This is a genomic window from Phaeobacter sp. A36a-5a (assembly GCF_037911135.1).
Lineage (GTDB): Bacteria > Pseudomonadota > Alphaproteobacteria > Rhodobacterales > Rhodobacteraceae > Phaeobacter > Phaeobacter bryozoorum.
Genome location: NZ_JBBLYU010000001.1, coordinates 341,244 through 397,391, shown reverse-complemented (window position 1 = coordinate 397,391; position 56,148 = coordinate 341,244). Strand labels below are relative to the sequence as shown.

The 56,148-nt window shown below is 63.5% G+C and carries 52 protein-coding genes and 1 riboswitch (2 of these 53 running past the window's edge); of the genes, 21 read left to right on the top strand and 31 right to left on the bottom strand.

Annotated elements, in window-relative coordinates; all coding sequences use genetic code 11:
* The 8 genes from tolA to ruvC all read right to left on the bottom strand — a co-directional run.
* A protein-coding gene (gene tolA, locus WLQ66_RS01820) for a cell envelope integrity protein TolA (RefSeq protein ID WP_340544608.1) crosses the window boundary here: on the bottom strand, nucleotides 1-414 show its 5' portion. Its footprint begins 738 nt before the window's first position; 414 of the gene's 1,152 nt are visible here — the first part of the coding sequence; it begins with the start codon at nucleotides 412-414; the stop codon falls past the left edge of the window.
* Nucleotides 415-427: 13 nt separating this feature from the next.
* Nucleotides 428-916 carry a protein TolR gene (gene tolR / locus WLQ66_RS01815; RefSeq protein ID WP_340544606.1) on the bottom strand — a complete coding sequence of 163 codons (489 nt, stop codon included), beginning with the start codon at nucleotides 914-916 and terminating at the stop codon, nucleotides 428-430.
* Between the two features lie 3 nt (nucleotides 917-919).
* Nucleotides 920-1,615: a protein TolQ gene (gene tolQ / locus WLQ66_RS01810; protein ID WP_027247939.1), complete on the bottom strand. Its 696-nt coding sequence runs from the start codon at nucleotides 1,613-1,615 to the stop codon at nucleotides 920-922.
* Nucleotides 1,616-1,729: 114 nt separating this feature from the next.
* Entirely contained in the window at nucleotides 1,730-2,116 is a 387-nt protein-coding gene (ybgC, locus tag WLQ66_RS01805; RefSeq protein WP_340544603.1) for a tol-pal system-associated acyl-CoA thioesterase, read from the bottom strand.
* A 40-nt stretch (nucleotides 2,117-2,156) separates the two neighbouring features.
* Entirely contained in the window at nucleotides 2,157-2,825 is a 669-nt protein-coding gene (locus WLQ66_RS01800) for a hypothetical protein (protein ID WP_340544602.1), read from the bottom strand.
* Nucleotides 2,826-3,132: 307 nt separating this feature from the next.
* Nucleotides 3,133-4,164 carry a Holliday junction branch migration DNA helicase RuvB gene (gene ruvB / locus WLQ66_RS01795; protein ID WP_340544600.1) on the bottom strand — a complete coding sequence of 344 codons (1,032 nt, stop codon included), beginning with the start codon at nucleotides 4,162-4,164 and terminating at the stop codon, nucleotides 3,133-3,135.
* Between the two features lie 111 nt (nucleotides 4,165-4,275).
* Nucleotides 4,276-4,965 carry a Holliday junction branch migration protein RuvA gene (ruvA, locus tag WLQ66_RS01790; RefSeq protein ID WP_340544598.1) on the bottom strand — a complete coding sequence of 230 codons (690 nt, stop codon included), beginning with the start codon at nucleotides 4,963-4,965 and terminating at the stop codon, nucleotides 4,276-4,278.
* Nucleotides 4,962-5,459, bottom strand: a complete 498-nt coding sequence (gene ruvC, locus WLQ66_RS01785) for a crossover junction endodeoxyribonuclease RuvC (protein WP_340544597.1) — start codon at nucleotides 5,457-5,459, stop codon at nucleotides 4,962-4,964. The genes ruvA and ruvC overlap by 4 nt, the downstream gene beginning before the upstream one ends.
* A 361-nt stretch (nucleotides 5,460-5,820) precedes the next feature.
* On the opposite strand from ruvC, the gene WLQ66_RS01780 reads away from it, so the two are divergent.
* Nucleotides 5,821-6,039 (top strand): DUF1127 domain-containing protein, encoded by a 219-nt coding sequence (locus tag WLQ66_RS01780; RefSeq protein WP_340544595.1) that lies wholly within the window; start codon nucleotides 5,821-5,823, stop codon nucleotides 6,037-6,039.
* A gap of 206 nt (nucleotides 6,040-6,245) precedes the next feature.
* Here the strand turns inward: WLQ66_RS01780 and WLQ66_RS01775 are convergent, their stop codons facing one another.
* The 3 genes from WLQ66_RS01775 to WLQ66_RS01765 form a co-directional block, all read right to left on the bottom strand.
* A complete protein-coding gene (locus tag WLQ66_RS01775) occupies nucleotides 6,246-6,590 on the bottom strand; it encodes a hypothetical protein (RefSeq protein WP_260086218.1) in 345 nt (114 codons plus the stop codon).
* A gap of 105 nt (nucleotides 6,591-6,695) precedes the next feature.
* The gene (locus tag WLQ66_RS01770; RefSeq protein ID WP_340544593.1) at nucleotides 6,696-7,568 is read right to left on the bottom strand and encodes a 50S ribosomal protein L11 methyltransferase; all 873 of its coding nucleotides are present in this window, start codon (nucleotides 7,566-7,568) and stop codon (nucleotides 6,696-6,698) included.
* Nucleotides 7,569-7,676: 108 nt separating this feature from the next.
* On the bottom strand, nucleotides 7,677-8,912 hold the full coding sequence (locus WLQ66_RS01765; RefSeq protein ID WP_340544592.1) for an MFS transporter: 1,236 nt from the start codon (nucleotides 8,910-8,912) through the stop codon (nucleotides 7,677-7,679).
* Nucleotides 8,913-9,042: 130 nt separating this feature from the next.
* Here WLQ66_RS01765 and WLQ66_RS01760 point away from each other — a divergent pair, with 130 nt between their 5' ends.
* The gene (locus WLQ66_RS01760) at nucleotides 9,043-10,107 is read left to right on the top strand and encodes a YeeE/YedE family protein (protein ID WP_340544590.1); all 1,065 of its coding nucleotides are present in this window, start codon (nucleotides 9,043-9,045) and stop codon (nucleotides 10,105-10,107) included.
* A gap of 128 nt (nucleotides 10,108-10,235) precedes the next feature.
* Here the strand turns inward: WLQ66_RS01760 and WLQ66_RS01755 are convergent, their stop codons facing one another.
* A complete protein-coding gene (locus tag WLQ66_RS01755) occupies nucleotides 10,236-12,431 on the bottom strand; it encodes a primosomal protein N' (RefSeq protein ID WP_340544588.1) in 2,196 nt (731 codons plus the stop codon).
* Nucleotides 12,432-12,623: 192 nt separating this feature from the next.
* Between WLQ66_RS01755 and fsa the strand changes: the two genes are divergently transcribed.
* The 5 genes from fsa to WLQ66_RS01730 all read left to right on the top strand — a co-directional run bounded on the left by fsa (nucleotide 12,624) and on the right by WLQ66_RS01730 (nucleotide 16,454).
* Nucleotides 12,624-13,277, top strand: coding sequence for a fructose-6-phosphate aldolase (fsa, locus tag WLQ66_RS01750; RefSeq protein ID WP_072505527.1), 654 nt, complete (start codon nucleotides 12,624-12,626; stop codon nucleotides 13,275-13,277).
* A gap of 233 nt (nucleotides 13,278-13,510) precedes the next feature.
* Nucleotides 13,511-14,218, top strand: a complete 708-nt coding sequence (locus WLQ66_RS01745; protein ID WP_340544586.1) for a DUF484 family protein — start codon at nucleotides 13,511-13,513, stop codon at nucleotides 14,216-14,218.
* Complete coding sequence (locus WLQ66_RS01740) at nucleotides 14,215-15,150, top strand: tyrosine recombinase XerC (protein WP_340544585.1); 936 nt, start codon at nucleotides 14,215-14,217, stop codon at nucleotides 15,148-15,150. Before WLQ66_RS01745 ends, WLQ66_RS01740 begins: the two co-directional genes overlap by 4 nt.
* 97 nt (nucleotides 15,151-15,247) lie before the next feature.
* Nucleotides 15,248-15,589 (top strand): hypothetical protein, encoded by a 342-nt coding sequence (locus WLQ66_RS01735; protein ID WP_340544583.1) that lies wholly within the window; start codon nucleotides 15,248-15,250, stop codon nucleotides 15,587-15,589.
* 169 nt (nucleotides 15,590-15,758) lie between these two features.
* Complete coding sequence (locus WLQ66_RS01730; RefSeq protein ID WP_340544582.1) at nucleotides 15,759-16,454, top strand: CDP-alcohol phosphatidyltransferase family protein; 696 nt, start codon at nucleotides 15,759-15,761, stop codon at nucleotides 16,452-16,454.
* 60 nt (nucleotides 16,455-16,514) lie between these two features.
* Here the strand turns inward: WLQ66_RS01730 and WLQ66_RS01725 are convergent, their stop codons facing one another.
* Nucleotides 16,515-17,036: a methylated-DNA--[protein]-cysteine S-methyltransferase gene (locus tag WLQ66_RS01725; protein WP_374015374.1), complete on the bottom strand. Its 522-nt coding sequence runs from the start codon at nucleotides 17,034-17,036 to the stop codon at nucleotides 16,515-16,517.
* A 235-nt stretch (nucleotides 17,037-17,271) separates the two neighbouring features.
* Between WLQ66_RS01725 and WLQ66_RS01720 the strand changes: the two genes are divergently transcribed.
* Complete coding sequence (locus WLQ66_RS01720; protein ID WP_340544580.1) at nucleotides 17,272-17,607, top strand: hypothetical protein; 336 nt, start codon at nucleotides 17,272-17,274, stop codon at nucleotides 17,605-17,607.
* A gap of 240 nt (nucleotides 17,608-17,847) precedes the next feature.
* Here the strand turns inward: WLQ66_RS01720 and ileS are convergent, their stop codons facing one another.
* The gene (gene ileS / locus WLQ66_RS01715) at nucleotides 17,848-20,811 is read right to left on the bottom strand and encodes an isoleucine--tRNA ligase (RefSeq protein WP_340544579.1); all 2,964 of its coding nucleotides are present in this window, start codon (nucleotides 20,809-20,811) and stop codon (nucleotides 17,848-17,850) included.
* 694 nt (nucleotides 20,812-21,505) lie between these two features.
* Here ileS and WLQ66_RS01710 point away from each other — a divergent pair.
* Nucleotides 21,506-21,916, top strand: a complete 411-nt coding sequence (locus WLQ66_RS01710; protein WP_340544577.1) for a group III truncated hemoglobin — start codon at nucleotides 21,506-21,508, stop codon at nucleotides 21,914-21,916.
* Between the two features lie 107 nt (nucleotides 21,917-22,023).
* Here WLQ66_RS01710 and WLQ66_RS01705 read toward each other — a convergent pair whose 3' ends face one another.
* The 3 genes from WLQ66_RS01705 to WLQ66_RS01695 are packed head-to-tail and all read right to left on the bottom strand — an operon-like array spanning nucleotide 22,024 to nucleotide 25,015.
* A complete protein-coding gene (locus WLQ66_RS01705) occupies nucleotides 22,024-23,061 on the bottom strand; it encodes a YcjF family protein (RefSeq protein ID WP_340544575.1) in 1,038 nt (345 codons plus the stop codon).
* On the bottom strand, nucleotides 23,058-23,603 hold the full coding sequence (locus tag WLQ66_RS01700; RefSeq protein ID WP_340544574.1) for a GNAT family N-acetyltransferase: 546 nt from the start codon (nucleotides 23,601-23,603) through the stop codon (nucleotides 23,058-23,060). The genes WLQ66_RS01705 and WLQ66_RS01700 overlap by 4 nt, the downstream gene beginning before the upstream one ends.
* A complete protein-coding gene (locus WLQ66_RS01695) occupies nucleotides 23,600-25,015 on the bottom strand; it encodes a YcjX family GTP-binding protein (protein ID WP_340544573.1) in 1,416 nt (471 codons plus the stop codon). Before WLQ66_RS01695 ends, WLQ66_RS01700 begins: the two co-directional genes overlap by 4 nt.
* 145 nt (nucleotides 25,016-25,160) lie before the next feature.
* Here WLQ66_RS01695 and truA point away from each other — a divergent pair, with 145 nt between their 5' ends.
* Together truA and WLQ66_RS01685 are read left to right on the top strand one after the other, a co-directional pair.
* The gene (gene truA / locus WLQ66_RS01690) at nucleotides 25,161-25,934 is read left to right on the top strand and encodes a tRNA pseudouridine(38-40) synthase TruA (RefSeq protein WP_340544571.1); all 774 of its coding nucleotides are present in this window, start codon (nucleotides 25,161-25,163) and stop codon (nucleotides 25,932-25,934) included.
* A gap of 172 nt (nucleotides 25,935-26,106) precedes the next feature.
* Nucleotides 26,107-26,778, top strand: a complete 672-nt coding sequence (locus WLQ66_RS01685; RefSeq protein ID WP_340544569.1) for a PAS domain-containing protein — start codon at nucleotides 26,107-26,109, stop codon at nucleotides 26,776-26,778.
* Nucleotides 26,779-26,833: 55 nt separating this feature from the next.
* Here WLQ66_RS01685 and queF read toward each other — a convergent pair whose 3' ends face one another.
* The 8 genes from queF to WLQ66_RS01645 form a co-directional block, all read right to left on the bottom strand.
* Nucleotides 26,834-27,298, bottom strand: coding sequence for a preQ(1) synthase (queF, locus tag WLQ66_RS01680; RefSeq protein ID WP_340544567.1), 465 nt, complete (start codon nucleotides 27,296-27,298; stop codon nucleotides 26,834-26,836).
* Between the two features lie 26 nt (nucleotides 27,299-27,324).
* A complete protein-coding gene (queE, locus tag WLQ66_RS01675) occupies nucleotides 27,325-28,032 on the bottom strand; it encodes a 7-carboxy-7-deazaguanine synthase QueE (RefSeq protein WP_340546281.1) in 708 nt (235 codons plus the stop codon).
* On the bottom strand, nucleotides 28,029-28,382 hold the full coding sequence (queD, locus tag WLQ66_RS01670; RefSeq protein WP_260075073.1) for a 6-carboxytetrahydropterin synthase QueD: 354 nt from the start codon (nucleotides 28,380-28,382) through the stop codon (nucleotides 28,029-28,031). The genes queE and queD overlap by 4 nt, the downstream gene beginning before the upstream one ends.
* Nucleotides 28,382-29,080 carry a 7-cyano-7-deazaguanine synthase QueC gene (gene queC / locus WLQ66_RS01665; protein ID WP_340544564.1) on the bottom strand — a complete coding sequence of 233 codons (699 nt, stop codon included), beginning with the start codon at nucleotides 29,078-29,080 and terminating at the stop codon, nucleotides 28,382-28,384. Before queC ends, queD begins: the two co-directional genes overlap by 1 nt.
* Nucleotides 29,081-29,355: 275 nt before the next feature.
* Nucleotides 29,356-30,594 (bottom strand): acyl-CoA dehydrogenase family protein, encoded by a 1,239-nt coding sequence (locus WLQ66_RS01660; protein WP_340544563.1) that lies wholly within the window; start codon nucleotides 30,592-30,594, stop codon nucleotides 29,356-29,358.
* Nucleotides 30,595-30,737: 143 nt separating this feature from the next.
* Entirely contained in the window at nucleotides 30,738-33,587 is a 2,850-nt protein-coding gene (gcvP, locus tag WLQ66_RS01655) for an aminomethyl-transferring glycine dehydrogenase (RefSeq protein WP_340544562.1), read from the bottom strand.
* 142 nt (nucleotides 33,588-33,729) lie between these two features.
* Nucleotides 33,730-34,092, bottom strand: a complete 363-nt coding sequence (gene gcvH / locus WLQ66_RS01650; RefSeq protein ID WP_340544561.1) for a glycine cleavage system protein GcvH — start codon at nucleotides 34,090-34,092, stop codon at nucleotides 33,730-33,732.
* A 295-nt stretch (nucleotides 34,093-34,387) separates the two neighbouring features.
* A riboswitch (glycine riboswitch) is annotated at nucleotides 34,388-34,468 on the bottom strand.
* Nucleotides 34,469-34,691: 223 nt separating this feature from the next.
* Nucleotides 34,692-36,143 (bottom strand): glutamine synthetase family protein, encoded by a 1,452-nt coding sequence (locus WLQ66_RS01645; RefSeq protein WP_340544560.1) that lies wholly within the window; start codon nucleotides 36,141-36,143, stop codon nucleotides 34,692-34,694.
* 406 nt (nucleotides 36,144-36,549) lie between these two features.
* Here WLQ66_RS01645 and WLQ66_RS01640 point away from each other — a divergent pair, with 406 nt between their 5' ends.
* The 4 genes from WLQ66_RS01640 to WLQ66_RS01625 all read left to right on the top strand — a co-directional run bounded on the left by WLQ66_RS01640 (nucleotide 36,550) and on the right by WLQ66_RS01625 (nucleotide 40,006).
* Complete coding sequence (locus WLQ66_RS01640) at nucleotides 36,550-37,320, top strand: IclR family transcriptional regulator (protein WP_340544559.1); 771 nt, start codon at nucleotides 36,550-36,552, stop codon at nucleotides 37,318-37,320.
* Between the two features lie 114 nt (nucleotides 37,321-37,434).
* Nucleotides 37,435-38,265, top strand: coding sequence for a bifunctional allantoicase/(S)-ureidoglycine aminohydrolase (locus WLQ66_RS01635; RefSeq protein ID WP_340544558.1), 831 nt, complete (start codon nucleotides 37,435-37,437; stop codon nucleotides 38,263-38,265).
* A gap of 117 nt (nucleotides 38,266-38,382) precedes the next feature.
* Nucleotides 38,383-38,871, top strand: a complete 489-nt coding sequence (locus tag WLQ66_RS01630; protein WP_340544557.1) for a hypothetical protein — start codon at nucleotides 38,383-38,385, stop codon at nucleotides 38,869-38,871.
* Between the two features lie 145 nt (nucleotides 38,872-39,016).
* Nucleotides 39,017-40,006, top strand: a complete 990-nt coding sequence (locus tag WLQ66_RS01625; protein ID WP_340544555.1) for a type I glyceraldehyde-3-phosphate dehydrogenase — start codon at nucleotides 39,017-39,019, stop codon at nucleotides 40,004-40,006.
* A gap of 85 nt (nucleotides 40,007-40,091) precedes the next feature.
* On the opposite strand, the gene WLQ66_RS01620 is transcribed toward WLQ66_RS01625, so the two are convergent.
* The 3 genes from WLQ66_RS01620 to puuE all read right to left on the bottom strand — a co-directional run bounded on the left by WLQ66_RS01620 (nucleotide 40,092) and on the right by puuE (nucleotide 43,585).
* Nucleotides 40,092-41,519, bottom strand: a complete 1,428-nt coding sequence (locus WLQ66_RS01620; RefSeq protein WP_340544553.1) for a uracil-xanthine permease family protein — start codon at nucleotides 41,517-41,519, stop codon at nucleotides 40,092-40,094.
* A 136-nt stretch (nucleotides 41,520-41,655) separates the two neighbouring features.
* On the bottom strand, nucleotides 41,656-42,141 hold the full coding sequence (locus tag WLQ66_RS01615; protein ID WP_340546280.1) for an ureidoglycolate lyase: 486 nt from the start codon (nucleotides 42,139-42,141) through the stop codon (nucleotides 41,656-41,658).
* A gap of 28 nt (nucleotides 42,142-42,169) precedes the next feature.
* Nucleotides 42,170-43,585 carry an allantoinase PuuE gene (gene puuE, locus WLQ66_RS01610; RefSeq protein ID WP_340544552.1) on the bottom strand — a complete coding sequence of 472 codons (1,416 nt, stop codon included), beginning with the start codon at nucleotides 43,583-43,585 and terminating at the stop codon, nucleotides 42,170-42,172.
* Nucleotides 43,586-43,740: 155 nt separating this feature from the next.
* Between puuE and uraH the strand changes: the two genes are divergently transcribed.
* A complete protein-coding gene (gene uraH / locus WLQ66_RS01605; protein ID WP_340544551.1) occupies nucleotides 43,741-44,112 on the top strand; it encodes a hydroxyisourate hydrolase in 372 nt (123 codons plus the stop codon).
* An 87-nt stretch (nucleotides 44,113-44,199) separates the two neighbouring features.
* Here the strand turns inward: uraH and WLQ66_RS01600 are convergent, their stop codons facing one another.
* On the bottom strand, nucleotides 44,200-45,177 hold the full coding sequence (locus WLQ66_RS01600; RefSeq protein ID WP_340544550.1) for a LysR family transcriptional regulator: 978 nt from the start codon (nucleotides 45,175-45,177) through the stop codon (nucleotides 44,200-44,202).
* 228 nt (nucleotides 45,178-45,405) lie between these two features.
* On the opposite strand from WLQ66_RS01600, the gene WLQ66_RS01595 reads away from it, so the two are divergent.
* From WLQ66_RS01595 to WLQ66_RS01585, 3 genes are all read left to right on the top strand, one after another.
* Nucleotides 45,406-46,638 (top strand): urate hydroxylase PuuD, encoded by a 1,233-nt coding sequence (locus WLQ66_RS01595; protein ID WP_340544549.1) that lies wholly within the window; start codon nucleotides 45,406-45,408, stop codon nucleotides 46,636-46,638.
* Between the two features lie 229 nt (nucleotides 46,639-46,867).
* Complete coding sequence (locus WLQ66_RS01590; RefSeq protein ID WP_340544548.1) at nucleotides 46,868-48,721, top strand: autotransporter assembly complex protein TamA; 1,854 nt, start codon at nucleotides 46,868-46,870, stop codon at nucleotides 48,719-48,721.
* On the top strand, nucleotides 48,718-52,380 hold the full coding sequence (locus WLQ66_RS01585; RefSeq protein ID WP_340544546.1) for a translocation/assembly module TamB domain-containing protein: 3,663 nt from the start codon (nucleotides 48,718-48,720) through the stop codon (nucleotides 52,378-52,380). Before WLQ66_RS01590 ends, WLQ66_RS01585 begins: the two co-directional genes overlap by 4 nt.
* 25 nt (nucleotides 52,381-52,405) lie before the next feature.
* Here WLQ66_RS01585 and WLQ66_RS01580 read toward each other — a convergent pair whose 3' ends face one another.
* On the bottom strand, nucleotides 52,406-53,356 hold the full coding sequence (locus WLQ66_RS01580) for a glucokinase (RefSeq protein ID WP_340544544.1): 951 nt from the start codon (nucleotides 53,354-53,356) through the stop codon (nucleotides 52,406-52,408).
* Nucleotides 53,357-53,517: 161 nt separating this feature from the next.
* Between WLQ66_RS01580 and WLQ66_RS01575 the strand changes: the two genes are divergently transcribed.
* Together WLQ66_RS01575 and WLQ66_RS01570 are read left to right on the top strand one after the other, a co-directional pair.
* Entirely contained in the window at nucleotides 53,518-54,633 is a 1,116-nt protein-coding gene (locus tag WLQ66_RS01575) for a glycosyltransferase family 2 protein (RefSeq protein ID WP_340544542.1), read from the top strand.
* On the top strand, nucleotides 54,630-55,616 hold the full coding sequence (locus WLQ66_RS01570) for a glycosyltransferase family 2 protein (protein ID WP_340544540.1): 987 nt from the start codon (nucleotides 54,630-54,632) through the stop codon (nucleotides 55,614-55,616). Before WLQ66_RS01575 ends, WLQ66_RS01570 begins: the two co-directional genes overlap by 4 nt.
* Before the next feature lie 45 nt (nucleotides 55,617-55,661).
* Here the strand turns inward: WLQ66_RS01570 and WLQ66_RS01565 are convergent, their stop codons facing one another.
* On the bottom strand, nucleotides 55,662-56,148 hold the 3' portion of the coding sequence (locus WLQ66_RS01565; protein WP_340544538.1) for a WecB/TagA/CpsF family glycosyltransferase. It continues 266 nt past the right edge of the window; the window shows 487 of its 753 coding nt (coding positions 267-753); its start codon lies off the right edge, out of view; its stop codon occupies nucleotides 55,662-55,664.

Here is a 56,148-nt window from a genome sequence, read left to right as displayed (position 1 = left end):
GCGCTCGGCCAGCTGCGGTGTCACCGTGGTCGTGTCCGGCACGTCGGGCGGCGCGGGCGCGGCCACCGGCGGTGTCGGCTCAACCGGCTGCGGCTCCGGGCGCTCGGCCAGTTCGGTGTCAGGCTCGGGCGGGGTCACCGGCTCAGGCTGGCTGATCTGCGGTTCGGGCTCCGGCTCCGGCGGTGGCGTGACCTGCGGTGCGGGTTCCGGCTCGGGCTGGGTCAGATCGCCGGCGGTATCGGCCACCACTGGCGCGGCGCGCTGCTGGCTCAGCCGGGCGAATTCCTCGGTCGAGATGATCGACACATCCTGCACCGCCATCGGCAGCGGCTCGGACGGGAACCAGGCGCCGAAAACGACCCAGCCCGCCAGCAGCGCATGGCCTGCAACAGAGATCTTGGTTCCGGTCTGCACACCCGTGCCCCGCCTATTGCCCGCTGTCTTCGACAGCCCGCCCATCAAGGGTTGGACCACCCACATCGGTCACCAGACCAACGCTGGAAAACCCACCGGCATTCAGCGCCCCCATCACCTGCATCACCGCCTCATAGGGGATAGCCCCATCCGCACGCAGAAACACCTGATCGGAGGTCCGCTCTGCCGCGATGGCGCGCAGTTTGGCGATCAGCTCATCCGGGGCCACGGCAGTTGTCTGGATCTGGATCTCGCCGCCGGCGGTCATGGTCACGGTCAGCGGCTCTTCCTCATCGCCGGGCAGCGCGCCTGCGGCGGTCTTTGGCAGCTCCACCGGCACGCCCACCGTCATCAGCGGGGCCGCCACCATAAAGATGATCAGCAGCACCAGCATCACATCGACAAAGGGCGTGACGTTGATTTCCGCCATCGGCCGCGCACGGCTGCGCCGCCGTCCCCGGCGGCGCCCGTTGGCGGCATTGGGTTGAACCGAGGCGCCCATGGATCAGGAATCCAGCTGGCGGCTGAGGATGGTGGAAAACTCATCGGCAAAGGCTTCGTAGCTGCCGATGATCCGGTCGCTGTCCGCGCTCAGCTTGTTGTAGAAAATCACCGCAGGAATCGCAGCCAGCAGCCCCAGACCCGTCGCCATCAGCGCCTCGGCAATGCCCGGCGCCACAACGGCGAGGTTGGTGTTCTGCTGCTCTGCGATCTCGATAAAGGCGGTCATGATGCCCCAGACGGTGCCGAACAGCCCGACAAACGGTGCGGTGGACCCAACAGTGGCCAGGATCGACAGACCACTCTGCACATGTTCGCTTTCCTTGGCGATCGCCACATCCATCGACCGCTCGATCCGTGCCTGCGCACCCGCAATCAGCGCCCCGTCGGTGCGATGACTGCGCCGCCATTCGGTCATCCCGGCGGCAAAGATCCGCTGCGACTGCCCCTTGGGCTGCGGGCCGATCTGGTCAAACAGACCATCCAGCGGCTCACCGGACCAGAAGGCACGGTCGAACTCCGCCGCCTCCCGACGGGCCAGACGATAGTTGATCAGTTTCTGCAGGATGATCGCCCAGGACCAAACGGAGGCGACAACCAGCATCAGCATCACCAATTTGACCGTCAGGGTCGCCCGCGCGAATAGTCCCCACATGGAGAAATCAATCTCCTGCGCCAACGCCAGAGTTTCTGCTTCCATGGACCTGCTCTATGTTTTTGGCCGTTTTCCAGCCGTTTTCCGGCTTTCATTTGGCAAAAGGCTATCCCAGTTCAAGGTCAAAAGCCAATGAAACAGCCGTGACAGCAGGAATTGTTACAGCAATGCGCGAATCTCTGCCGGCAGGCGGATCGGCGCGCCGGTCCCGGCATTGACGCAAACCACGGTAACGATGGCGCGAAACAGCTCCGTCTCGCCGCGAAACACCCGCTGCGACATGGTGAGCCGCGCAGGGGTGACCTTCTGCACCTCGGTCTCGATCCGCAGCTCTTCGTCGAATTTGGCAGGGGCGAGGTAATCCGCCTCGATCCGCCGCACCACCCAGATCAGCCCCGCCTCGCGCATGGCGTTCTGATCATTGCCAAGGTTGCGCACCCAGTCGCTGCGCGCCCGCTCGATAAACCGCAGGTAATTGGCGTGATAGACAATCCCGCCCATGTCGGTGTCTTCGTAATATACCCGAACCGGAAAGCGATGGATCATTCTGCCGGGCCTCCTGCCCCGTTTTGCGCTGGCGCGCGGCTCAGTGGCTGGCCTGACCAGAGGCGTCGGCCGAGGGCTCAATCGGTGCCTGCAGCCGGGCAAAGAGCCGCAGCGCATGGGCGCTGTCGGATGCCGCAAGCGGCATCATCCGATCATAGGCCGCCGCAATCACCCCGGCGATATCCGGGCGCAGAATGGTGGCGCCCGTCTCCGGCAGCACCGCCAGCGGCGAGGTCTTGGCAAAAGCGCTGTCGCCCCACATCAGGATCGCCTGCACCGCCTGCGTCAGGGCGAGCGTTTCGGCAGGCAGCTTTGCCATCGCGCCGCCCATGCGCAGAAAAACGAAACAGGCCTGAATGGCCCCCTGATCGTCAAAGCGGAAGGCGCGGTACTGGCTGGCATCCGCCGCCTTCAGCCGCTCAAGCAGCGGATCAAGCCCCGGGATCAGCCGGTCCAGATCCGGCACCCCCATCAGCTCGTCCCAGTCGCGAAAGAAAAACACCATCAGGTTGGAGCCCAGCTCGGGATCGGTCTCCGCCATCTGATGCCCGGCAAGGGTCACCACCGCCTCGATCGCGCCCTTGACGGTCGCCAGCGTGCTGTCCTCCACGCCAAAGACGATCGGCGCAATCGGCCGCCCCCAACGAGCAAAGGCATAAGAGCCATCGGCACGGGTAAACAAGGCTTCGATCTCGGCTGGGGTCATCATGCGGCTCTCTAGTCGGACTGCGGTCTTGAATGGGCTTAATGCCCGCTCACGGGATCAACGGCAAGGGTTGCGACCGGGTATCACTGTGCATCTTCTGGCCCACAATATCCCCGCCGGAGGCAGCGCCGCGCCTGGCGCGGCGCTTCATTCAGGCCTTGTCACTTAGGTCAGCAGGCGTGACCAAATGTTTCGCACGCGAAACATACGCTAAAATTGAGTCCAATTCTTCAAACCCATTTTAACACTTTCAGACTGTTTTGACGCCAATCCGCGACAGCACTGACGCGCCTGCGCGGCAGATGAGCCGCTATAGCAACAGGTCGCCCTGCCCCCGTGGCGGCGTCAGCCCAAGGTGGGTCCAGGCCTTATGCGCCAGCATCCGCCCGCGCGGCGTGCGCTGGATCAGACCCTGCTGCAACAGATAGGGCTCGATCACCTCCTCCAGCGCATCACGGCTTTCGCTCAGGGCCGCCGACATGGTCTCGATCCCGACCGGACCACCGCCATAATTCTCGGCAATCATCCGCAGATAGCGGCGATCCGCGCCATCCAGACCCAGCTGATCCACCCCCAGCCGCGTCAGCGCACCATCGGCCAGTTCCCGGGTGATGGTGCCATCGCCCTCGACAACCGCGAAGTCCACGACGCGGCGCAGGAGCCGGCCGGCGATCCTGGGGGTGCCGCGGGCGCGCCGCGCGATCTCACGGGCGCCGTCGTCATCCGCAGGGGCGCCCAGCTTGCGGGCGTTGCGGCTGACGATCTCAAAGAGCTCGTCGATGGTGTAGAATTGCAACCGGGTTGGAATGCCAAACCGGTCCCTGAGTGGCGTGGTCAACAGGCCCATGCGGGTGGTGGCGCCAACCAGGGTAAAGGGCTGCAGCTCGATCCGCACGGTGCGGGCGGCGGGGCCTTCGCCGATCACCAGATCCAGCTCGAAATCCTCCATCGCCGGATAGAGCACCTCCTCCACCGCCGGGTTCAGCCGGTGGATCTCGTCGATGAACAGCACGTCGCGGGATTCCAGATTGGTCAGGATCGCTGCCAGATCGCCCGCCTTGGCCAGAACCGGCCCGGAGGTCATGCGGAAGTTGACGCCCAGTTCGCGGGCGACGATCTGCGCCAGGGTGGTCTTGCCCAAACCGGGGGGGCCATGAAACAGCGTGTGGTCCATTGCTTCGCCGCGGCGGCGCGCACTTTCGATAAACACACGCAGATTGGCGCGGGCTTCGGCCTGACCGATGAATTCGCCCAGCCCCTGCGGGCGCAGGGCGCGGTCGTTTTCGGCGGCGCTGTCTTCGGGCAGGGGCGCGGGACGCAGGGTGGGATCGGCGTCAATCATTCTGATGACTCCAATCTGGTTTCTTTAAACCCTACTCCGGTCGGCAGGCCGGACAATGCCCGTCCGCCCGCAGACGGGCACTGTCCTATTTTTTTCAATACTCTCACACCATCAGCCTTTCGGTGCCAGCAGCCGCAGGGCGGCGCGGATCAGCTCGGCCTCATTGGCGTCTGGATAGGTGGCGGCCGCCTCGGCCACGGCGGCGGCGGCATCGGAGGGACCATAGCCCAGATTGCCAAGCGCAGAGAGCGCCCCCGCAGAAGCAGCTGCGGCACCGGAGGGGGCCTTGGGTGGCGCTTTGCGAGGTTTCTTGGCCGTGCTCACCGGCTCGGCGGGTTCGACCACATCCAGCCCCGGCCCATCCATGGCGTCGACGACGGTGCCACCCATCGCCATGACACCCGGCGCCTTGTCTTTGAGATCCAGAACAATGCGCTGCGCGGTCTTGGGGCCGACCCCTTTGGCGGCCTTCACCGCCGCCCAATCCCCCAGCGCGATCGCGCGGCTGACCCCATCGGGGCCAAGTGCGCCGAGAATGGCCAGCGAGACTTTCGCCCCCACCCCCTGCACCGAGGTCAGCAGGCGATGCCATTCCTTTTCAACCAGCGAAGGGAAGCCATAGAGCTGCATCAGGTCCTCACGCACCACCATATCGGTATAGAGCGCGACCGCCTCGCCGACGCCCGGCAGTGCGGCCATGGTGCGGTCGGAGCAATAGACGATATAGCCGACGCCGCGCACATCAATCAGCACGTGATCGCTGCTGCGGTACTCCAGACGCCCGGTGAGTTTTCCGATCACGCGCGCTTCTCCTTCAGCTGGCGTTGTTGCGTGCCCCCATAAAACGCATGACAGATGGCAATGGCCAGAGCATCCGCTGCATCGGCATTCTTGGGCAGGCAGCCGGGCAGTTGCAGTTTCACCATATGCAGGATCTGTTCCTTGGCCGCATGACCCACGCCGACCACGGTTTTCTTCACGCGGTTGGGGGCATATTCACCCACCGGAAGACCGGCCTGCGCCAATGTCATCAGGGCGACGCCCCGCGCCTGCCCCAGTTTCAGCGTGCCGGCACCATCCTTGTTCACGAAGGTCTGTTCGATGGCGGCCTGATCGGGGCGGTAGGCCGCGATCACCTCGATCACCTGATTGTGGAGCGACAGCAGCCGTTCGCCCAGATCATCGCCATCGGAAGTGCAGACCCCGTTGGCGATATGGCTGAGACGGGTGCCGCGTGATTCGATCACCCCCCAACCGAGGTTTCGCAACCCCGGATCAATGCCCAATATTCGCATGTCTGCCCTATCCCTGCCCGGTGTGGAGGTCTGATTTTGCTCAGGATTAGCACAAAAGGCGAACATGTCCAATTGCTTTACAGGCCTGTGCGATGTGCCCTGCGGGGATGCCGCGCGGCACCTGTGGCGCAAAAACACGTGAATCCTGTTCCGAAAACGACCCTCTCCGGCGGGGAAACCGACATTCCTTTCCAAGAGGTAAAAACTCGGCCTTTTCCCTTGTTTTTATGGATCATAAGCCATGCAAAAAGCGCATATGACACATGCAATTTCAGCGATTGTCAGCCGTCATGCAGATGACTAAGTGCCGTCCATCGCCACAGGGCGAAGAGTTCAATTCAACCTCCGAAAGGACGAGGACATGGCTGCATTTGACACCACCCGCACCACCTATGGCACCAGCAGCCTGTTTGGCCGCTTCAGCGCCATGATCACCGGCCTTCTGGGCGCAGCTATCGACTGGAACGACGCGCGCGCCACCCGCCAGACCCTGGGTCAGCTGAGCGACCGCGAACTGGCCGATATCGGCCTGTCCCGCGCGGATATCGATCGCGTTGCCGAGGGCAAGCCGGTCTTCTGAGGTTGGCACCTCGGTCTGGATCATCCAGAGCCTATCATCCGAGAGACATGAAAAACGCCGCCTCCTGATGGAGTGCGGCGTTTTCTGGTTGCTTTGGTCTGCACGTCGATGCCGAGGCGTAACCCTGCTGCGTCGGACATGACCGCGCGGCCGGATTGTGTCGGATGCCCCCCAGCGCCCGACACATGGCCCGCCAGCCTGTCCCTCTACCGCAGCACAGGTCCGATCTTCTCGGCCAGGAACTGTGACACTGGATCCCGCTGCATGACAAATGCACCGGCTTTTTCCAGCCCCGTTCCCGCCCGCAGCTGGTCGACACGATAGTCGTAGCTGCCAAATCCCAGCGCTGCCATCAAGAAGCCCTTGAACAGCAGAAACGCCGCGACAAACAGGATCAATGATCGGCCGGAGATCCGCGACTGCACCCGTCGCGGCGCCACCACGATCAACCCATCCGCGCGCACTTTGGCAGTATAGCCGCGCGCCATGGCCCCGTGTTTGCGTTCCAGCCGGTCAAGCCGAGCATAGAAATTGTTACTGTGTTCACCCATAACCAAAACCCTGCAATGGCTCCCACCATCCACATATTAATGTTTAGGTAGGGAATGGGACCATTTTGGGGCGGGTCATTAAAATGCTCAACAAACTTGAACGATTCAGCCCTTTTTCTGCAAAAGCAGCGTCGTCCAGTCACCAATCTCGGTGCGTTCCACAAGATTGATGCCGTTCTGTGCATAAACGCCCTGCACCTCATCGGCCTGTTCGTTCAGCAAACCGGAGAGAATCGCATAGCCACCGTCGCGCAGATGGCCGGCCACATCTGGGGCCAATGCAACCAGAGGGCCTTTCAGGATATTGGCGAAGATGAGATCGTAAGGGGCCGCCTCGGCCAGTGCCGGGGCGTCGAAACCGGCGGCTTCAAGACATTGCACACGGCCTTCCATGTCATTGGCCTTCAGATTGGCCTCAGCAACGTCCACGGCGACCTGATCAATGTCGCTGGCCAGGATCTGCCCATCCCAGACGCGCGCCGCAGCCATCGCCAGCACCGCCGTGCCACAGCCGATATCGGCCACTTTCCCGGCGACGAAACCGTCGTCGATCAGCTTGTCCAGCGCCTTCAGGCAGCCCAGGGTGGTGCCGTGATGGCCAGTGCCGAAGGCCATCGCCGCCTCAATCAGAAGCGGAATGCGATCAGCGGGCAGCTTGTCGGCATCATGGCTGCCGTAGACGAAGAAACGGCCCGCTTCCACCGGCGCCAGTTCGCGCCGCACATGGGCGACCCAATCGGTCTCGGGCAGTTCAGAGATCACAAAAGGCTGGGCATCGAACATGGTCGCCAGCAGCGCCAGACCGGCCTCATCCGGGGTCTCGGTGAAATAGCCGCCGACCTCCCACAGGCCGGAGCCGTCCTCGACCTCGAACACGCCCAGACCGGTGGGTTCCGGGATCAGGCGCTCCATCGCCTCGCCAAGCGCTTCGGCGGGGGCTTTTCCAGTCAGGGTGGTGAGGGCGGTAAAGGTGGGCATGGCGGTCTCCGGGCAATGGTTGCACAGCGCCTAGGCCCGTCGGCGGCGCAGGTCAAGAGCCGTGACCCTGCCCGCCCCGCTTTGGGACCGGGGCGCGGGCCGCGCGTATCATTCTGCCGGGGCGGTGCCCTGCCACTTGGCAAAGATCGTCTCATTGCCGGGTTCGGGATGGCGCGGGATCAGCAGCGACAGCATCAGCGAGATCATCGCCATCCCAGCCGCCAGCGCAAAGACCGCAGCAGGAGACACCACCCAGAGCAACCCCAGCGTCACCGGCAGCACCACCGCGGCGATATGGTTGATGGTAAAGGCCACCGCAGCGGTTGGCGCAATATCTGACGGGTCGGCGATCTTCTGGAAATAGGTCTTCAACGCCAGCGCCAGCCCAAACAGGATATGGTCTACAACGTAAAGCACCCCCGCCAGAACCACGCCCCAGCTGAACCAGTAGAGCCCGCCATAGGCGGCAAAGACCAACGCCAGCCCGGTGTATTCAAAAATCAGCGTGCGGCGCTCGCCGAAGCGGGCGACAGCGCGCCCCAGCAGCGGTGCCGCAATCATATTGACCACCAGGTTGATCAGATAGAGGCTGGTCAGCTCATGCACGGCAAAGCCGAATTTCTCCACCATCATGAAGCCGGCAAAAACCACAAAGATCTGCCGCCGCGCCCCGGCCATGAACTGCAACGCATAGTAGAGCCAGTAGCGGCGGCGCAGGATCAGGCGTTTGGTCTGCGGATGCGGCGCGTCGAACTGCGGATAGGCCAGCAGGCAGAACAGCGCCATCGCGGTGGTGGTGCCCCCCGCCAGCAGGAAGACGATATTATAGGTCAGGCCCAGCGGCTCCCACAGCAGGGCAATCAGGCTGTAGACCACCAGCGTTGCCGCGGATCCCGCCGCCACCAGCCAGCCCAGAATCTGTGGCGCCCGCAGCTTGGGCAGCCATTGCAACTGCAGCGACTGATTCACCGTCTCATAGTAATGAAACCCGATCGAGCTGAGCAGCGTGATGGTCAGCAGCCCGCCAAGGCTGGGAAACCACGCCGTGACGGCGGTCGCCAGCCCCAGCATCATCAACGAGACCAGCCCCAGCACCTGTTCGCGCACAAACAGGATCACTGCGATCACCCCGATGGCGAGAAACCCCGGAATCTCGCGCACCGTATGCAGCAGGCCGATGTCAGCCCCGTCGAAATTCGCGGCCTCGATCACAAAGTTGTTGAGCAGCGCGCTCCAGGTGTTGAAGGCAATCGGCATGGTCAGCGCCATCACAAACAGCAAGGTCGTGGGGCGGCGCCAGAGCGGCAGGGACGCCGCAGCTTCGGTGGGGACAGGTTTGAACATGCCCACGGCTCTACGCCGATCGGCCGCCGCTGGCGAGAAAAAAAGCCGCCCGCACATCTGATCTGCATCAATGCACGAGTGTATCGGAAATCATATTCACAAAGCGGAATTTCATGAAAGGTGGCTGCGGGTGGACGGATTTATCGGATTTGTCGAATGGGTTGGCGAACCCGGCGCGGCGGCCCTGCTCGGGGCTTTGACCGGTGGCATCTTTGGCGTGGCGGCGCAGCGCTCACGGTTCTGCCTGCGGGCCGCCACCGTGGAATTTGCCCGGGGCCGGATGGGAGACCGGGTAGCGGTCTGGCTGCTGACGTTTTCGACCGCGCTGGTCTGGGTGCAGGCCGGTCGGCTGCTGGGCTGGATCGATACCGATGAGGCGCGGATGATGGCGGTGCCGGGCAGCTGGTCCGGCGCCATCATCGGCGGGCTGACCTTTGGCATCGGCATGGTGCTGGCGCGGGGCTGTTCGGGTCGGCTGCTGGTGCTGGCCGCGAGCGGAAACCTGCGCTCGGTGGTGTCGGGGCTGATCTTTGCCGTGACCGCCCAGATGAGCCTTTCCGGGCATCTGGCGCCCCTGAGGGATTATCTGGCCGGGCTGTGGATCACCTCTGGCGGGCGCAATCTGGATCTGCTGACCGCAGCCGGTCTGCCGGAGTGGTCCGGGCTGGTCATTGGCCTGCTAACGGCACTCCTTGCGTTGGGTTTATCCGCACAGAACCACATCGGCGCGGGTCGGCTGATCTTTGCCTCAGGGGTCGGCTTTGCGGTGGCGCTTGGCTGGGCGCTGACCTCGGCGCTGGCACAGGTGGCCTTTGATCCGGTGCAGATCGAAAGCGCGACCTTCACCGGCCCCTCGGCACGGATGCTGATGTTTTTCCTCGATCGCGCCTCGGTTCTGGAGTTCGATATCGGGCTGGTTGCAGGGGTCTTTGGCGGCGCGATGCTGGCGGCTGCCGTTGGTGGAGAGATGCGCCTGCAGGCGTTTGACGACGCTGCCACGATGCGCCGGGCGATGATTGGCGCGGCCCTGATGGGCTTTGGCGGCATGTTGGCGGGTGGCTGCGCCATCGGTGCGGGTGTCACCGGCGGATCGATCTTTGCGGGCACCGCCTGGCTTGCGCTGTTTTCCATGTGGGTCGGGGCGGTGCTGACCGATGTGCTGACCGATCAGCGGCGGATGTCGGCGCTGGCCTGACCACATGCGAGGCGCTGCCTCGCGCTCCGGGATATTTGACGCCAGAAGATGACAAGCCGCAGATATCTTCTGGCCGGAAATATCCCGGGGGAGGCCGCAGGCCGGGGGCAGCGCCCCCATGGGTTTCCTCAGAAGAAATTCTGCGGGTCGATATCGACGGAGAGACGCAGATCCGCCTTGAGACGTATCGGACCAATCCAGCGGGCGATTGCATCCTGTAGCGGCGTCCCCTTGTCGGCCTTCACAAGCAGGCGCACCCGGTGGCGGCCGCGGATCCGCGCTATGGGCGCCGGTGCCGGACCAAAAACCTGCGCGCCGATCTGGCGCAGTGGCATGTCATTGCGCGCCAGCGTCAGGCCAAGATCCATCACCGCAGGCAGATCCGGCCCCGACAGGATGATGCCCGCCATCCGCCCATAAGGCGGTACGCCTGCGGCGTGACGTTCGGCGGCTTCGGCCTTCCAGAAGGCTTCCTCATCGCCGGAGAGGATCGCGCGGATGACCGGGTGTTCGGGCTGGAAGGTCTGCATCAGCGCCTCGCCCGGCCTGTCGGCGCGCCCGGCCCGCCCTGCGACCTGCCGCATCAGCTGGAACGTTCGCTCCGCCGCGCGCAGATCCGACCCTTGCAGGCCAAGATCCGCGTCAATCACGCCAACCAGTGTGAGCAGCGGGAAGTTATGCCCCTTGGCCACCAGTTGGGTGCCGAGGATGATATCGGCCTCCCCTGCGGCGATCTCCTCGATCCGTTGCTTCAGGGCGCGGGCGGAGGCAAAGAGATCGGAGGACAGGACCGCGATCCGGGCCTCTGGGAACAGCGCGGCGGTTTCTTCGCCCAGCCGTTCGATACCGGGGCCGACGGGGGCCATTTTGCCCTCGACCTGACAGGTCGGGCAGGCGTCCGGTACGGGTTTGGTCTCGCCGCATTGGTGGCACATCAGCCGCTTCATGAAACGGTGTTCGACCATGCGGGAATCGCAGTGGTCGCAGGTCACATGGCCGCCGCAGGCGCGGCAGATGGTGACCGGTGCAAAGCCACGGCGGTTGAGGAACAGGAGCGATTGTTCGCCGCGTTCCATGCGGGCTGTCATTGCCTGTTTCAGTGTTGGTGAGATCCAGGTCGAGGCGGGCAGTTTTTCCGCCCTCATGTCGATCGCGCGCATCTCTGGCAGCACCGAGGCGCCAAAACGAGAGGTGAGATCCAGACGGCTGTATTTGCCTGCCTCGGCATTGGCCCAGGTCTCCAGCGAGGGCGTGGCCGACGCGAGCACCACCTGCGCCGAACACATGGCCGCGCGCAGCACCGCCATGTCGCGGGCATTATAACAGACCCCTTCGTCCTGTTTGTAAGAGGTGTCATGTTCCTCATCCACAATGATGAGGCCGAGGTTCTGATAGGGCAGAAACAGCGCCGAGCGCGCGCCGATCACCAGCTGCGCCTTGCCCTGCCCGACCATGCGCCAGACCCGGCGACGTTCGGTCATCGTCGCGCCCGAGTGCCATTCGGCGGGCGTCGCACCAAAGCGCTGCTCGACCCGTTTCAGGAATTCTGCCGTCAGGGCGATTTCCGGCAAGAGCACCAGCGCCTGGCGCCCTGCGCGCAAGGTTGCGGCGACCGCCTCCAGATAAACCTCGGTCTTGCCGGAGCCGGTGACGCCCTTCAGCAGTGTGGTGCCGTAGCGGCCACTGGCGACCCCCTCGCCAAGTGTGGCGGCGGCGGCGGCCTGATCGTCGGTCAGGGTCTTGCCGGGCAGGTCCGGGTCGAGGCGCGGATAGGGCAGATCACGCGGCGCGTCCTCTTCGCGCAGGGCGCCCTGTTTCACCAGCCCCTTGACCACCGAGGTTGTGACCCCGGCAAGATCCGCGAGTTCCTTCGCCGTGAAGGCCAGGCCGCCGTATTCCGCCACCGCAGAGAGCACCCGTTCGCGGGCATCGGTCATGCGGTCGGGCATCTGGCCGGTGGGGCGCAGCACCTTGCGCATGGAAACGGGATCCGAGAGGCCCGGTGCGCGGGTCGCAAGCCGCAGCATCGCGGGCAGCGGGGTCAGCGTGTAATCGGCGGATTTGGCGAGGAACTGGCGCATTTCATCGCGCATCGGGGCCACATCCAGCACCCTATTTACCGGGCGCAGCTTGGCCGAATCGAAATCGCCCGCCCCCGGCCCCCAGATCACCCCGAGCACACGGCGCGGGCCGAGCGGCACCTCGACATAGGCGCCGAGATGGCAGCCGCCCTCGGGCGCGCGATAGTCAAGGACGCGGTCCAGCGGCTGTGTCGTCAGGACGCCAACCCGGTCGCCTTGGTGAAAAAATGCCTGCTCCTGCACGCGTTTCTGCCTCTTCTGCCCATCCGCCGGGGCCGGGTGTTTCCCCGCCCTGCTGGTTCTGCCCCGGCCTTGGTGCCTGAGCCCGGGCCTGCTGCTCAGCTCGATCCGGGCGTTACGGGGGGTTTTTAAAGCCCGCCCCATCAGGTAAAGGCTAGCGCAATCAAGGCCAACCCATCCAGAGGACCCTAGCCGATGAAATTCTTCGTAGACACCGCTGAAATCGACGCCATTGCCGAGCTGAATGATCTGGGCATGGTGGATGGTGTGACCACCAACCCCTCGCTGATCAAGAAATCCGGTCGTGACATCATCGAAGTGACCAAGGAAATCTGTGATCTGGTCGATGGTCCGGTCTCTGCCGAGGTGACCGCAACAGATGCCGAGACCATGATCGCCGAAGGCCGCAAGCTGGTTGAGATCGCCGAAAACATCGCTGTGAAAGTGCCGCTGACCTGGGACGGTCTGAAGGCCTGCAAAACCCTGACCGACGATGGCCATATGGTGAATGTGACCCTGTGCTTCTCGGCCAATCAGGCGCTGCTGGCGGCCAAGGCTGGCGCGACCTTCATCTCGCCCTTCATCGGCCGTCTGGACGATATCAACCTCGATGGCATGGATCTGATCGCGGATATCCGCACCATCTATGACAACTACGGCTTTGAGACCGAGATCCTCGCGGCCTCCATCCGCAGCGCCAACCACGTGCTGGAAAGCGCGCGCATCGGCGCCGATGTGATCACCGCACCGCCCGCCGTGATCAAGGGCATGATCAACCATCCGCTGACCGACAAGGGCCTGGATGCCTTCCTCGCCGATATCAAGGCTGCGAACATCAAGATCCTGTAAGGCCGGGGACCGTCGATAGACGGCCACGACACGTTAGAGACAGCAAGGGGCGGCCTGACGGGCGGCCCCTTTTTCTTTGTGCCGCTGGCCTGTGCGGGCGATCGCAGGGCGACCGGTATCTGAGGCGTTCCATCGGCAGGGTTTTGCAGAGGGTGTCCAAAATTTTGCCACCCCTGCGTGAAACCCGTGTTATAACACCGGCAAAACCCATCAGAGGTCAAAAAGAGCAGAGCATGAGCACGACGGCAGAACTGGAAGACACCCTGCGCCAGGCGATCCTGGCCAAACCCGACGCCCTGTTGGAGGACCAAAGCGTGATGAGCGCGCTGGTCAGCGCCAATGAGCGCGCGATGGGGTCCAATATCGTGGACCTGCGCGGCATTGCGATGGAGCGGATGGAGGCCCGGCTGGACCGGCTGGAGGACACCCATCGGTCGGTGATTGCGGCGGCTTATGAGAACCTTGCCGGGACCAATCAGATCCACCGTGCCGTCCTGCGCCTGCTGGATCCGACGGATTTTGAAAGCTACCTCGGCAATCTTGGCGGTGAGCTGGCGGAAATCCTGCGAGTGGATTCGATCACGCTGGTGCTGGAATCGCCGCAGCCGGAACAGGATGCCGCCGTGCAGCGCATGGATCAGGTGCTGAAAGTGGTCGAGCCGGGGTTTGTCGAACAGTATATCAACCCGCAGCGGAGCGGGCCGGACCGTCAGGTCACGCTGCGCCAGATGCAATCCGGCAATCCCCGCACCCATGGGGCAAAGGCCGAGTTCATCCGCTCGGAGGCCTGTCTGAAACTGGAACTGGGCGCAGGCCGCCTGCCCGGCCTGCTGGTGCTGGGAGCCGAGGATCCGCACCAGTTCACCCCGCAGCATGGTACTGACCTGCTGGCGTTTTTTGCCGGCGTTTTTGAGCGCTCGATGCGCCACTGGCTGTCGTGACGCCAGCGGCCACAGTGCTGATCTCTCCGGCCTGCCGCGATGCGCTGGAACACTGGCTGGCCGGTCTGGCGGCGCTACAGGGGGCGGCGGCGAATACCATCACCGCCTATCGCGGCGATGTGGTCGAATTCATCGCCTTCATGACACAGCATTTTGGTGGCCCGCAGGGACTGGGGGCGCTGGCGGAGATTTCCACCGGCGACATGCGCGCCTGGATGGCGGCCACCCGCGCCACCGGGACCGGGGCACGGTCACTGGCGCGCAAGCTCTCGGCGGTCAAGAGTTTCTACACCTGGCTGGCTGAACGGCAGGGGTTTGAACCCACCGCCGTGCTGTCCGCCCGCAGTCCGAAATTCCAGAAGAAACTGCCCCGCCCACTGGCGCAGGAGGCCGCCCGCGCGGTGATCGAGACCGTGGAACATCAATCCACCACCGATTGGGTCGCCGCCCGCGATGTGGCGGTGGTGACGCTGCTTTATGGTTGCGGGCTGCGGATTTCGGAGGCGCTGGGTCTGACAGGTGCAGACGCGCCGCTGCCTGCGGTGCTGCGGATCACCGGCAAGGGCGGCAAGGAGCGGATCGTGCCGGTATTGCCGGTGGCGCGGGATGCGGTGGATCGCTATCTGCGGCTTTGCCCGCATCCGCAGGAGCGCGCGGCACCGCTGTTTCGCGGGGTACGCGGCGGCGCGCTGAACGCACGTATCATCCGCAGCGCCATGGCACAGGCCCGCGCGCAGCTGGGTCTGCCTGCCAGTGCCACGCCACATGCGCTGCGCCACAGCTTTGCCACCCATCTGCTGGAGGCCGGTGGCGATCTGCGTGCGATTCAGGAACTGCTGGGCCATGCCTCGCTGTCGACAACACAGGCCTATACGGCCGTAGATACGGCACATTTGATGGATGTCTACAACCGCGCCCACCCCAAAGCGTAAGACCTGCGCAAAAGGTGCATCTGCGTAAGCAGCCTTAACCCCGCGGTAACGGCCATGGGAGAAATTACTGGCGTCAAATCCAGAAGGATCCCCAGTGATGAGTATCGTATCCCAAAGCCATACCTCCGAAAGCGCACCGCTTGGCGCGCCGCATAATCCCGCAAACCGCAGTGCCGCCCATGCCACGACCTCCGATATCGGTGATGTGGATTTCAGCCAGTTCTATGAACAGCTGCTGGCGGATCTGGACAGCGATGGCGACCGCCAGATCTCCGATCAGGAATGGGCCGCCTACCGCGCCGGGAAAGCCGCCCGTGGCGAATATATCGCCAGCCCCGGACCATCGGAGGCCAGTGCCTACCCGCAGCTGGTGGACAGCCGCAATCTGACCGAGACGCTGTTTCGCAAGGCGCTGATGGAAAACCCGGACCACGAGTGACGCCAATTGCGGTGCCGCGACAGCAGGACGCCAGCCAGCGATGGACGCCGAACCGATCCGTGGCAGCAGGTGGCACCGAGGACACCAAAGGCCTGAATTTCCGCCTATGGATGCAGCGTTTTCCCATTGACCACTTGCGAGATAACGGGAAATTCGCCATCAGGGGCAGATGACACCTCAGTTTCGCGCCCTCTCCGTTCACCTGCTCACCGCCACCGGTGCGGTGTTTGCAATCCTCGCCATGCTGGCTGCGGCTGATGCCAAGTGGAGCCTGATGTTTGTCTGGCTCGTCGTGGCCTTTGCCGTGGATGGTATTGATGGGCCGCTGGCCCGCCACTATGAGGTGAAACGCTATGCGCCGGAGTTTGACGGCGTGCTGCTCGATCTGATCATCGACTATCTCACCTATGTGTTCATTCCGGCCTTTGCCCTGTTCAAATCCGGCCTGATGGCAGGCTGGACCGGCTGGATGGCGCTGATCGTGATCACCTTTGCCAGTGCCTTGTATTTTGCCGACACCCGGATGAAGACCAAGGACAACTCCTTTTCCGGTTTTCCGGGATGCTGGAACATGCTGGTGCTGGTCATCTTTGCGCTGGAGCCGAGCCATTGGACCAGCCTGGTTCTGGTCACCCTCCTGGCGATTGCCATGTTCCTGCCGCTGAAGTTCATTCACCCGGTCCGCACCGAACGCTGGCGCAAGGTGTCGCTGCCGGTGGCGCTGGCCTGGACCTTCTTTGCCGGCTGGGCCGCCTGGGTGGATTTCCACCCGCAGAGCTGGGCACATTGGGGGCTGGTGCTGACGTCGATCTATCTGATCTTTGTCGGTATCGCGCAGCAGATCGTGCCGGAGCGCGAGGCCTGAGCCTCAGCCGCTGACGGGGGCATGCCGCCCTGCGATATTTGCAAAAAATGACCGCGGTGGTCAGATCAGCAGGCCGGCCGCGCCTTCGTGGCGCAGCAGGGCCACCTTTGTTTCCACACCGCCCGCACCGGAAAACCCGCCCAGTCCGCCCGCGCCCAGAACCCGGTGGCAGGGGATGATCACCGGGATCGGATTGGCTCCGCAGGCATTGCCCACCGGCTGCGCGGCGGCGCCAAGCTCCCGCGCGATTTCACCATAGGTGCGGGTCTCCCCCAGCGGAATCGCCAACATGGCAGCACAGACCCGGCGCTGAAAATCGCTGCCCGCCACCGCCAGCGGCAGGTCGAATTCCGTCAGCTCATGGGCAAAATAGGCGCGCAGCTGGGCAAGCGCCCGCTCCGTCAGCGCCGAAGCCGACGCTCCGGCGGGCGCCGTTGACCAGTCCAGCCGGACAATGGCCCCGTCCCGCTCGGTCACACAAAGCCAGCCGACCGGCGTGTCGAGACCGGCCTGAGCGATATGCTGTGTCGCGGTTGCAGTGAGCTGCCCGGTCACGATAATCCCTTTTTGTTGCGGCGGCATGCCTCAACGTCGCTGGCCGCCCGGATCGCAGCACCAGGGGCTGCTGATCCCATCCGCCGACTCTCTGCGCGATAGCCCCCGCCGTCAAGGCAATGCCCGATCCGGGGCCGTCAGGATCCTAACCTTTTGGATAGGAACCTATGCCTTCGGCGCTGTCGGCTACCCACAGGAGCGCATGCAATTTCGCCAAATTTTAGTAAAGATGGGTCTCAAGTTGTTAAGAAGGTCAGTCACCATGCAGATCACCGGTCAATCAAATGTCAGCGTGTACCGTATGCTGAGCGGACATATGAATGGGCAGCAGGCCGCGCAGGCGGGCCAGCCCGGTGAGCAAACGGGTGGGCTGGAGAGTGTCGCATCGGTCGCCAAGAAAGCGGCAGCCACATCGACACAGGCAGCGTTGACCGGACCGAGCGAAGGAGCAAGCATGATGGCAGGCACCCAGTATCTACGTTCAGTGGTTCAACAGAAACTGCAGGATCTGCAGTCGGGCTACCACGCAGGGCCGCTTCCGGTCAGCGAGGTGATCGCCCAGAACCAGTATCGTGCCGCCCAGCGGGTGATCGGCTGAGGCATCCGGGAGGTTCACCCGGCAAGCCACGGTCCGCCGCGCCGACTGCGGAACAGCAGCACAAAGAGATTTCATAGAAACCCCCGGCGTTTGTTGACAGGGGCCCCTGTCGCGGACGTCCAAAGCGCGCCGCCCGCCCCATCTAGGAGCGGGCGGCGCGCAGATCCCTGACGGGATCTGTGATCACCGCAGGCGAGACGGGCGGACATCAAACCCGCCCGCGCCCAGTCTTAGCGCGGCTCAGCCAAGCGCCGCATCACAGCGGCCGCAGACGCCCGCATGGCTGTGGTTGCCCACATCCGGCAGGATTTTCCAGCAGCGCTGGCACTTATCACCATCGGCCTTCTCGAACACCACCGACACGCCGTCCACCTCGGGCATGCGGAAGGCTTCGGCCGGGGCCGGATCACCGCTGAGCACGATATCGGAGGTGATGCAAACATCGGCGAAATTGACCGATTTCAGCGCCGCCAGAACCTCGGCGTCGCGCACATGCACCACCGGCGCGGCCTCCAATGAGGCGCCGATCACCTTGTCGACGCGCTGCACCTCAAGGGCGGCGGTAACGACGCGGCGGGCCTGACGGACCTTGGCCCATTTCGCAGCCAGCGGCTCATTCAGCCAATCGGCCGGGGTTGTCGGGATATCCTGAAGATGCAGCGAGCTGTCATCGCCGGGGAACCGCTCCAGCCAGACCTCTTCCATGGTGAAGACCAGGATCGGGGCCAGCCATGTGGTCAGCCGGTGGAACAGGATATCCAGCACCGTGCGGGCCGCACGGGCGTTCAGCGTGTCGCCGTCACAGTAGAGCGCGTCCTTGCGGATATCGAAATAGAAGGCCGACAGATCCACGGTGGCAAAGTTGAACACCGCCGAGAACACACCTTGGAAATCAAAGGCCTGATAGCCGGTGCGGACCTTGTGATCCAGCTCGGCCAGACGGTGCAGAACCCATTGTTCCAGCTCGGGCATATCGGCCGGATCCACGCGCTGATCTTCGGAGAAATCCGCAAGGCTGCCGAGCATGTAGCGCATGGTATTGCGCAGGCGGCGATAGCTGTCGGCGACACCTTTGAGGATTTCCGCCCCGATCCGCTGGTCGGCGGTGTAGTCGGTCTGTGCCACCCAGAGACGCAGGATATCGGCGCCATACTGCTGGACGATCTTCTCGGGCACAATGGTGTTGCCGAGCGATTTGGACATCTTGTTGCCCTTCTCGTCCAGCGTGAATCCATGGGTGACCACGTTGCGATAGGGCGCGCGGCCCTTGGTACCGCAGGCCTGCAACAGCGAGGAGTGGAACCAGCCGCGATGCTGGTCGGTGCCTTCCATATAGACGTCCGCGATACCGTCCTCGGTGCCGTCCTCGCGGTCGCGCAGCACAAAGGCGTGGGTGGAGCCACTGTCGAACCAGACGTCGAGCACGTCAAAGACCTGATCGTAATCCTCAGGGTTCGCGATGCCGTCGAGCATCTTCTCCTTGAAGCCATCCGTGTACCAGATATCGGCGCCATGTTCCTCAAACGCGGCCACGATGCGGGTGTTCAGCTGGTCATTGCGCAGGAGGAAATCGGGATCTGTCGGCAGCACGTCCTTCTTCACGAAGCAGGTGAGCGGCACGCCCCAGGCGCGCTGGCGCGACAGCACCCAGTCCGGGCGGCTTTCGATCATCGAATAGAGGCGGTTCCGGCCGGTCTGCGGGGTCCAGTGCACCAGCTGGTCGATGGAATTCAGCGCGCGGGTGCGGATGGTATCGCCCATCTCGCCCATGCCGTCGTCCAGCTCGCGGTCCACGGAGGCAAACCACTGCGGGGTGTTGCGGAACACGATCGGTGCCTTGGAGCGCCAGGAATGCGGGTAGCTGTGGGTGATGCGGCCACGGGCGATGATGCCGCCGGCCTCGACCAGCTTGGCGATCACGGCGGTGTTGGCCTTGCCTTCCTTGCCCTTCTTGTCAAAGATCTGAAGCCCGGCAAAGAACGGCACATGCGACAGGAATTCGGATTCCTCGCCCACGTTGTGGGTCATCCGGTCGATCCAGTTGCGCGCGACGAAACACTCATAGTCATCCGCACCATGGCTGGGCGCGGTGTGGACAAAGCCGGTGCCTGCATCATCGGTGACATGATCGCCGTCGATCATCGGCACGTCATAATCCCAGAAGCCGTTCGCGCCCTCGATGCCTTTGAACGGATGGTTCAGGGTCAGGCCATCGAATTCGGAGGCCTCAACATCGCGGACCTTGGTGAATTCGGTCACGCGGGATTTCTCCAGCGCGTCTGCGGCCAGCGCGTTTGCAAAGAGATAGAGATCACCGGGGTTGGTCCAGCTTTCCTCTTCGGTGGCGTCCACACGATAGAGGCCGTAAGCGACCTTCGGATTGAAGGCGACGGCCTTGTTCGACGGGATCGTCCAGGGGGTGGTGGTCCAAATGACGACGCGAGCTTCAAGCAGATCTACTGTTTCGTGCCGCTCAGGAGATCTTGGGTCATAGCCCTGTCTATCAACACTGAACGGCACCCAGATGGTGTGCGATTTATGGTCGTGATACTCGATCTCGGCCTCGGCCAGCGCGGTTTTCTCAACCGGCGACCACATCACGGGCTTGGAGCCCTGATAGAGCGTGCCGTTCATCAGGAACTTCATGAATTCATCCGCGATCACCGCTTCGGCGTGGAAATCCATGGTGATATAGGGATCAGCCCAGTTGCCGGTGATGCCAAGGCGTTTGAATTCCTCGCGCTGGATATCAATCCAGCCTTCGGCGAACTTGCGGCATTCCTGACGGAAATCGACGACGTTCACCTCGTCCTTGTTCTTGCCCTTCTTGCGGTACTGCTCTTCGATCTTCCATTCGATCGGCAGGCCGTGGCAATCCCAGCCCGGCACGTAGCGCGCGTCAAAGCCCATCATCTGGTGCGAGCGGACGATCATGTCCTTGATCGTCTTGTTCAGCGCGTGGCCGATATGCAAGTGACCGTTGGCGTAAGGGGGGCCGTCATGGAGGGTGAAGGGCTTGCGCTCGGCATCGGTGCCCTTGGCCGCGGCGGCCTTTTCGCGAAGTTTGTCATAGACGCCAATCTGCGCCCAACGCTCCAGCCAGCCCGGCTCACGCTTGGGCAGGCCCGCGCGCATCGGGAAATCGGTTTTGGGCAGATTGAGGGTGTCTTTGTACTCAGGCGTCTGAGGCGTGTCGGCACACATGTGCAGCGTCCTTTGGATGATCTGGTCGTATTTTGGGATATTCGGTTCGGTGCGATGGCTCAAGCACCTTTGCCCGGCGGCTCACGTGGTCAGAGCGCCGGGGATATAATTCGAATAATGATGGCCGCAACATGGGACATGAGGGCCTTATAGGCAGGAGCGGCAGGCGGGTAAAGCGGCAGATAGCGGTGGCACGCGGATAACCGTGCGCGATGGTAGCGGCATCTACAAAATATCATTGAACAGTGAACAGATGTCAGCAACTGGTCCCATCACGGTTTCGCTTCTCTTCGCGCAGTATCAGTGTCTGCATTTCTCGCTGTTGCGGGGTTTACCGCGCTTGTTTTGCTGGCATGGCTTGCCATCCCTGTGCAGGGCAATCGCTCACGACATCGCCCGTGGACGAACCGCACCCCTCTTGTGGGCTATGCTTTCGCCCTATCGCCCGTCTGGGCATTGCTTCTCCTAGAAACTCTGGTCGCGCTTTTGCAGCTGTCGGGCAGATCTGATCCGACTATGAGCGGTGCAGAGATGCGTTGGAGGCATGGGGCGAAACCTACGACGACGTGCCCGACGGCTCTTAACCGAGATACGCCACACCAGCTCGCCGCACAATTGGTCGCAGCCTGTGTCCGGGCGGCTGTACCGGCGGCGTGCTCTGGTGTAGCGACGGGATGGAAAGGTGGCTTTTGACATGACCCAGACCGCGCTTGCACGTTTTGACATCACCGCAGAGCAGATCGCTCATGTGGTGGATGTGTTTTATTCCCGCGTGCGGACCCATGCGGTGCTCGGCCCGGTGTTTGCCGCCCATGTCGAGGATTGGCCCGAGCATGAGGAGAAGATCAGCCGGTTCTGGCGCAATGCGATCCTGCGGGAGAAATGCTATAGCGGCAATCCGATGCGGGTGCATGTCAGCAGGCCGGATGTGAAGGCGGAGCATTTCCCGCTCTGGCTGGGGCTGTTTCACGAGGTGTTGCAGGCGGAGCTGCCGGAACGGACAGCGCTGCAATGGGGCGCGCTGGCGGATCGGATTGGCGAGGGATTTCGCACCGGGATCGTCGCCATGCGCCAGCCCAAAGATGCGCCACCGAAGCTGTTCTGATCCCGGAGGACGGCGGCTCTCCCGCCTCTGCGGCGGCGCTCCGGCGGAGCCAGAGCCACCTGGCAGCCTTGGGCGTGGCTCATGCTGCGCATGAGCCTCAGGACTGCCTATTGATCCTTGGAGAACAGGCCGGTCAGGGCGCGCTGGATGACCTTGCGGGTGCTTGGCTTCTGCGCCTTTGAGAAGGCCATCGGGCGGCAGACCTCCATCGCGGCGATACCGACGCGGGCGGAGAGCGCGCCGTTCACCAGCCCTTCGCCAAAGCGGCGCGAGAGTTTCGACAACAACGATCCGCCCAGCACCGGCTCCAGCAGGTCATCGCCAACGGCCACGGCGCCGGTGGCGACCAGATGGGACAGCACAGCGCGGGTGAGCCGCCAGGAGCCGAGAAAACCGGACCGCCCGCCGTAGATATCGGCAATGCGGCGGATCATCCGCAATGAGGTCACAAGCGCGGTCACCACATCGGCCAGCGCCAGCGGCACCAGTGCGGTGACCGTGGCGACCTGACGTGCGCCACCTTCGACAACGCGCAGGGCGCGGGCATCCAGCGGCGCCAGCAGCTCCGCCTCGGCCAGTTGCAGCAGCGCGTCGGCATCCATGATATCGGCCTTGCGCTCGCTGAGCCGGGCCAGCCCCCAGGCGAGATCCTTGCGGCCGCGATAAAACCGTTCCAGCCCGGAGACATAGCTGCGCGCAGCCTTGAGATCGGCGGTGGCATCAGCGGTCCGGGCATCCGCCGCCAGTAGGGGCTGCGCAGCGCGCAGGCTTTCGACCCGGCGCAGGCGCGACAGCGCGGCCAGTTCGCGCAGACCCATCAGTAGCGCCAGCAGCAGGGCGATAGCAAAGCCTGCGCTGATGGCCCATCCCAGAAGCGGCAGGCGGTCGATCAGCCCGGTGGTGAAATCCCAGGCCGCGACGGAGATGACGGCACCGATGAGGGCCGTCAGACAGGCCCAGAACCAGCGCGCCAGCCGGGAGGGGCGACGGCTGGCCAGCTCCGCCGCCTGTGCCAGCGCGGGTTGTGGCAGGTTGCTGCTGGCGCCATCCAGATCGGGCACCGGTGGTGCGGCGGCCACATCCGGTGCGGCATCTGCCGTGGCGCTGTCGGAGAGGTCAAAAAGAACGGCGTCCTTGCGGGTCATGCTCTGTCCTTTGACGTGGCGGACGGTGATGTGGCGGACGGCCGGGCCTGCGCCGCCGGTCGGGGACCAGCGGCGGGCTGCGGCGTCGGCCAGAGATACTGGATATCCGGCAGGCGCTCATCATTGGTGGCCCCATCGCTGCGAGACTGCTCCCCGAAGCCTTCGCGCCGGTAGAACCGCTGCGCCCCCTCATTGGCCTGATGGGTCCAGAGCTGCAGCGGCGACTGCACCGATTTGGCATAGTCCAGCAGCAGGCGTCCCAGCCCCTGCCCGCGTGCGCGCTGCCGGATGTAGAGCGCACAGATCGTGGCGCCGTCCCGCGCCAGAAAGCCTTCGATCCGGCCGCCGATCTGCACCACGGTGACCCAGCCGCGATCAATCATGATCCCGCAGAAGCCAATCGCCTCGGCACCGGTATGGCGTTTGGGCATCCATGGCGTGTCGACTTCGAACCCGTGCAGGATTTCGGCAATCTTGCCTGCGTCAGTGCTGCGGGCCGGGCGCAGCGCGGGCGGTGGATCAGACTGTGCGACACAGGTCAAAGGCGGTCTCCGATCAGGAATTCTGCCGCCCGGTCGAGGCGGATGTGAGGTGGGCCGTCGCCCGGACGCAGGGTCAGCGGAGCCGGGGCGAAGGCCATGGCCTGATAATCGCCGTCGAGCCAGGTCTCGGCGCCCTGCCGGGCTGGGGTCAGCAGATGCGAGGGATCCTGCGGCAATGCGCCGGGATAAAAGGCCGCAGGCTTGCCGCTGTCCAGAAGCGTGCCACGCACGCAGGGCAGCTCGATCCCGTTGTGATGGCGCAGCTCCTCCGTCGTGGCGCGCAGGGCGGCAAGCGACAGCGCCGCCGTCTCGGCCCCGGCGAAGCGGGCCCGGTCGCGGGCATCGCGGGTCAGCGCCTCGATGATGGCGGTCAGCTGCGGATGCTGCTGGTGATGCAGGTGATCGGCCTTGGTCGCCGCGAACAGGATCTTTTCCACCCGCTTGCCGCGCAGGATCTGGCGCAGAAACCCGTTGCGACCGGGACGGAAGGCGGCAAGGATATCAGTCATCGCGTGGCGCAGATCCTCGACCGCGCGGGGGCCGGAATGGATGGCGCTGAGGGCATCGACCAGCACCACCTGCCGGTCGATGCGGGCGAAATGATCGCGAAAGAAGGGTTTCACGACCTTTGACTTATAGGCCTCAAACCGGCGTTCCATCTCGCGGTGAAGCGACCGGCGCGGGGCGCTATCGCAAAGCGGGACCGGCGCGAAGGTCAGCACCGGCGACCCGGCCAGATCCCCCGGCAACAGGAAGCGCCCCGGTGTGCAGTCATAGTAGCCGGCGGCACGGGCCGCCTGCAGATAGGCGGCAAAGGCCGCGGCCAGATCCTGCGCCAGCGGTTCGTCATGGGGAGCTGTGGCGTCAACCTTCTGCGCCAGATCCAGAAACGCCGCCGCCTGCGACCGACTGCGGATGCGGGTCAGCACCTCATCGCACCACTGGGCGTATGTCTTGTCCAGCAGCGCCAGATCCAGGAGCCATTCACCGGGATAATCGACGATGTCCAGATGCAGGGTGCGTGGTCCCTGAAAGCCCGACAGCAGACCGTTTGGCTGCACCTTCAGACTGAGGCGCAGTTCAGAGACGGCCCGCGTGCTGTCGGGCCAGAAGGGGCGCGGCCCGGTCAGGGCGCCAAGATGGTTTTCGTAGTCAAATCGGGGCACGGTATCATCGGGCTGGGGTTGCAGAAACGCCGTCTCGACCCGCCCTTCGCGCACCGCCGAGAGCTGCACCATCCGCCCCCGGTTCATCAGGTTGGCCACCAGTGAGGTGATGAACACGGTCTTGCCGGCGCGGGCAAGACCCGTGACGCCAAGGCGGATCGACGGTTCAAACAGGCTCTCCGAAAGGGCGGCGCCCGCCCCTTCGACGCTGCGCAAGACCCCGTCTGCCAGTGATGATAATCCCAAAGGTTTGCCCCGTCTTGCCGACCCTTTGCGGGGTCGGATCCTTGTTCGATTTGATCAAGATAAGGGCTGACCGGGTATGATACCACCCCGGCAGGCCGCCATCCGGGACTTGTGCCGCCGCGATTGCCGCGTTACTTGCCCGCTCATGCCGCGTTTTGCTTTGAAAGTCGAATATCACGGCGCACCCTTTGCCGGGTGGCAGCGCCAGAAGGATCAGCCCTCGGTTCAGGGGGCGATCGAGGATGCGCTTGCGCGGCTCGAACCCGGCCCCCATACCATTGCCGCAGCAGGCCGCACCGATACCGGGGTGCATGGTCTGGGTCAGGTGGCCCATTGCGACATGGAAAAGGACTGGGATCCCTTCCGCCTGTCCGAGGCGCTGAATTACCATCTGAAGCCTGCCCCCGTGGCGATTGTGGATTGCGCCCGTGTGGACGACGATTGGCACGCGCGGTTCTCGGCCATTGAGCGGCAGTATCTGTTCCGCATCCTGATCCGCCGCGCGCCTGCCACCCATGACGCCGGACAGGTCTGGCAGCTGAGCCATGATCTGGATGCAGACGCCATGCAGGAGGCCGCGCACCATCTGATCGGCCAGCATGATTTCACCACGTTTCGCTCCTCAATCTGCCAGGCGGCCAGCCCGCTCAAGACGCTGGACGAGCTGCGCGTCGAACGGGTTCAGGGCTTTTCGGGGCCGGAGATCCATTTCCATGTGCGGGCGCGGTCGTTCCTGCACAATCAGGTGCGCAGTTTTGTCGGCACGCTGGAGCGGGTCGGCGCCGGAGCCTGGGCGCCTGAGGATGTGAAATCTGCGCTTGAGGCGACGGACAGGGCCGCCTGTGGACCGGTCTGCCCGGGGCATGGGCTCTATCTTGCGCGGGTCGGATATCCTGACGACCCCTTCTCCGCAACCTGACAAACTGCTGTAATAGTTTCAGAAATCACCTTTCACGGCAGCGGCGATCCGCTGTTGCGGAGGGCGGCATATTTTTTCAGTTTTTTTGGCGCCCTACGGGAACCAACCGTTCGGTTACGCGTTTCGTCACAGATCATATGCTTAATCGGTGGGTGATGACGTGGAAAAAGAGATGGAACTTCTTGGTACTTTGCTGCGGCATTCCACGTTGCCGCTGTCGCTGATCAATCCCGAAGCCGAGGAGCTGGAGCTGGTTTTTGTCAACCGGGCCTTTGAACAGGCAACGGGCTACCGGGCGCAGGATGTGATCGACCGGCCGTGCCCGCTGTTCCAGGGCCCTGCGGTTCAGGAAAGTTCGGTGAGCCTGCTGAAACACGCCCGCGATATGTGCAGACGCGGGTCGCAAACGCTGTGGAACTACAATGCCGAGGGCGAGCCCTTTGAATGTCTGACCTATATCGACCCGATCACCGTTTCACCGGGCAATGTGGTCCTGCTGGGCTGTCACTTTCCGCTGTCGCCGCAGCTGTCATCATCACCGCCGCCGACGGCCAACCGCGAGGATGCTGGCGCGCCGCAAGCTGAGGCAGAGAGAGCCGCCGATGGTGGATCGAACCGGGCCGAGGAAGTGATTGGCCTTCAGGATCAGAAAGATGAGCTGCTGGACTATGCCCGCAAGGCGCTGATGCGCTGTCTGGAGATGCGCCGCAACACGCTCTACAGCCGGATTGATCTCTACTTCAATCGCCGTCGCGGCAATCTTCTGGGAGCGGAACCGCAGGATGTCGATGCCGCCGCCATGGCCCGCGATCCGTTGCTGGGACCGCGGGCGAGTCAGGCCTGACGACCCGGCCCGCATTCAGTGATCAGGCCGTCGGCTGACGGCCAGAGCGACGTTTTCAGCCGCGACCGCGATAGGGCGGCACGCCCTGATCCGGGATCCAGACTCCCTCCGGCAGCGGTCCGGTCTGCCAGAAGACATCAATCGGAATGCCGCCACGCGGGTACCAATAGCCGCCGATCCGCAGCCACTGCGGCTCAAGGTAATCGGCCAGCCGACGCGCAATGGACACGGTGCAATCTTCGTGGAAGGCGCCGTGGTTGCGGAAGGAGCCCAGAAACAGCTTGAGCGATTTGCTCTCGACCAGCCATTTGCCCGGCACGTAGTCGATGACCAGATGGGCAAAATCGGGCTGGCCGGTCATCGGGCAGAGTGATGTGAACTCCGGCGCGGTGAAGCGCACGTTGTAGGCGACGTCGGCCTGCGGGTTCTGCACCCGCTCCAGCTCTGCTTCGTCGGGGTTGCTGGGCATTACGGTCGCGCCGCCCAGCTGTTTCAGATCCTTGTAGATATCGTCACTCATCTTCTTTTCTCCTCAGGTCTCTCGGCCTAGACACCGCGTTTGTTGCCCCAGACCAGCACATGAAGCTGTGGCAGCACACGGGGGGTAAACCAGCGGTCTCCGGTTACCTTTTCAATCAGCCATTGCAGACGTTCCGTGGCGGCGGTCAGGTCCACCGGTTTATCCGGGTCCACCTCCGGGTTGCCGGGTTGCAGGTAGAGCGGCAGGTCCGGCAGGCGTTTTGCAACGGCCCGCGCCCAGTCATAATCCCGGTCGTCGAAGATCACGATCTTTACCACGGTTTGCCCGCACCCCTTTGCAGCCTGAAGGCAGTGGTCAAATTTCTGCCAATCCACCTTATGGCCGCTGGAGGGTGGTTTCGGGCTGAGCACCAGCGTGTCCAGCTGGGCAAACCAGGGCTGGTTGATCGAGCCCTGCGTCTCGCAGGCAAAGCGATAGCCCTCGGCCTTTCCCCGTGCGATCAGCTCGGCAAAGTCCTGAATGGCCGGGTTGCCACCCGAGAGCGAGACGGTCAGCGGCTGACCGCCGCTGAGCTGCGTGACCTCTGCCCAGACATCGCTGGTGGTCATCGGGATCCAGGTCTCGCGGTATTTGCTGTCAACCGCGTGGAGACTGTCGCACCAGCTGCATCGGTAATCGCAGCCGCCAGTGCGGACAAAGACGGTCGGCTCCCCGATCAGGGCGCCTTCTCCCTGGATCGTGGGTCCGAAGATTTCGGCAATGCGCAGGCTCATGGTCGGTACTCGGCCCATGTTTTCGGGGTCTCCGATACCCGCACCGCAGCGGTTTCGGGCCAGCGCGCGACACACCATTCGTAGAAATGACGGGCCATGTTCTCGGCGGTCGAGGGGCCGTCCATCACATCGTTCAGATGGCGATGATCAAAGCTGCCGTCGATGTAATTCTTCAGCGGTGCCAGCTCGTGATAATCGCGGACAAAACCGTCGCTGTTCAGCTTGGCGCCGGCCAGTTCGACCACGACGATGTAATTATGCCCATGCAGCCGCGCGCATTGGTGATCGGCTGGCAGATGGGTCAGCTGATGTGAAGCGGAGAAGTGGAACTCCTTGGTAATGCGGAACATCAGGCGGCCCCTTCCTTGATGGCTGTGCGCCAGAAATCGGGGTCCGCGTAGACTGTCGGATCCTCAACGCCTGCCAGATCGAAGGCCTCACGGCGTTCAACGCAGGTGCCGCAGCGCCCGCAATGATGTTCGCCACCCTTGTAGCAGGACCAGGTCTCGGCAAAGGGCGTGTTCACCGCCGCACCTGCGGTGACGATGTCGCCTTTGGAGCGATGCACGAACGGTGTCACCAGCGCCACATCGGCATAGCCGTCCAGCGCCATGCGCTGCATCGCGTCAAAAGCATCGGTGAAGGCCGGGCGGCAGTCCGGGTAAATGAAGTGATCGCCGCCATGCACCGCCGTTGCCACAGCCGTGTCGCCCTTGGCGGCGGCAATCCCGTAGGCAATGGTTAGCATGATGGCATTGCGGTTGGGCACCACCGTAACCTTCATGGTATCTTCGGCGTAGTGTCCGTCCGGCACATCAATATCGTCTGTCAGGGCAGAGCCGCTGAGTGCCGCGCCGATGGAACGCATATCAATTATCTCGTGGGGAACCCCGAGCCGCTCTGCGCAGGCGGCAGCATAGTCGAGTTCCTTGCGGTGGCGCTGTCCGTAGTCGAACGAGACCAGGCGCGACAGCTGCCCTTTGGCAGCGAGTACATAGGCGAGGGATACCGAATCCAATCCGCCCGAGCAGATGACAAGTGTTTTCAAGTTTTCAGTCCTTGTTTTGATATCCGGGTAGGCTGCGACCGGAAAGGCGTGCGTATAGCGACTGCCGTTAACTACGGCAAGATATCCACAGTATTTTTCCGCGACGTCAGATCAGCCGATGATCTGACCAGTTCACGCGGTGAAATCTCATTCTTTCAACGCATTGGGCTTAACATGAGAAAGGCGCCCTCCACCGGGAGCGCGCCTGACTATTTCTGGAGGCCTATTTTTTTGGTCGGAGCCTCGCCGCTCAGCCCGGATTGGGGGGGCAAGCGTTAACCCAGATTCTCCTGACTGTAGGCTTTCAGCTCGGCGCGGGCGACCTGCCTGCGGTGCACCGCATCCGGCCCATCGGCGAGGCGCAGGGTGCGCACATGGGTCCAGGCCTGCGCCAGCGGCGTGTCCTGGCTGATGCCCTGCCCTCCGTGCATCTGCACCGCCTCGTCGATCACCTTCAACGCGACACGGGGGGCAACCACCTTGATCTGGCTGATCCAGGGTGCTGCGGCGCGTGCATCGCCCTGATCCATGTACCATGCCGCCTTGAGACAGAGGAGCCGGGCCATTTCGATCTCCATCCGGCATTCGGCGATGATATCGTAGTTGGCGCCAAGCTGGGCCAGCGGCTTGCCAAAGGCCTCGCGGCGCAGCGAGCGGCGGCAGAGCTGTTCCAGCGCGCTTTCGGCCTGGCCGATGGCGCGCATACAATGGTGAATGCGCCCCGGCCCAAGACGGCCCTGCGCGATTTCAAATCCGCGCCCCTCGCCCAGCAGCATGTTTTCAGCAGGCACACGCACGTCTGAGAAGCGGATATGCATATGGCCGTGGGGGGCGTCATCGTGACCGTAGACCTCCATCGGGCGCAGCACCTCGATCCCCGGTGCATCCGCAGGCACCACGATCATCGACTGGCGCTTGTGTTTGGGCAGCTCGTCGCCGCCGGTACGCACCATGACGATATAGACCTTGCAGCGCGGATCCCCTGCGCCTGAGGCCCACCATTTTTCGCCGTTCAGCACATAGTCATCTCCGTCGCGCAGGCAGGACATGGCAATATTGGTGGCGTCCGAGCTGGCGACATCCGGCTCCGTCATCAGATAGGCCGAGCGGATCTCGCCCTGAAGGAGCGGCGCCAGCCATTGCTGTTTCATCGCCTCGGTGCCGTAGCGCTCAAACACTTCCATATTGCCGGTGTCGGGCGCGGAGCAGTTGAAGACCTCTGCCCCCAGCGGGGTTTTTCCCATTTCCTCAGCAAAGTAAGCATATTCGACGGTCGAGAGGCCAAAACCCTTGTCACTGTCGGTGAGCCAGAAATTCCACAGGCCGTCGGCCTTGGCCTTGGCTTTCAGGCCTTCGAGGATCTCGGCCTGCCGATCGGTGTACTGCCAGCGATCCCCCTTGCCGATCTCGGCGTGATACTCGGCCTCCATCGGCATGATCTCGTCGCGGATCATCGCCGCCACCCGATCCAGAAGCGCGCGGTTTTCGCTGCGCATACCCAAGTTCATGTCCATCCCGGCGCCTCTTCGTGTTGTTTCCCTTGGCGGCAGCATGGCGCGGGGGTTGTGCCGCTGTCCAGCCGCGTGACGGGACGTCACAGATGGATAGGCATCGCAGGACAGAAAAACGGGCCCCGAAGGGCCCGTTTCGCAAGTGGTTACTCTGCCGCCTCGGCGTAGTCTTCCATCGGTGGGCAGGTGCAGACCAGATGGCGGTCACCGTAAGCATTGTCGACGCGGTTGACCGGCGGCCAGTATTTGTCGACCCGGAACGCGCCCGGAGGGAAGCAGCCCTGTTCGCGGGAATAGGGGCGATCCCAGTCCTTAACGAGATCTTCCATCGTGTGAGGCGCGTTTTTCAATGCGTTATTCTCCGCATCCATTTCGCCTGCCTCAATCGCGCGGATTTCTTCGCGGATCGACAGCATGGCCTCGCAGAAGCGGTCCAGCTCGGCCTTGGTCTCGGACTCGGTGGGTTCGACCATCAGGGTGCCCGCGACGGGCCAGGACATGGTGGGTGCGTGGAAACCGCTGTCGATCAGTCGCTTGGCCACATCGTCCACGGTCACGTTCGCGCTGGCCTCAAACGGGCGGGTGTCCAGAATACACTCATGCGCAACGCGGCCTGTCGGCCCCTTGTAGAGTACGTCATAGGCACCTTCGAGGCGCTTGGCGATGTAGTTGGCGTTGAGGATCGCCACCTTTGTCGCCTGCGTCAGGCCCGCACCACCCATCATCAGGCAATAGGCCCAGCTGATGGTCAGGATAGAGGCCGACCCGAAAGGCGCAGCCGAGACCGGCCCTTCCTGACCGCCGGTTTCCGGGTGGCCGGGCAGATGCGGTTGCAGATGCGCCTTCACGCCAATCGGTCCCATGCCGGGGCCACCACCACCGTGGGGAATGGCAAAGGTCTTGTGCAGGTTCAGGTGGCTCACGTCGCCGCCCAGATCGCCGGGACGGGACAGGCCCACCATGGCGTTCATATTGGCACCGTCGATATAAACCTGACCGCCGTGATCATGGGTAATTTTGCAGACCTCATGCACGGTTTCCTCGAACACGCCGTGGGTCGAGGGATAGGTGATCATGCAGCCTGCGAGGTTTTCGGCGTGTTTCTCCGCCTTTTCGCGGAAATCCTCGAGGTCGATATCGCCGTTTTCTGCGGATTTCACCACGACAACCTTCCACCCCACCATCTGGGCGGAGGCCGGGTTGGTGCCATGGGCCGACATCGGGATCAGACAGATGTTGCGGTGGCCCTGACCGTTGGCACGGTGATAGGCCGCAATGGACAGAAGGCCCGCGTATTCCCCCTGCGCGCCCGAGTTAGGCTGCATGGAGATCGCATCATAGCCGGTGATCTGGCACAGTTTCTCGGACAGATCGCTGACCATCTCTGCATAGCCCTGCATCTGATCGGCAGGGGCAAAGGGGTGGATATTGGCGAACTCCGGCCAGCTGAGCGGCATCATCTCGGCGGCGGCATTGAGCTTCATCGTGCAGGAGCCAAGCGGGATCATCGCCCGATCCAGCGCCAGATCACGATCCGCGAGGCGGCGCATGTAGCGCATCATCTCGGTTTCGGCCCGGTTCATGTGGAAGATCGGATGCGTCAGATAGTCAGACGTGCGGTGCATGTTTTCCGGCACGCGGTATTCATGGGTGAAGTCTTCGTCCTTGCGGCGAATGCCAAAGGCGCGCCAGACCGCTTCGATGGTCTCAGAACGGGTGACCTCATCTAATGTGATACCAACGCGGGTTTCGCCAACGCGGCGCAGGTTCAGCCCCTCGTCCACCGCCGATTTCAGCACCGCCGATTGCAGCGGCCCCACATCAACGGTGATCGTGTCGAAGAAGGATCGGGGATCAACGCTGAACCCTGCCCTTTCCAGTCCACGGGCCAGACGCACGGTCTTGCGATGGATGCGCTGCGCGATGGCTTTCAGCCCCTTGGGGCCGTGGAAGACCGCGTACATCGACGCCATCACCGCCAGCAGAGCCTGTGCAGTACAGACGTTGGAGGTCGCCTTTTCGCGGCGGATGTGCTGTTCACGGGTCTGTAGCGACAGGCGATAGGCGCGGTTGCCATGCGCATCGACCGAGACACCGACAATCCGGCCGGGGATCGAGCGTTTGTAAGCATCCTTGGTCGCCATATAGGCCGCATGTGGGCCGCCTGCCCCCACCGGCACGCCAAAGCGCTGGGTCGAGCCGACAGCGATATCGGCACCCATGGCGCCCGGCTCTTTCAGCAGGGTCAGCGACAGCGGGTCGGCCGCAACGATGCCGATGGCCTTATGCGCGTGCAGCTGCGCGATGTGGTCGGTGAAATCGCGCACATGACCGTAGGTGCCGGGGTATTGGAAGATAGCGCCAAAGACCTTATCCGCCTCCAGCTTGTCAGGGTTGCCGACGATGACCTCGATCCCCAGAGGCTCGGCGCGGGTCTGGATCACGGCAATGTTCTGCGGGTGACAGTCGCGGTCGACAAAAAACGCCTTGGCCTTCGATTTGGCGACCCGCTGCGCGACGGTCATTGCCTCAGCGCAGGCTGTGGCCTCGTCCAGAAGCGAGGCATTGGCGATTTCCAGACCGGTCAGATCCGAGATCATGGTCTGGAAGTTCAACAGCGCCTCAAGACGACCCTGCGAGATTTCGGGCTGATAAGGCGTGTAGGCGGTGTACCAGGCCGGGTTTTCCAGGATGTTGCGCTGAATGGCGGGCGGGGTCACGGTGCCGTGGTAGCCCTGCCCGATCAGCGAGGTTTTCAGAACGTTCTTGCCTGCGACCTCACGCATGTGATGCAGCAGCTCGCGTTCCGACAGAGGACGGCCAAACTCCAGCGCGGCGGCCTGACGGATGGTGGCAGGCACCGTTTCGTCAATCAGCGCATCCAGGCTCTCGGCGCCAACCACGGCAAGCATGTCGTCCATCTCTTCGGGAGACGGGCCGATATGGCGGCGGTTGGCAAAGTCATACGGCAGATAGTCCGTGGGTTCAAAAGACATGTGTCGCCCTCTTCAGCAACAGGAGGTTAAGGCAGCGGAATGCTGCGGGCTGGCCCGGTGGTGCGGATTGGCACCGCGATAGGTGCGGGAACAGCGATCAAAAAACCCCGCCGCGCGGAAGGGCGCAGGCGGGGTGAAAGGATCAGCCGATGAAGTCCTTGTAGCCGGCTTCATCCATATAATCGTCCATCGGGGACAGATCGGACGGCTTGATCTTAAAGAACCAGGCGTCGCCCTGAGGGTCTTCGTTGATCTTGCCGGGGTTGTCGATCAGGGCGTCGTTCACCTCGACGATCTCGCCGTCCAGCGGCGCCAGGATATCGGAGGCTGCCTTTACGGATTCGATGACCACGATTTCATCATCCTTGGAGACTTCGGTGCCGACCTCGGGCAGTTCCACAAAGACCACATCGCCCAGCTGCTCTGCCGCGTGGGTTGTGATGCCCACCGTGATCAGATCATCGCTCTCGGCCAGCAGCCATTCGTGTTCTTCGGTGTATTTCATCAGTCTCTTCCTTTGGAGATCGCGCCGATCTCAGCGCTTATGGCAGCGCGCCCTGGTGGACGGCTGCGGTTTGGGTGTCAAAATCTGCGGCATCACGGGCATGGCACGAGCCGCCGGAGCCAAGCACCGCCCGCAGGGAACTGCCCCGGCCAGCCCGACTGGCGCCGGTATCGTTCCTATTTGCCTGGTCTCAGCAGTCATGCCGATCCATCCCATGAGTTCAGGGCCGGTCCGATCAGGAATGATGGCATGGTCCCGGCATCCAATCGTCACGCAGGCAGAACCTGCGCAATGTGATGCCCCCTCTGTCCCTTTGCCTGAGATCGTTATCCCTTCGGCGCCCTGGTGTGGTCAGGGTCTCTCCAGAGTACGTCACGTTTACGGTCCCTTTGGCCTGAGAGTTTCCGGGGCGGTTGCTCCTTCGGCACCAGTGTCGGCAGGCAATTCCTGCTGCAATGGTTCTCCCGCATACGCCTGTATACGGTACCAATAACGGATGTCTCGTTCAAGCTGCAATCGCGGTCTCGAACGCATTTGAACCGCCGCAATCAGGCACCGCCGACCGACCGTGCAACGGCCCTGCCGGAACCGGTCAAACATCAGTAAAGGTTAAAGTATTCAGCCTGCTCCCATTCGCTGACGGTATCGAGGTAGCGGGACCATTCGACCTCTTTCAGATGGGCGAGATAGTCGACCACATCGCCCCCCAGAGCGACGCGAAACAGGTCGGATCCGCTGAAGGCCTGCAACGCCTGTCCAAGCGAGCGCGGCAGCTTTTGCGCGTCGTCGGAATAGGGCGATGCCGTGGGCGGCGGCGCGCGTCGCCCGGAGGCAAGTCCCTCGCTGCCCGCGATGATCTGCGCGGCCAGCGCGAAATAAGGATTGGCACTGCTGTCGGGCGCGCGATTCTCGATCCGGCTGGAGAGGTCGCCGGGGCGCATCAGGCCGCGCAGCATGGCGCCGCGATTGTCCTCTCCCCATTGTATCCGATTGGGCGCCAGCTGGTATGGCAGATACCTTTTGTAGCTATTGACCGTAGGGGCAACCAGCAGCGAGGCCGCCTCGGCATGGGCGAGCAGCCCGGCGATCCAGCCACTGGCCTCTTCCGTCAGCTCGCCCTCAACCTCGGGCATGAACAGATTGCGCCCGGTGCTGGGATCTATCAGCGACTGATGGATGTGCCAGCCATTGGCCATCGCGTGATCCTGCCGCGGCTTGGCCATGAAACTGGCGTGTAATCCCTGAGCGGCACAGACTTCCTTGACCATGGTGCGGAACATCACCATCGCGTCCGCCTGCGTCATCGGATCGGCCGGATCGAAGGTGAACTCGAACTGGCTCGGACCCATCTCGATCTCGACAGTGCGCACCGGCAGGCCAAGCGCCTGCGCATTGCGTCGTAACCTGTCCAGAATCGCCTCGGCCTCGCCGTAGCGGGTTTCGGTGAGATACTGGTAGCCCTGAATGAGGTTCCGGGTCTCGATCGGAGCCCCGGGCATCCCCTGCTGCGCATGGCCCAGCGCCGGGTCCACACGTTCGAAGATCTGGAATTCGACCTCCAGCCCGACCACGGTCTTCAGCCCCTGTTCTGCCAATGTCTCCACCGCCCGTTCCAGCACATAGGCCGATCCGAAGGGGACGACGTCGCCATCGTGGAACGCGACATGACAGAAGATCCAGGCCGAATGTGGGGACCATGGCAGCACGCGAAAGGTCTCCGGGCGCGGCACCAGCAGCACATCGCTGGCGCCCTGCATCGGCGTCACAACCTCCTCGGGGTTTTCGCTCCACACCGGGAAGGCGGTGCGATGGGCGGTATCCTTCAGCAACAGTGTCGACGGCACCGCGATTCCCTGCTCAAACAGCGACCTCAGGCCGGCGGCGACCAGCGTCTTGCCCCGCAGAATGCCGTGTTGATCGGCAAAGAGGACGCGCACGGTTTCCACGCGCGCGGCTTCGCATTGCGCCAGCACCGCCTCGGCCGCGTGACAGGCCTGCTCTGTCAGCAACCCCTTGCGCGCAAGCGCCCCCTTGATGAGTGACGTCGTCATCTTGTGATCTGACCTTCTTCTGTCCACGCCTTCGATATGTGCTCCGCCGCTCATGACGTTGCGTCGGTCTTCCCCATATCACACCCTTTGCAATGTTTTTGTTATGCAACTGGATAATTTAAGCTTGAACTAAAAAACTAGTTCAGGTCCAGTCTCTTATCAGAGGCGAGGCACATAAAGCTGCGAATTGAACGCAGGGCACAGCGCAGGGCCGAAGACTGGAACTGACAGACAACCCAGGGTGACGGAGGCAGGGGCACCGACAGAACACCGATGATGTCTCAGACCGATGCGGACACGGGCCGTACCTTGTTCGATCTGCGGTCGGTGCTACCGGGATACGATCCATTTGATCCCCTCCCCCGGTGCAAGCAGGCGCGCTGACATGTATTTTTTGGATGAGAAGATGAGTGAACAAGACCGTAATATTTCCTCAAGCTTTGCCAAGGGGCTGGCTGTTCTGGCGGCGTTTGACGCGGCTACTCCGACGCTGACGCTGGCAGATATCGCACGGCGCACCGGTCAGGATCGCGCCACGGCGCGACGCGGGGCGCTGACGCTTGTACAGGCCGGGTATCTGCGCCAGCAGGGCCGGGTCCTGTCGCTGACGCCGCAGGTGCTGGCGCTGTCCGGCGGGTTTCTTCAGGCCAATCAGTTTGGCCGCAAGGTGCAGCCGGTGCTGAACCGCCATGCCCGCAGCCTTGGCGCTGAGATTACGCTTGCGACGCTGGATCAGGGGCGGGTGTTGCTGCTGGCGCAATCCACGGTCGAACATGCACCGGTCACCTATGGGTTTACCGCCGGCGCTCATATCCCGCTGGTCCATACCAGCCTGGGGCGGATGCTGATGGGCTGCCTGTCGGACGACGCGGCTGCCGAAACGTTGGCGACGGCGGATATCCCCCGCCACACCGAGCAATCCCTGACCGAGGTGGATCAAATCCTCGACCGGGTGCGCACCGCGCGGCAGCGGGGCTATGCGGTGACCGACAGTGAGTTCGAAACCGGGATCATCGGTTACGCCGTGCCGGTCTCGCGCCCCGATCAACGGCCTATCGTGGTTGGCAGTTCGTCCCCGCGGGGGATGAACCCGGCACAGGACACCGAAATCTCGCTGCGCGCGTTGCAGCTCTGCGCGGCGGAGCTGCGCCAGAGCCAGGCGCTGGCAGATCTGTAACGCTGCCCGCATCCGATATTCAAAATTTCGCGAAGGATGTTATCCGCAGCGCCCCTCTTGGACCCCCATCGGCAAGCCCGCATAAATACGGCACCCATCACGAAAGGATCGCCGATGACCGCGCCGCGTTATTTCACCCCCAAGGGAGGCCACCCCGGTCAGGAGCAGCTGCTGACCGACCGCGCCATGTTCACCGATGCCTATGCCGTCATCCCCAAGGGCACAATGCGCGATATCACCACCTCATATCTGCCGGGCTGGCAGGGGATGCGGATGTGGGTCATCGCCCGCCCCATGAGTGGCTTTGCCGAGACGTTCTCGCAATATATCGTTGAGCTGCAACCGGGTGGCGGCTCCGACAGCCCCGAACATGACAGCGCCGCGCAATCCGTGCTGTTCGTGACGGAGGGCAAGCTGGATCTGACCGTCGATGGCGCCGCGCATCACCTGGAACCGGGCGGCTATGCCTATATCCCGGCCGGGGCGGCCTGGACCCTGCACAACAGCAGCGACAGCACCGCTGGGTTTCACTGGATCCGCAAACGCTGGGAACCGGCGCCGGGCGTCGAGAAACCCGCAGTTCTGGTCACCAACGAGCGCGACATCGCCCCCAGCGTCATGCCCGACACCGAGGGTCGCTGGGCCACCACCCGTTTTGTCGATCCGGCAGATTTGTCGCATGACATGCATGTCACTATCGTGACCTTTGAACCGGGCGGCGTCATCCCTTTCCCCGAGACCCATGTGATGGAACACGGGCTCTATGTTCTGGAGGGCAAGGCCGTCTACCGCCTTAACCAGGATTGGGTCGAAGTTGAGGCCGGTGATTTCATGTGGCTGCGCGCCTTCTGCCCGCAGGCCTGCTATGCCGGGGGACCGGGACGCTTCCGTTACCTGCTATACAAGGACGTCAACCGGCACATGCCACTAAGCCCACCGCGCTAACCAAGGCGGCGCATCGCCATTGCCAGAACGCACAGCTGCGCTAAGGTAAGTGACATGTTGCAAGACAGTCTCGCGGGTCGATCTCGCCCCGCGAGGTCAGCCATGGAGCCTGCGCCAATGTCGATCATATCTATCGTGTTCACAGGTCTTGCGCTGGGGCTGATGAGCCTGCTGGCGGTGCCGAGCACCCGTGCGGGTCGCCCGGCAACCATCGCCGCCGCTGCCGCCGCCCCGCGCAGGGCCGCTGGCCGCAAGATGACTGGCATCGCCTTTGCCGCGGTGACGGGACCGTTGCTGCTCACCCTGCCGGGTCCGGCTGATGCTGGCACCGAATCGGAGGCACAGGTGACCGTGGTCAATGTGCTGGGGCGCAGCTGGCATGTGGCCCCGGAGGTGACAGACACAGGTCGCAACACCGGCAGCGCGACGGGACGCTACATGGCGCAGCGCCAGAACGCGGAGCTACAGCCGTTTCGCCCGCCTGCGGTTCTGACAGCGCGGCAGGCCGTGCGCGCCTTTCACGCTGCAACCGGGTGCCGGGTCCGGGTCGAGACGATGGTGCGCTCCATCAATGGGACGTATTTCGCACGGTTGGCCTGCCCCTAGGCGCACTCCGCCGTGGTTCGCGTGGCCCCGCCCCGCGGCACAGGCGTCGATTTGAAACACCGCGCGGGAAAATGTGACCGAAACCGGAGCAGGATTGCCGCTCTAGCGGATTGAGCCGCGCGCCGCGCCCTGTCATAGCTTGGCCATGAAACTTGCAATCAACGGATTCGGCCGCATCGGCCGCGCTATTCTGCGCCAGATCCTGACGACGCCGCGCGGTGCCGGGATTGAGCTGGTCTGCATCAACGATATCGCACCCTTGGACATGTGCGCCTATCTGTTTCAATACGATAGCACCTTTGGCCCCTATCCCGACGCGGTTGCGATCGAGGGCAACAACCTGCGGATTGCCGACCGGGTGATCCGGTTCCACCAGACAGCCGACCTCAGCACGCTGGATCTCACAGGCGTCGATGTGGTGCTGGAATGCACCGGCATCGCGCGAACATCGGATGTGGCGGGACGGGGGCTGACGGCCGGGGCGCGCAAGGTGCTGATCTCCGGCCCCTCGCCCGCCGCCGAACGCACGATTGTGCTGGGCGCAAACGAGGCCGATCTGGGCGATGGCGCGATCATCTCCAATGCCTCCTGCACCACCAACGGGCTGGCCCCGCTGGTCAAGCTGCTGGACATGCTGCTGGGCATCGACAGCGCCCATATGACCACGATCCACTGCTACACCAATTCGCAGCCGATGGTGGATGCACCGCGCGGCGATTTTGCCCGCTCCCGTGCCGGGGCGCTGTCGATGGTGCCGACCACGACCTCTGCCACCCATCTGATCGACGAGGTACTGCCGCATCTGGCTGGTCGCATCAGTGGTGCTGCGGTGCGAGTGCCAACCGCCAGCGTGTCTGCGGTGGATCTGGTGGTCAGGACCAGCCACCCGATGGCGGCAGACTTCGCCGATACCACCCTGCGCACTGCGATCGAGGCTTCGCAGGTTCTGGGATGGACCGAGCAGCCGCTGGTCTCATCCGATCTACGTGCCCGAGCTGAATCGCTGGTCCTTGCCGGGCCGGAAACCCGTCGGATCGGCGATCACCAGCTGCGGGTGTTTGGCTGGTATGACAATGAATGGGGATTTTCCGCGCGAATGCTGGATATGGCCGCGCTGATGGCAGGGCAGAGCTGAAAAGAGGCGACTGTCTGCGACCATGAACAAAGGGGCCGCGCATATCTGCTGCGGCCCCTGTTCGTTGCACACTCAAGAGCTGCGGTTACTCGCCCGGCAGGCTACCGCGCCCCTGTCCTGACAGGCCGCCAGAGACCTCTTCCGTGGCCTCGCTGGCAAGCTCCTGCGGCAGCACCAGATTGAGCACAACCGCAATGAGCGCCGCCGGCAGCAAGCCCGAGGTCATCAGGACCCGCAGCGTATCCGGCAGGTGCTGCACCGCACCCGGTTCCAGCTGCAGCCCCAATCCGATGGAGAGGGAAATGGCAAAGATCACCATATTGCGGCGGTTCCAGTCGACATCCGACAGCATCGAAATACCAGCAGCCACCACCATGCCGAACATGACGATAACACCGCCGCCCAGCACCTCAATCGGAATGGTGCGGATGATCGCGCCAACCTTCGGGACCAGCCCGCAGAGGATCAGGAACAGCGCGCCGATCGTGACCACATGACGGCTCATGACGCCGGTCATGGCGATCAGGCCCACGTTCTGGCTGAAGGAGGTATTGGGCAACCCGCCAAACACGCCCGCCAGCGCCGAGCCGAAACCGTCCGCATAGGTGGCGCCGGAAATCTCCTTGTCGGTGGCTTCCCGGCCTGCACCGCCACGGGCGATACCGCTGACATCGCCCACGGTTTCAACCGCCGATACCAGCCCCATCAGGCAAAAACCGACAATCGCGGCAAAGGAAAACTCGATCCCGTATTTGAACGGCATCGGCAGCGCAAAGGCGCTGGCGCGCGACCAGCTGGTGCCAATGGCCTCGACCGTGACCATGCCCATCATCATCGCATAGAGATAGCCGACAATCAGCCCGAGCAGCACCGCCGAGATCGACAGCATCCCTCGGGCAAAGAACTTCAGACCCAGGGTGACGATGATCACCACCAGCGCTGCCGACCAGTTCAGCAGCGAGCCATATTCCGGTGTCCCGATCGCTGGCACGCCTCCGGCGGCATATTGAATGCCGACCTTGACCAGCGCCAGACCGATCATGGTGACCACCAGCCCGGTGACCAGCGGCGGCAGGGCAAAGCGGATACGCCCGATCACCAGCCCCAATGCGGCATGAAACAGCCCGCCGATCAGCACCCCGCCGAATAGCGCCGCCAGCGCATCAACCCCCTTGCCCGCGACCAGCGGGATCATGATCGGCAAGAAGGCAAAACTGGTGCCCTGCACAATCGGCAGCGCCGCACCAATCGGCCCGATGGTCAGTGTCTGCAGCAGCGTCGCCGCCCCGGCAAACAGCATCGACATCTGGATCAGATAGAGCAGTTCGGGAAAATCGGGGGAATTAGAGCCAAAGCCAAATCCCGCCGCCCCGGCCACGATGATCGCCGGGGTGACATTTGAGACAAACATGGCCAGCACATGCTGGATGCCCAGTGGCACAGCCTTTGCCAGCGGTGGAGTGTAATTGGGATCGCGCAGCTGCGCCGGCGTTCCGATTGAGCCATCGGCCATGGATCTGGTCCTCTCTGTTGTTGCTTATTCTGTTGGTCTTGGTCGGTGTTGTGATGACACTCTCATTTGGCGGAGTGCCTGTTGCGAAAGAAAAAGGCGCAAGACCCGCTGGGTCGCTGCGCCTTTGATTGTCAGATCAGGGTCGGATCACCTGATAGGGGCTTTCAAACCAGTGTTCTTCCAGATTGGCGCCCTCTCCGATCCGATCCACCACGGCAAACAGGCCCGGCGCCGTCAGGGGCGTCAGCACCCCGTGCCAAGTGCCCCGGTGGAAGTTGATCGCCTGTCCGGGTTGCGTTTCAAAGGCAAGCGGCAGTCCCGGCACACCACCGCGATCCGGGGCGACGATCACCAGAAATCCGGTTTCACTCATCGGGATGAAGGCCTGACTGCCGTCCGGGTGGCGCTCGACCATCCGCAGGGGCATCGGCAGTTCACGCGGCTCGGCGTTGAACAGGCTGAGACCCGCACGACCGGCGCTGAACTCCATGGTGGCCCGATCGTGATACCGTCCGCAGAGCCCCTGGTTGATGATCTTGTCCGGCGCTCCGGTGCAGTCGATCAGATCGCCAAAGGGGGCAAAGCCCTCGGCTGTGATCGGCTGGATCTCAAGCATCTTCATCGCGGTCTCCGGCATAGCTGGCAGTCCCTCACGGCAGCACATCCCGCAGGCGGAACTCGGCGATACGTTCGACCTGCCGACAGGCTTCGGCAAATTCGCTGTCGCGATCATTGGCGATACGCCGTTCAAATGCTGCAAGAATCGACGTCTTATCGTGGTCGCGCACCGCAATGATGAAGGGAAAGCCGTGTTTTTCCACATAGGCGCTGTTCAATTGCGTAAACCGTGTGCGTTCCGCATCAGTCAGCGCATCCAGCCCGGCGGAGGCCTGCTCGCTGGTGCTCTCCGCCGTGAGACGTTTGGCGGCGGCCAGCTTGCCTGCCAGATCCGGGTGCGCTGTCAGCACGCCCAACCGCTCCGCCTCGCTGGCAGAGCGGAACATCCGGCACAGCGCATTATGCAGCCCCGCCGCGCGGTCATGGGCTGGTCCCAGTTCCAGATCATGCGCCTGTTCGGCAATCCAGGGGGAGTGTTCAAAGATCCCGCCATAGGCCTCGACAAATCGCGCGCGGCTCATCTGGCTGGGGCGTTCACGGCGCTGATGTGGATGGGTTTTCGCCCAATGATCGGCGATATCAATGCGGCGCGGGCACCAGACCCCGTCGAACCCCCGGATATAGTCGATAAACCGTTTCAGCCCCGCCGCCTTGCCCGGGCGGCCGATCAGGCGGCAATGCAGCCCGATCGACATCATTTTCGGCGCACCTTCTTCACCCTCGGCATAGAGCAGGTCAAAGGCGTCCTTGAGATACTGATAAAACTGTTCGCCAGTGATGTAGCCAGGTGCGGTGGCAAAGCGCATGTCGTTGGCTTCCAGCGTATAGGGGATGATCAGCTGATCGCGTTCGCCGACCTCCAGCCAATAGGGCAGATCATCGTCGTAGGTGTCCGAGATATAGTCAAAACCGCCCTCCTCCGCCACCAGACGCACGGTGTTTTCACTGCACCGGCCAGTGTACCAGCCACGCGGACGCTCTCCGACCACCTCGGTATGCAGGCGGATCGCCTCGGCAATGGCGGCGCGTTCGTCGGCCTCTGCCATATCCTTGTGTTCGACCCATTTCAGCCCGTGTGACGCGATCTCCCACTGCGCAGCCTTCATCGCCGCGACCTGTTCGGGAGAGCGCGCCAATGCGCTGGCGACACCATAGATGGTGACCGGGATATCCGCAGCGGTGAACATGCGATGCAGCCGCCAGAACCCGGCGCGGGCGCCGTAGTCGTAGATCGATTCCATGTTCCAGTGCCGCTGTCCTGGCCAGGGCGCCGCCCCGGCGATGTCAGACAGAAACGCCTCCGATCCCGCATCACCATGCAGGATATTGTTCTCCCCGCCCTCTTCATAGTTCAACACGAACTGCACCGCGACCTTGGCATTGCCGGGCCAGGCTGCATCGGGCGGCGTCGCGCCATATCCGATCATGTTGCGAGGGTATCTGTTCATTGCCGGGGGCCTCTTTTCAAACAACTCCAGGTCATTACTATGGCAGAAGATCACGGCTATCTTTCAAATTTTCCCGAATACACTATCAGATTGCACAGGTTTGCAGGCCCCGCCGCCATCAGGCAGAGGTAGCCCCATAGCAGGAGGACTTAAGAATGAGCACAAGGACAGAGCCCGGGTATCTCACCACACATGTGCTGGACACCGCGCGCGGCTGCCCCGCCGCCGGACTGCCGATCCGGCTGTACCGGCTGGATGCAGGCGGGCGCACCGAGATCGCGCAGATGCTGACAAATGCCGATGGGCGGACCGACAGTCCGATCCTGCCGAAGAAGGATTTTGTGACCGGTCTCTACGAGCTGGTGTTCGAGGCCGGGGAATACCTGCGCACCAATGGCCAGGCCTCCGGCGAGATGCTGTTTCTGGACGAAATTCCGATCCGCTTTGGCATCACCGATGAGAGCGCGCATTACCACGTGCCCCTGCTGCTGTCGCCTTTCGGCTATTCCACCTATCGCGGCAGCTGAGCGCTGCCGCGCCCTGGCGCGGCCATGCCCAACGGACACGGCGCTCCGACAGGAGCGCCGGGGCGGGCGGGAGCTGCTGCGGGTCGCTCAGGTCTGGGGCGTTCCTGCCTGCGCGGGGTCGGCAGCACGCCCCGGTTGCGCGCCATCGACACGCAGCCCATCGACACGCAGCACTGAGGCCAGCCGCGCGGTCATATATTCCATGAACAATCTGGTCTTCGGATCCTGATGGCGGCGATGGGTATAAAGACAGGCCAGCTGGACGGGCACCGGTGGCGTGGCCTCGGCGACCGGCACCAGACGTCCTGCCGCCAGATGCTCGGCAACCTCGAAGAGGGGTTTCAGGATCACGCCCTCCCCTGCCAGCGCCCAATCGGTCAGCACATCGCCATCATCGCATTCGTAGCGCCCGCTCACCGCAAAACGGCGCGGGCCATCGCCGGTCTGCAACAGCCACTGAAACTCGCTGGCGCCGGGGTAGCGCAGGTTCAGACAATTATGCCCATCCCGCAGCAGCGCGTCACCATCTGCGGGCAACCCGCGCCGCGCGACATAGGCGGGCGCGGCGCAGAGCACCCGCTGGCAATCCGCAATCTTGCGAATGCGCAGGTTGCTGTCCTCTGGCTGGCCCAGGAAGAATGCCAGATCCAGCCCCTCGCTGGTCAGATCCACCGCACGGTCCGACAGCCGCAGACGCAGGTTGATCTCCGGGTAGGTGGCCAGGAATTCCGGCGTCTGCGGCGCCAGCAGCCGCCGCCCCAGCCCCAGAGGTGCCGCCACAAACAGGGTGCCGCGCGGGGTATCGGTCAGATGCATCACCCTGGCCTCCGCCAGATCCACCGCATCCAGCACCGCAACCGCCCCGTCATAGAAGGCTCGCCCCTGCTCGGTTGCGGTGAGATTGCGGGTGGTGCGCTGGAACAGCCGCACGCCGAGGTATTCCTCCAGCTGCGAGATCCGCGCCGAGGTGACTGCAGGCGACACCCTGAGGTCGCGCCCTGCGGCCGACATCGAGCCCAGTTCATAGACCCGAACGAAGGTGCGGATATTGTCGAGGTAAGACATGACAGAGGCCTGCGATTGTTCCAGATTTTTTGATACAGTTTGGCAGTATATGGGAATACCGAAGAAACCCCGCTTTGCCTAGTGTGGCAGGGCTGCGCTAGGCCAGATTGCGCCCCGCCCGGCCCGAACCACCGGGCGGCATCGGCGCCCGCAGGACGCGCAGCGACTGACTGTTAACCCAGCCCCGGCCGCAGCAATGCGCATTGGGCGACAAAGGACCGGATCTGAATGTTTGAGCTGTTGATGATGTGGGATTGGCTGGGCTTTGCCATCCGCTGGCTGCATGTGATCACCGCCATCGCCTGGATCGGCTCCTCCTTCTATTTCATCGCGCTGGATCTGGGGCTGCGCAAGGCACCGGATCTGCCGGTGGGCGCCCATGGCGAGGAATGGCAGGTCCATGGTGGCGGTTTTTATCACATCCGCAAATATCTGGTCGCCCCCGCCGAGATGCCTGACCATCTGACCTGGTTCAAATGGGAAAGCTATATGACATGGCTTTCGGGTTTTGCGCTGTTGATGGTGGTCTATTGGGTCGGTGGCGAGCTGTATCTCATCGACCAGTCGAAGGCGGATCTGGCGCTGTGGCAGGGGATCCTGATTTCAGCCGCGACGCTCTCGGTGGGCTGGCTGGTCTATGACCGTCTGTGCAAATCCGGTCTGGCTGAGCGCCCGACCCTGCTGATGGTGCTGTTGTTCGTGATGCTCGTGGCCATGGGCTGGGGTCTCAATCAGGTGTTCACCGGTCGCGCCATGATGCTGCATCTCGGTGCCTTTACCGCCACCATCATGACGGCGAATGTGTTTTTCATCATCATGCCCAACCAGCGCATCGTGGTGAAGGATCTGCAGGAAGGCCGCGCGCCGGACGCCAAATATGGCAAGATCGCCAAGCTGCGCTCGACCCATAACAACTATCTGACGCTGCCGGTGGTGTTTCTGATGCTGTCGAACCACTACCCGCTGGCATTTGCCAGCGAATACAACTGGCTGATCGCGGCGCTGGTGTTCCTGATGGGGGTGACCATCCGGCATTATTTCAACACACGCCATGCCCGTGCAGGTGATCCGACCTGGACCTGGCTGGCGACGGCGCTGTTGTTCCTGGGCGTGATCATCCTGTCGTCGCTGGGGCTTGAGCATGAGGGCGACGATGCCCCGGAGGAGGCCGCGCTGAGCGGCACCGCGCTGACCATGGCCCAGACCGAAGGCTTTGCCGAGGTGCATGAAATCGTTCTGGGCCGATGCAGCATGTGCCATGCCCGCGAACCCTTCTGGGACGGGATCCGCACCGCCCCCAAGGGTGTCTTGCTGGAGACCGAAGCGGATGTGGCCCGCCGCGCCGGTGAGATTTACCTGCAGGCGGGTGTGACCCATGCGATGCCACCTGCCAATATCACCTATATGGCGCCCGAGGATCGCGCTGCGATCCGGGCCTGGTTCCGCGCCGCGCAGATGTAGCCGGTCGTCAGCCCGTCAGCTCCAACCGGGGGCGCGCATCAGCGCCGATCTGTCGCCGATCTGTCAGAGGCTTGATCACGAATTGGCGCGGGAACCTATCACGCGACATTGACGTTACACACCGGGTTTGCCCTATGTTAGGTCTGATCCCGGTCCACATGTCTCGGTGGCGTCAGCGCCGATCCGCCCGAGACCGGGGACCGATCTTGTAGCCTGTCCGGAGCGTCCCATGTTCTATCGCCGATCCTTCCGCCGCTCCCTTTGCCATGTCACTCAACCTCGGGGTTTTGCTCAGCTGGGCCGCAAGGTCGCCCTGGCAACGGCCTTGTTCTTTGGCGGCACATTGGCGCTGTCTGCGGCGGACGCCCGGCTGGTCGCGCCGGGGTCGGACGGCGATTTGCGCGACCTCCTGCAGGATGCTTCTGCCACGCTGGCGACCAGCGCACGCGGCGAGACCGGCGTGCAGCCGCTGATGGCGGCGGCGCTCTCGGATTATCGCACGCTGGTGCAGGTGCTTTACGATCAGGGATATTTCTCACCGGTGGTGCAGATAAGCGTCGATGGGCGCGAGGCGGCCCGGATCCAGCCCCTGAACCTTCCGCGTGAGATCAAGAAGATAGACATCACCGTCAAGGCAGGTCCGAAATTCACCTTTGGCACCGCTGAGATTGCCCCCCTCCCACAGCGGCGAGCGGTTGAGATCCCCGAAGAATTTGCCACCGGTCGCACCGCCACCACCGCAGTCCTGCGCGATGCCGCAAACGCGGGTGTGGAAAACTGGCGCTATGCCGGTCACCCGCAGGCCAAGGTCGGCGCGCAGTCGATCACCGCCAACCATGTGGCCGCCAGACTGAATGCGAGTCTGCGCCTGGCGCCGGGACCGCAGCTGCGTTTTGGTCGTTTGAAACTGGCCACACCCTCGAACGTGCGGGCAGAGGCGATACAGCGGATCGCAGGCTTCCCGACAGGCGAGGTGTTTCACCCCGATCTTCTGTCGCGGTCCGCGACACGGTTGCGCCGCACCGGGGCTTTTGCCGCTGTCACCATTCGCCCTGCCGAACGCGCCAATCCCGACGGTACGCTGGATTATGTCGCCAGGATCGAGGATCAGCCGCCCCGGCGATTTACCTTTGGGGCTGAACTCAGCTCCTCTGACGGGCTGGAGGTGAGTGGTTCCTGGATGCACCGCAATCTCTTTGGCGGTGCCGAGCGCCTGCGATTTGAGGCCCGGTTGTCGGGCATTGGCAGTGCAAATGATCTGGACGGGCGCGTGGCGCTGCGGCTGGACCGGCCTGCCGCTTTTGGTCCCGATGACAGCCAGTTCTACCTGCTTGAGGCCGAGAGGCTGGACGAAGAACATTACACCGCCACCCGTGGACTGGGCGCGGTCGGTCTGCGCCGGGTCTATTCCGACCAGCTTTTTGCCGAGGCCTCCGTTGGCTTTGAGAGCGTGCTCGCCGAAGACGTCTTCGGCAAGCGACGTTTCAAATATCTGGTCGGGCAGCTGCGGGCGGAATACGACGGGCGCGACAGCAGCCTGAGCGCCACCAGCGGATATTATCTGGATGCCCGCGCCCTGCCCTTTATCGGCGTGGATGGCAGCAAATCCGGGCTTCAGCTGAAATTCGACGGGCGCGCCTATAAGGCGCTTGGCAGCAGTGACCGCATCGTGCTGGCCGGGCGGTTGCAGATGGGATCGGTGATCGGCCCGTCGCTGTCTGAGGTTTCGCCCACCCTGCTGTTTTACTCCGGCGGCGCAGGATCGGTGCGCGGTCAGGAATTCCAGTCGCTGGGCGTGCCTGCGGCGGGCGGGATCTCCGGCGGGCGCGGCTATCTGGCCCTATCGGGCGAGGTGCGCGGGCGGATCGGCGAGAAATTCACCCTTGTCGGCTTTTACGATGTCGGGCTGGTGGATGCGGAGAGTTTTGTCTCCTCGGACTCGGCCCGCCATGCCGGCGCCGGGTTCGGGCTGCGCTACGACGTGGCCGGGATCGGCGCCATCCGTCTGGATCTGGCCTATCCGGTAGACGGTGGCAGCGACGACGGCTTGCAATTCTACATCGGGATAGGACAGGCATTTTGAAACATCTTCTCGCAGCCCTCCGCCCTGCCACCCTGTTCTCGCCGCTGCTCGTGGCTGTGGCGCTGACAATGGCCCCTCTGGAAACACCCGCGCAGGAGCGCCAAGAGAGCGGTGGCCTGCTGGTTGATTTTCTCGAAGACACGCTCTCGGGCGAGAGCCGCGCGATCCGCGTTACCGGGCTGGAGGGGGCGCTGTCCTCGCAGGCTACGCTGCAAAAGCTGACCGTGGCAGATAGCGAAGGCATCTGGCTGACCATTGAGGGCGCAGAACTGGACTGGAACCGCCTAGGCCTGCTGCGCGGTGATTTCTCCATCAACACGCTAAAGGCGGATCGCATTCATATCGAACGCGCACCCGCTGCGCCGCTGGACGACCCCAACCTGCCAACCCCCGAGGCGGCGCCGTTCCAGCTGCCGGAGCTGCCGGTGTCGATCAATATCGGTGAAATCAAGGTTGGGCGGCTGACACTTGGGCAGGATCTGGTCGGGGTGGCGGCGGTGCTGACCCTTGATGGTTCGATGAGCCTTGCCAATGGCGCGCTCGATAGCGCCTTGCAGATCACCCGGTTGGACCGCGACAGTGATCAGCTCACCCTGGAGGCGGGTTTTGCCAATGACACCGGCAATATCACGGTTGATATGGTGTTGCAGGAGGAAGACGGCGGGCTTGTGTCCACCGCGCTTGGCCTGCCGGGCGGCCCCGATATCCGTCTCGCCCTGCAAGGACGCGGACCGGTTGAGGATTTCAGCGCCGAACTGGCACTGGATACCGACGGCACCCGACGCCTCGGCGGTACTGTTGTTCTGTCGCCTGCCGGCGACGCCCCGGCGGATCCCAGCGCGGGCAGCCGCCCCATTGGCTTTCGTGCGGATCTGAACGGCGATATCACCGCGCTGGTCGATCCGGTCTATCAGCCGTTCTTCGGCCCAGACATGCGCGCCCGGCTGCGCGGCCAGACCCGCGCCATGGGCGGGGTGATGATCGACGATCTGGCGCTTTCGACACAGGCGCTGGAGGTTTCCGGTTTTGTTGAAATGGCCGCCGGTGGCGAACTTGAAAGCGCCGATCTGAGCGCTGCGGTCACCCCTCCGCCGGGACAGGAAGCGGTGGTCCTGCCGGTGGCAGGCGGTTCGACCACGGTCACCGACCTTGCGCTCCATGCACGGAAACCCGCTGGCCGCGACTGGACCGTGACCGCACGGATGAAACGGCTGGCCAACCCCGCGCTGCGCATTGCCCGTGCCGAGTTGGAGATGACCGGCACCCTGGACCAGAGCAGCGGTCTGGCGCTGGATGGGCAGATCGCCGCCGCGCTGACCGGGCTGCGCCCCACCGACCCTGCATTGGCCGAGGCCCTGGGGGCGGCAATCACCTTTGACGGGCAGGTCACCACAGATGGACCCGGCGCGCTGCGTATCACCAATATGCTGCTGTTGGGCGCGGATTACGGTGCGACCGGGGCGGTCACCATCGACGGTCTGGAAAGCGGGCTGCGCATCTCCGCCGATATCGACGCCAACGCCCAGAATCTTGCGCGTTTCTCCAGCCTTGCGGGACAATCTCTGGACGGGCGGATGACGGCAAAGGCCGTCGGCTCCACCACCCCGCTGTCTGGGGCCTTTGACATTGACCTCGCAGTTCGGGGTCAGGACCTCTCGGCGGGATTGCGGCCTGTCGATGACCTGATCGGCGGCACCACCACCATTGCGCTCAAGGCCGGCCGGGACGAGGCCGGGCTCAGCATCGACAGCTTCGCGCTGGAGGCCAAAGGGCTGAGCGCACGGGCCAATGGGCAACTGGGCAGCACCAGCGGCAACCTGTCCCTCGGCGCCACGCTGAAGCAGCTGGAGAAGGTCCTGCCGCAGGCCCCCGGAGCGCTGCAATTCAGCGCGGATATCACCCGCGAGAACCAGACGTTTTCTGGCATTGCCGAGCTGCAAGGCCCGAAATCCTCCCGCGCGGAACTGACCGGCCAGATCAATATCAACGGCGATGGCGATCTGGAGTTCGACGCCGCGATCAACGCGCTTGAACGTTTTGTACCGACCCTCGCCGGATCATTGAGCGCCAAGGGCACTGCCAGCCGCCGCGCCGGGGTCTGGACCTTTGACGGCGCGGCCGAAGGACCGGCGGGGCTGTCGGCTGATCTCGATGGTACGGTCTCCGAAAACAAAGGGGACGCTGATATTACCTTTGACGCGCTGGTGGCCGAGGTACAGCGCTTCGTTCCCGGGCTGCCGGGGCGGCTGACCGCCGAAGGCACCGCCCGTCGCCGCGATGGGGTCTGGCAGATCGATAGCCGCGCGATTGGCCCGGCTGGCGTCACCAGCACCGTTGCGGGCAGCTGGGACGAGGTGCAGGGCCGTGCCGATATTGATGCCAGGGGACAGCTGCGTTTGGAGGGGCTGAACCCCTTCATGTCACCCAATCTGATCCGTGGCCCCGCCCAGTTCGATCTCTCGCTGGAAGGGGAGCCATCGCTGGCCAACCTCAGCGGGCAGATCCGTACCAGTGGGACGTCGCTGGCAATTCCGGCTGCCGCCCAGCGGATAGATGACATCACAGCCACCGTCTCTATAGCGCGGTCCAGAGCCGATCTTCAGCTGACGGCGCAGCCCCGCGATGGCGGCCAGCTGCGGGTCAGCGGACCCATCGGGCTGATCGCGCCCTTTGATGCGCAGTTGCAGATCGCGCTCACCAATGTCGGTCTCAGCGATCAGCTGTCCTATGACACGCAACTCTCTGGTGCGCTGTCTCTGACCGGGGGGCTGATCGGAACCAAAAGCCTGTCAGGGCGGATTGATGTGGGCGAGACCAATATCAACCTTGCGACCGCAGGCGGCTCCGTTACCGCAGCGCCGATCCCGGATATCCGCCATCAGGGTGAGCCTGCCGAGGTGCGCCGCACGCGCGCCCGTGCCGGGCTGATCAACACCGGCGGCGGCGGTGGCGGGGCTGGCCGAACCCTGCTTGACGTGCTGATCAGCGCGCCCAATCGCATCAACGCCCGTGGGCGTGGCGTTCGTGCCGAGCTGGGCGGCCAGATCCAGCTGCGCGGCAGCACCGCGAACCTGGCGCCATCAGGCCAGATCAGCCTGATCCGTGGCACCTTTGATATTCTTGGACGACGGCTGGCGCTTGATGAGGGGCAGATCACCTTGCAAGGCGACTTGCGCCCCTATCTGCTCTTGCGCTCCTCGGCAGCGACCTCCGAAGGCACCGCGACGCTCGAACTCTCCGGGCTGATCGACAGCCCCTCGATCAAGGTGACCTCCGAGCCGGAACGCCCGAGCGAGGAGGCATTGGCGCTATTGCTGTTTGGCGACAATATTCAGGACCTCTCCCCGCTGGCGCTGGCACGGCTGGCGAGCTCCGTCGCCACGCTCAGCGGGCGCGGCGGCAGCAATCGGGCCGAGAGCAAACTGCGCGATGAAACCGGCGCCAGCAATGTTGAGCTGGGTCTCGACAATATCGGCGCGGGCCTTCTGGATATCGGCGGCTATGTGTCGGAGAACGTCTATACCGATTTCAATGTCAACACCCGCGGCGACAGTGAGCTGAGCATCAATCTGGATGTGAGCAAGAGCCTCACCGTCACCGGCAAGGTGGATGGCGAAGGCGAGACCGGGATCGGCCTCTTCTTCAAACGCGACTATTGATCTGCGCCCCAGCCATGGGCGCGGTTCAGCGACTGCGGCCGGCCATTTCGATTGCAAAACGCGCCGCCCCGCTGACGCCAGCGGCATCGTCGGTGATCAACCACAGCGGCGTGGTTTCACACCGGCTCTGCACGCCGGTCGCAGGTTGCAGGAAGCTTTTGAGGAATATCTCGCAGGCCGGGGTGCCGAGCACGCCCCGTGCCACGCTGCCGGCAAAAAAGATCCCCTGTCCCGGCATATAGGTCGGCACCAATTCGCGGGCAAAATCCCCCAGCAGCCGCGCCCAGCTGGTCACCGTCTCGGCGGCAGGGCTGTCGGCATCGGCAAGATAATCCGCGACGATCTGCGCGCCGCCCTCTGCCGCGACGCCATGCCACGCCTGATGATAGCGCACCAGCCCGCGCCCGGAGAACAGATCCTCATTGGTTGCAAAACCGGCAGCTCGCTCTCCAAGCCGTTCGACCAGACCACGCGCGACAGGCGCCGACAGGCTGGTATGGCCCATCTCGGCTTCGGCAGTGTGGCCATCCACCGACAAGGACACGTTGAAGCCGGTGCCAATGCCCGCCACCAGCGCCTGCTGTCCGCGCTGGTGTCCCGCCCGCAGCGACGACAGCTGGCCCGGGATCAGTGCGGGCAGCGAATGCCCGAGCGCGGCCAAATCGTTGATCACGTCAACCCGCGCGCCCTCGCCTAGCTGCAACTGTCGGCTCAGGTCCGCTGCCGTCCCCTGCCAGTTGCGGTTGGTCAGCTGATATTCGTTGCCATAGACAGGCCCCGCCACCGCGATGCAGGCACCGGCCAAAGGCGGCAGATCGGGCTGCGAGCAATAGGCTGCAAGCACGTCATCGAGACTGGAAAAGCTATCATTAGCAAAGCTTTGCAGCGCCGTGACGCCGATTTCAGGACCGGCAAGGGCCAGCCGCGTATTGCTGCCGCCCACGTCGCCAACCAGCACTGTCATGTCCGAGCCCATGTGCTCTGTCCCTCTGCATGTCCGATTTTTGCGAGACACTGCCGTATTCAGCGTCGAAATGCAATTCTGCGACGGTCATAGTTTTAGCGCTAACATAATGCAATATACTTGCCACGGATCGATGTTTTTGCACAGTTGGAACTGTCCGACCAGGAGCCACGATGACCGGCACAGATGATCCTCCCAGCCCCGCCGCACCGAAAGCGCCCGATGGGCTGACCCGCCGGTTTCGTGCCCGTCTTGCGGATCGGTTCGACAGCAGGATCGTCATGCCATTTGATCGCCTGCGGTTTCGTGCAACGCTCCGGCACCTGTCGGGGCCGCGTCAAATTCATCAACCGCGCGAAGCGGTTACCGTGGTCGCGCTGGTGCGGGACGGAGCCTATTACCTTGATGTTTTTCTCGCCCATTACCGCGCGCTTGGGGCGGCGCATTTCGTCTTCTGCGACACCGGCTCCAGCGACGGCACGCTGGCCCGGCTGGCGGCAGAACCGGATGTCACGGTGCTGCAATCCCGCCTGCCCTGGGGCCGCTTTGAAAATATCTTTCGCGGTTATGCGGCGCGGAAGTTTTGCGCCGGTCGCTGGTGTCTTTTCGCCGATATGGACGAAATCCTTGAATTCGAGGGGCAGGCGCAGCTCGGCCTGACCGGGCTGGTGCGCTATCTGGATCGGCATGGGTATAGCGCGATGATGGCGCAGATGCTGGAAATGTTTCCCAAGGCGCCGCTGCAATCGGTCGCGCAGCACGCCTACCCGGAGGTGCAGCAGAGCTTCTGCCACTACGACATCAGCGCGGTGCGCGCCCTGCCCTACCATGATCCGGCTACCGGGCTGGGGTTCTTCCTGTCCCAGAACCGGCTGCCAGATGCGCCCGCGCCTGCACCCAGAATGCAGTTCGGTGGCATTCGCGGCGCGGTTTTTGGAGAGAACTGTTGCCTCAGCAAACACCCGTTGGTTTTTGTCGGTGCAGACGTCGGCCCGGCGGTGCATCCGCATCTGTCGACCGGTGTGCAGGTCGCCGACACGATGGCAGTTCTGAAACACTATAAATTTGCCAATGATCCGATGGCGCGGGATCAAGCCTCCCTGTCCCGCGCGGCCATCTCCCATGGCGAGGATGCGCTGCGTGTTGCGGGCTTTGCCACGACGCCGGATCTCAGCCTATGGTCCGAAAAGGCTCAGCGCTATGACGGGCCGGAAACCGGGCCGCAACAGCTGCGCGAGGCCGGTTTCCTGCAGGTTTCCCCGCGTTATCTGGCGGAGAGCGCAGCATGACCCGAGATGTGCAGGATCCGCCGGTCGCCGCCCAGACGCCGCCGATTGTCGATGCTGTCGTCATCGGCCGCAACGAAGGGGCGCGGCTGCTGGCCTGCCTGCGCAGCCTGCAAGGTCAGCTGCGTCAGGTGATCTACGTCGACAGCGGGTCGACGGATGGGTCGGTCGCCGCGGCCGAGGCGCTGGGGGTAAAGATTGTCAGCCTCGATATGAGCGAGCGGTTCACCGCTGCCCGCGCCCGCAATGCAGGTCTGGCCCATCTCGACGGCGACTGTACCTATGTGCAGCTGGTGGATGGCGATTGCGAGGTGGTGCCGGGCTGGATCGCCAGCGCAACCGCGCGGCTGGAGGCTGATCCCCGGCTGGCGGTGGTCTGTGGGCGGCGGCGCGAACGTCACCCCGACAGCTCGATCTACAACCAGCTCTGCGATCACGAATGGGACACTCCGGTCGGCCCGGCGAAGGCCTGTGGCGGCGACGCCCTGATGCGGCTTCGCGCCCTGCAGGAGGTTGGCGGCTATCGCAACGACCTGATCGCGGGCGAAGAGCCTGAGCTGTGCCTGCGTCTGGCACGCGCGGGGTGGTCAATCTGGCGGCTGGATGCCGAGATGACATTGCACGATGCCCAGATGCTGCGGTTTTCGCAGTGGTGGCAGCGCAGCCGCCGTGCGGGTTTCGCCTTTGCCGAGGGGGCGGCGCTGCATGGCGCCGGTCCCGAACGCCATTGGGTTGCGGAAACCCGGCGGGCGCTGATCTGGGGCGCCGGAATCCCGGCCTTCATCTTGATGCTGCTGCCGTTTTCCGGTTGGGCGCTGCTATTGTTGCTGGTCTACCCGGTGCAGTTCCTGCGGCTGGCTACCCGGATGGGCCGTCGTCGCGCATTCTATTCCATTCTCGGCAAATTTGCCGAGGCACAGGGCGCGATGGAATATCACTGGCTGCGACTGCGGGGGCGCAAACGCGGATTGATGGAATACAAATAACTGCCGCCACCCCGGTCAGGCCAGATCCGGTCAGGCCAGTTTCCGTCAGGGGTGGCGCAGCCTGAGCGCGTGAAGCAGCTGACCCGGCAGGATTGCCAGACAGCGCAGATAGCGCGGACCCAGGCGGCGCGGGCTGCTCAGCGCCCGCCACAGCCATTCCAGGGCCAATCGGCGCACCCAGGCGGGCGCTCTTTTCTGATGGCCGCCCAGAAAATCAAGCCCCGCGCCAACTGAGGCAAAGCCGACCTCGGGCGCAAGAGCGCGACCACGGGCGGCCATGATCTCCTGTTTGGGGGCGCCAAGCGCCAGAAAACACAGGCCAATCTGCTTGCGCGCAAGCTCGCGCAGGATCTGCTCCGCAGCCTCGCTGCCGGGGTCAAAGCCCGTCGGCGGCGCGTGGCACCAGGCGATTTCAAGCCCCGGCACCTCAGCTTTCAATGCCGCGGAGGCATCCTGAAGCGCGGCTTCGGTGCTGCCCACAAGAGCAACAGGCACCCCGGCGCGCGCGGCCCAACGACAAAGCGGCAGCACC

What these genes read in the sequence shown, in the direction of transcription:
- WLQ66_RS01705 (WP_340544575.1), bottom strand. Translation starts at nt 23,061, where the DNA reads ATGACCCGCAAGGACGCCGTTCTTTTTGACCTCTCCGACAGCGCCACG.
- ruvB (WP_340544600.1), bottom strand. Translation starts at nt 4,164, where the DNA reads ATGATTGACGCCGATCCCACCCTGCGTCCCGCGCCCCTGCCCGAAGAC.
- WLQ66_RS01735 (WP_340544583.1), top strand. Translation starts at nt 15,248, where the DNA reads ATGAGTATCGTATCCCAAAGCCATACCTCCGAAAGCGCACCGCTTGGC.
- fsa (WP_072505527.1), top strand. Translation starts at nt 12,624, where the DNA reads ATGAAATTCTTCGTAGACACCGCTGAAATCGACGCCATTGCCGAGCTG.
- WLQ66_RS01745 (WP_340544586.1), top strand. Translation starts at nt 13,511, where the DNA reads ATGAGCACGACGGCAGAACTGGAAGACACCCTGCGCCAGGCGATCCTG.
- WLQ66_RS01645 (WP_340544560.1), bottom strand. Translation starts at nt 36,143, where the DNA reads ATGACGACGTCACTCATCAAGGGGGCGCTTGCGCGCAAGGGGTTGCTG.
- ileS (WP_340544579.1), bottom strand. Translation starts at nt 20,811, where the DNA reads ATGTGTGCCGACACGCCTCAGACGCCTGAGTACAAAGACACCCTCAAT.
- truA (WP_340544571.1), top strand. Translation starts at nt 25,161, where the DNA reads ATGCCGCGTTTTGCTTTGAAAGTCGAATATCACGGCGCACCCTTTGCC.
- WLQ66_RS01660 (WP_340544563.1), bottom strand. Translation starts at nt 30,594, where the DNA reads ATGGACATGAACTTGGGTATGCGCAGCGAAAACCGCGCGCTTCTGGAT.
- ruvC (WP_340544597.1), bottom strand. Translation starts at nt 5,459, where the DNA reads ATGCGAATATTGGGCATTGATCCGGGGTTGCGAAACCTCGGTTGGGGG.
- WLQ66_RS01570 (WP_340544540.1), top strand. Translation starts at nt 54,630, where the DNA reads ATGACCCGAGATGTGCAGGATCCGCCGGTCGCCGCCCAGACGCCGCCG.
- uraH (WP_340544551.1), top strand. Translation starts at nt 43,741, where the DNA reads ATGAGCACAAGGACAGAGCCCGGGTATCTCACCACACATGTGCTGGAC.
- WLQ66_RS01575 (WP_340544542.1), top strand. Translation starts at nt 53,518, where the DNA reads ATGACCGGCACAGATGATCCTCCCAGCCCCGCCGCACCGAAAGCGCCC.
- WLQ66_RS01730 (WP_340544582.1), top strand. Translation starts at nt 15,759, where the DNA reads ATGACACCTCAGTTTCGCGCCCTCTCCGTTCACCTGCTCACCGCCACC.
- WLQ66_RS01800 (WP_340544602.1), bottom strand. Translation starts at nt 2,825, where the DNA reads ATGATGACCCCAGCCGAGATCGAAGCCTTGTTTACCCGTGCCGATGGC.
- queE (WP_340546281.1), bottom strand. Translation starts at nt 28,032, where the DNA reads ATGAGCCTGCGCATTGCCGAAATCTTCGGACCCACGATCCAGGGAGAA.
- queD (WP_260075073.1), bottom strand. Translation starts at nt 28,382, where the DNA reads ATGTTCCGCATTACCAAGGAGTTCCACTTCTCCGCTTCACATCAGCTG.
- WLQ66_RS01720 (WP_340544580.1), top strand. Translation starts at nt 17,272, where the DNA reads ATGCAGATCACCGGTCAATCAAATGTCAGCGTGTACCGTATGCTGAGC.
- WLQ66_RS01615 (WP_340546280.1), bottom strand. Translation starts at nt 42,141, where the DNA reads ATGAAGATGCTTGAGATCCAGCCGATCACAGCCGAGGGCTTTGCCCCC.
- WLQ66_RS01775 (WP_260086218.1), bottom strand. Translation starts at nt 6,590, where the DNA reads ATGGGTGAACACAGTAACAATTTCTATGCTCGGCTTGACCGGCTGGAA.
- puuE (WP_340544552.1), bottom strand. Translation starts at nt 43,585, where the DNA reads ATGAACAGATACCCTCGCAACATGATCGGATATGGCGCGACGCCGCCC.
- WLQ66_RS01685 (WP_340544569.1), top strand. Translation starts at nt 26,107, where the DNA reads ATGGAACTTCTTGGTACTTTGCTGCGGCATTCCACGTTGCCGCTGTCG.
- WLQ66_RS01620 (WP_340544553.1), bottom strand. Translation starts at nt 41,519, where the DNA reads ATGGCCGATGGCTCAATCGGAACGCCGGCGCAGCTGCGCGATCCCAAT.
- ybgC (WP_340544603.1), bottom strand. Translation starts at nt 2,116, where the DNA reads ATGATCCATCGCTTTCCGGTTCGGGTATATTACGAAGACACCGACATG.
- WLQ66_RS01630 (WP_340544557.1), top strand. Translation starts at nt 38,383, where the DNA reads ATGTCGATCATATCTATCGTGTTCACAGGTCTTGCGCTGGGGCTGATG.
- gcvH (WP_340544561.1), bottom strand. Translation starts at nt 34,092, where the DNA reads ATGAAATACACCGAAGAACACGAATGGCTGCTGGCCGAGAGCGATGAT.
- WLQ66_RS01635 (WP_340544558.1), top strand. Translation starts at nt 37,435, where the DNA reads ATGACCGCGCCGCGTTATTTCACCCCCAAGGGAGGCCACCCCGGTCAG.
- WLQ66_RS01725 (WP_374015374.1), bottom strand. Translation starts at nt 17,036, where the DNA reads ATGCCGCCGCAACAAAAAGGGATTATCGTGACCGGGCAGCTCACTGCA.
- WLQ66_RS01625 (WP_340544555.1), top strand. Translation starts at nt 39,017, where the DNA reads ATGAAACTTGCAATCAACGGATTCGGCCGCATCGGCCGCGCTATTCTG.
- WLQ66_RS01770 (WP_340544593.1), bottom strand. Translation starts at nt 7,568, where the DNA reads ATGCCCACCTTTACCGCCCTCACCACCCTGACTGGAAAAGCCCCCGCC.
- gcvP (WP_340544562.1), bottom strand. Translation starts at nt 33,587, where the DNA reads ATGTCTTTTGAACCCACGGACTATCTGCCGTATGACTTTGCCAACCGC.
- queF (WP_340544567.1), bottom strand. Translation starts at nt 27,298, where the DNA reads ATGAGTGACGATATCTACAAGGATCTGAAACAGCTGGGCGGCGCGACC.
- WLQ66_RS01595 (WP_340544549.1), top strand. Translation starts at nt 45,406, where the DNA reads ATGTTTGAGCTGTTGATGATGTGGGATTGGCTGGGCTTTGCCATCCGC.
- tolR (WP_340544606.1), bottom strand. Translation starts at nt 916, where the DNA reads ATGGGCGCCTCGGTTCAACCCAATGCCGCCAACGGGCGCCGCCGGGGA.
- tolQ (WP_027247939.1), bottom strand. Translation starts at nt 1,615, where the DNA reads ATGGAAGCAGAAACTCTGGCGTTGGCGCAGGAGATTGATTTCTCCATG.
- WLQ66_RS01710 (WP_340544577.1), top strand. Translation starts at nt 21,506, where the DNA reads ATGACCCAGACCGCGCTTGCACGTTTTGACATCACCGCAGAGCAGATC.
- WLQ66_RS01600 (WP_340544550.1), bottom strand. Translation starts at nt 45,177, where the DNA reads ATGTCTTACCTCGACAATATCCGCACCTTCGTTCGGGTCTATGAACTG.
- WLQ66_RS01590 (WP_340544548.1), top strand. Translation starts at nt 46,868, where the DNA reads ATGTTCTATCGCCGATCCTTCCGCCGCTCCCTTTGCCATGTCACTCAA.
- WLQ66_RS01580 (WP_340544544.1), bottom strand. Translation starts at nt 53,356, where the DNA reads ATGGGCTCGGACATGACAGTGCTGGTTGGCGACGTGGGCGGCAGCAAT.
- WLQ66_RS01780 (WP_340544595.1), top strand. Translation starts at nt 5,821, where the DNA reads ATGGCTGCATTTGACACCACCCGCACCACCTATGGCACCAGCAGCCTG.
- WLQ66_RS01765 (WP_340544592.1), bottom strand. Translation starts at nt 8,912, where the DNA reads ATGTTCAAACCTGTCCCCACCGAAGCTGCGGCGTCCCTGCCGCTCTGG.
- WLQ66_RS01640 (WP_340544559.1), top strand. Translation starts at nt 36,550, where the DNA reads ATGAGTGAACAAGACCGTAATATTTCCTCAAGCTTTGCCAAGGGGCTG.